General features: G+C 28.8%; 74 protein-coding genes and 3 tRNA genes. 57 read left to right on the top strand and 20 right to left on the bottom strand.

Going from position 1 to position 54806, the window contains the following annotated elements; translation table 11 throughout:
* The first annotated feature begins 346 nt into the window (after positions 1-346).
* The 3 genes from E6771_RS07885 (at position 347) to E6771_RS07875 (ending at position 3158) form a co-directional block, all read left to right on the top strand.
* Positions 347-1141: a GntR family transcriptional regulator gene (locus tag E6771_RS07885; RefSeq protein ID WP_316090696.1), complete on the top strand. Its 795-nt coding sequence runs from the start codon at positions 347-349 to the stop codon at positions 1139-1141.
* Positions 1142-1224: 83 nt separating this feature from the next.
* Positions 1225-2451 (top strand): dicarboxylate/amino acid:cation symporter, encoded by a 1227-nt coding sequence (locus tag E6771_RS07880; protein WP_316090695.1) that lies wholly within the window; start codon positions 1225-1227, stop codon positions 2449-2451.
* Positions 2451-3158, top strand: a complete 708-nt coding sequence (locus tag E6771_RS07875; RefSeq protein ID WP_316090694.1) for an aspartate/glutamate racemase family protein — start codon at positions 2451-2453, stop codon at positions 3156-3158. Before E6771_RS07880 ends, E6771_RS07875 begins: the two co-directional genes overlap by 1 nt.
* Before the next feature lie 43 nt (positions 3159-3201).
* Here E6771_RS07875 and E6771_RS07870 read toward each other — a convergent pair whose 3' ends face one another.
* Genes E6771_RS07870 through E6771_RS07860 form a run of 3 tightly spaced genes read right to left on the bottom strand, consistent with a single transcriptional unit; the run spans position 3202 to position 4912 of the window.
* Positions 3202-3396: a hypothetical protein gene (locus E6771_RS07870; RefSeq protein ID WP_316090693.1), complete on the bottom strand. Its 195-nt coding sequence runs from the start codon at positions 3394-3396 to the stop codon at positions 3202-3204.
* A 12-nt stretch (positions 3397-3408) separates the two neighbouring features.
* Entirely contained in the window at positions 3409-4032 is a 624-nt protein-coding gene (locus tag E6771_RS07865) for a DUF1847 domain-containing protein (protein WP_316090692.1), read from the bottom strand.
* Positions 4033-4057: 25 nt separating this feature from the next.
* Positions 4058-4912 (bottom strand): alpha/beta fold hydrolase, encoded by an 855-nt coding sequence (locus E6771_RS07860; RefSeq protein WP_316090691.1) that lies wholly within the window; start codon positions 4910-4912, stop codon positions 4058-4060.
* 214 nt (positions 4913-5126) lie between these two features.
* Here E6771_RS07860 and E6771_RS07855 point away from each other — a divergent pair, with 214 nt between their 5' ends.
* The 16 genes from E6771_RS07855 to E6771_RS07780 all read left to right on the top strand — a co-directional run bounded on the left by E6771_RS07855 (position 5127) and on the right by E6771_RS07780 (position 17627).
* Entirely contained in the window at positions 5127-5951 is an 825-nt protein-coding gene (locus tag E6771_RS07855; RefSeq protein ID WP_316090690.1) for a mechanosensitive ion channel family protein, read from the top strand.
* 145 nt (positions 5952-6096) lie between these two features.
* Entirely contained in the window at positions 6097-7551 is a 1455-nt protein-coding gene (guaB, locus tag E6771_RS07850) for an IMP dehydrogenase (RefSeq protein ID WP_316090689.1), read from the top strand.
* A 56-nt stretch (positions 7552-7607) separates the two neighbouring features.
* Positions 7608-8411 carry a toxin-antitoxin system YwqK family antitoxin gene (locus E6771_RS07845; protein WP_316090688.1) on the top strand — a complete coding sequence of 268 codons (804 nt, stop codon included), beginning with the start codon at positions 7608-7610 and terminating at the stop codon, positions 8409-8411.
* Positions 8412-8511: 100 nt separating this feature from the next.
* Positions 8512-9363, top strand: coding sequence for a KH domain-containing protein (locus tag E6771_RS07840; protein ID WP_316090687.1), 852 nt, complete (start codon positions 8512-8514; stop codon positions 9361-9363).
* Positions 9364-9783: an HD domain-containing protein gene (locus E6771_RS07835; protein ID WP_316090686.1), complete on the top strand. Its 420-nt coding sequence runs from the start codon at positions 9364-9366 to the stop codon at positions 9781-9783.
* A 66-nt stretch (positions 9784-9849) separates the two neighbouring features.
* Positions 9850-11613, top strand: coding sequence for a TIGR03960 family B12-binding radical SAM protein (locus E6771_RS07830; protein ID WP_316090684.1), 1764 nt, complete (start codon positions 9850-9852; stop codon positions 11611-11613).
* A gap of 27 nt (positions 11614-11640) precedes the next feature.
* Positions 11641-12315, top strand: a complete 675-nt coding sequence (locus E6771_RS07825) for a uracil-DNA glycosylase (protein WP_316090683.1) — start codon at positions 11641-11643, stop codon at positions 12313-12315.
* A gap of 120 nt (positions 12316-12435) precedes the next feature.
* On the top strand, positions 12436-12813 hold the full coding sequence (locus E6771_RS07820; protein WP_316090682.1) for a hypothetical protein: 378 nt from the start codon (positions 12436-12438) through the stop codon (positions 12811-12813).
* A 76-nt stretch (positions 12814-12889) separates the two neighbouring features.
* Positions 12890-14341 (top strand): UDP-N-acetylmuramoyl-L-alanyl-D-glutamate--2,6-diaminopimelate ligase, encoded by a 1452-nt coding sequence (locus E6771_RS07815; RefSeq protein WP_316090681.1) that lies wholly within the window; start codon positions 12890-12892, stop codon positions 14339-14341.
* 10 nt (positions 14342-14351) lie between these two features.
* Entirely contained in the window at positions 14352-15191 is an 840-nt protein-coding gene (kdsA, locus tag E6771_RS07810; protein ID WP_316090680.1) for a 3-deoxy-8-phosphooctulonate synthase, read from the top strand.
* A gap of 18 nt (positions 15192-15209) precedes the next feature.
* Complete coding sequence (locus E6771_RS07805) at positions 15210-16172, top strand: KpsF/GutQ family sugar-phosphate isomerase (protein ID WP_316090679.1); 963 nt, start codon at positions 15210-15212, stop codon at positions 16170-16172.
* Positions 16173-16254: 82 nt separating this feature from the next.
* Entirely contained in the window at positions 16255-16455 is a 201-nt protein-coding gene (locus tag E6771_RS07800; RefSeq protein WP_316090678.1) for a DUF1858 domain-containing protein, read from the top strand.
* 128 nt (positions 16456-16583) lie between these two features.
* A tRNA-Ser gene (locus E6771_RS07795) sits at positions 16584-16667 on the top strand.
* Between the two features lie 8 nt (positions 16668-16675).
* Positions 16676-16766: transfer RNA gene (locus tag E6771_RS07790), tRNA-Ser, on the top strand.
* A 47-nt stretch (positions 16767-16813) separates the two neighbouring features.
* A tRNA-Arg gene (locus tag E6771_RS07785) sits at positions 16814-16890 on the top strand.
* Positions 16891-17234: 344 nt separating this feature from the next.
* Positions 17235-17627, top strand: coding sequence for a hypothetical protein (locus tag E6771_RS07780; protein ID WP_316090677.1), 393 nt, complete (start codon positions 17235-17237; stop codon positions 17625-17627).
* A 23-nt stretch (positions 17628-17650) separates the two neighbouring features.
* Here the strand turns inward: E6771_RS07780 and E6771_RS07775 are convergent, their stop codons facing one another.
* The 14 genes from E6771_RS07775 to E6771_RS07710 all read right to left on the bottom strand — a co-directional run bounded on the left by E6771_RS07775 (position 17651) and on the right by E6771_RS07710 (position 25639).
* Positions 17651-18493: a DNA adenine methylase gene (locus E6771_RS07775; RefSeq protein WP_316090676.1), complete on the bottom strand. Its 843-nt coding sequence runs from the start codon at positions 18491-18493 to the stop codon at positions 17651-17653.
* 730 nt (positions 18494-19223) lie between these two features.
* Positions 19224-20654 carry a recombinase family protein gene (locus tag E6771_RS07770; RefSeq protein WP_316090675.1) on the bottom strand — a complete coding sequence of 477 codons (1431 nt, stop codon included), beginning with the start codon at positions 20652-20654 and terminating at the stop codon, positions 19224-19226.
* An 89-nt stretch (positions 20655-20743) separates the two neighbouring features.
* Positions 20744-20980, bottom strand: a complete 237-nt coding sequence (locus E6771_RS07765) for a hypothetical protein (protein ID WP_316090673.1) — start codon at positions 20978-20980, stop codon at positions 20744-20746.
* The gene (locus E6771_RS07760; RefSeq protein ID WP_316090672.1) at positions 20981-21697 is read right to left on the bottom strand and encodes a site-specific DNA-methyltransferase; all 717 of its coding nucleotides are present in this window, start codon (positions 21695-21697) and stop codon (positions 20981-20983) included.
* Between the two features lie 84 nt (positions 21698-21781).
* Positions 21782-22519 (bottom strand): hypothetical protein, encoded by a 738-nt coding sequence (locus E6771_RS07755; protein ID WP_316090670.1) that lies wholly within the window; start codon positions 22517-22519, stop codon positions 21782-21784.
* Entirely contained in the window at positions 22516-23052 is a 537-nt protein-coding gene (locus E6771_RS07750) for a ParA family protein (protein WP_316090669.1), read from the bottom strand. Before E6771_RS07750 ends, E6771_RS07755 begins: the two co-directional genes overlap by 4 nt.
* A gap of 23 nt (positions 23053-23075) precedes the next feature.
* Positions 23076-23219: a hypothetical protein gene (locus tag E6771_RS07745; protein ID WP_316090668.1), complete on the bottom strand. Its 144-nt coding sequence runs from the start codon at positions 23217-23219 to the stop codon at positions 23076-23078.
* The gene (locus E6771_RS07740; protein WP_316090666.1) at positions 23216-23464 is read right to left on the bottom strand and encodes a hypothetical protein; all 249 of its coding nucleotides are present in this window, start codon (positions 23462-23464) and stop codon (positions 23216-23218) included. Before E6771_RS07740 ends, E6771_RS07745 begins: the two co-directional genes overlap by 4 nt.
* A gap of 12 nt (positions 23465-23476) precedes the next feature.
* Complete coding sequence (locus E6771_RS07735) at positions 23477-23743, bottom strand: hypothetical protein (protein WP_316090665.1); 267 nt, start codon at positions 23741-23743, stop codon at positions 23477-23479.
* 9 nt (positions 23744-23752) lie between these two features.
* Entirely contained in the window at positions 23753-24040 is a 288-nt protein-coding gene (locus E6771_RS07730) for a hypothetical protein (RefSeq protein ID WP_316090663.1), read from the bottom strand.
* 9 nt (positions 24041-24049) lie between these two features.
* Positions 24050-24397: a hypothetical protein gene (locus tag E6771_RS07725; protein ID WP_227372451.1), complete on the bottom strand. Its 348-nt coding sequence runs from the start codon at positions 24395-24397 to the stop codon at positions 24050-24052.
* Positions 24387-24602 (bottom strand): hypothetical protein, encoded by a 216-nt coding sequence (locus E6771_RS07720; protein ID WP_227372452.1) that lies wholly within the window; start codon positions 24600-24602, stop codon positions 24387-24389. Before E6771_RS07720 ends, E6771_RS07725 begins: the two co-directional genes overlap by 11 nt.
* A complete protein-coding gene (locus tag E6771_RS07715; protein ID WP_316090662.1) occupies positions 24599-25459 on the bottom strand; it encodes a hypothetical protein in 861 nt (286 codons plus the stop codon). The genes E6771_RS07720 and E6771_RS07715 overlap by 4 nt, the downstream gene beginning before the upstream one ends.
* Before the next feature lie 33 nt (positions 25460-25492).
* Positions 25493-25639 (bottom strand): hypothetical protein, encoded by a 147-nt coding sequence (locus tag E6771_RS07710; protein ID WP_316090661.1) that lies wholly within the window; start codon positions 25637-25639, stop codon positions 25493-25495.
* A 125-nt stretch (positions 25640-25764) separates the two neighbouring features.
* On the opposite strand from E6771_RS07710, the gene E6771_RS07705 reads away from it, so the two are divergent.
* Positions 25765-26376, top strand: coding sequence for a hypothetical protein (locus E6771_RS07705; RefSeq protein WP_316090660.1), 612 nt, complete (start codon positions 25765-25767; stop codon positions 26374-26376).
* 349 nt (positions 26377-26725) lie between these two features.
* Here the strand turns inward: E6771_RS07705 and E6771_RS07700 are convergent, their stop codons facing one another.
* A complete protein-coding gene (locus tag E6771_RS07700; protein WP_316090659.1) occupies positions 26726-26935 on the bottom strand; it encodes a hypothetical protein in 210 nt (69 codons plus the stop codon).
* A gap of 223 nt (positions 26936-27158) precedes the next feature.
* Between E6771_RS07700 and E6771_RS07695 the strand changes: the two genes are divergently transcribed.
* The 3 genes from E6771_RS07695 (at position 27159) to E6771_RS07685 (ending at position 28829) form a co-directional block, all read left to right on the top strand.
* Positions 27159-27815 (top strand): XRE family transcriptional regulator, encoded by a 657-nt coding sequence (locus E6771_RS07695; protein ID WP_316090658.1) that lies wholly within the window; start codon positions 27159-27161, stop codon positions 27813-27815.
* 221 nt (positions 27816-28036) lie between these two features.
* Positions 28037-28261 carry a hypothetical protein gene (locus tag E6771_RS07690; protein ID WP_316090657.1) on the top strand — a complete coding sequence of 75 codons (225 nt, stop codon included), beginning with the start codon at positions 28037-28039 and terminating at the stop codon, positions 28259-28261.
* 175 nt (positions 28262-28436) lie between these two features.
* Positions 28437-28829, top strand: a complete 393-nt coding sequence (locus E6771_RS07685; protein ID WP_316090656.1) for a hypothetical protein — start codon at positions 28437-28439, stop codon at positions 28827-28829.
* A 71-nt stretch (positions 28830-28900) separates the two neighbouring features.
* Here E6771_RS07685 and E6771_RS07680 read toward each other — a convergent pair whose 3' ends face one another.
* On the bottom strand, positions 28901-29335 hold the full coding sequence (locus tag E6771_RS07680; RefSeq protein WP_316090655.1) for a hypothetical protein: 435 nt from the start codon (positions 29333-29335) through the stop codon (positions 28901-28903).
* Positions 29336-29407: 72 nt separating this feature from the next.
* On the opposite strand from E6771_RS07680, the gene E6771_RS07675 reads away from it, so the two are divergent.
* The 33 genes from E6771_RS07675 to E6771_RS07515 all read left to right on the top strand — a co-directional run bounded on the left by E6771_RS07675 (position 29408) and on the right by E6771_RS07515 (position 53024).
* A complete protein-coding gene (locus E6771_RS07675; protein ID WP_316090654.1) occupies positions 29408-29659 on the top strand; it encodes a hypothetical protein in 252 nt (83 codons plus the stop codon).
* Between the two features lie 164 nt (positions 29660-29823).
* Complete coding sequence (locus E6771_RS07670; RefSeq protein ID WP_316090653.1) at positions 29824-30003, top strand: hypothetical protein; 180 nt, start codon at positions 29824-29826, stop codon at positions 30001-30003.
* On the top strand, positions 29994-30293 hold the full coding sequence (locus E6771_RS07665; RefSeq protein ID WP_316090652.1) for a hypothetical protein: 300 nt from the start codon (positions 29994-29996) through the stop codon (positions 30291-30293). Before E6771_RS07670 ends, E6771_RS07665 begins: the two co-directional genes overlap by 10 nt.
* Positions 30290-31312: a hypothetical protein gene (locus tag E6771_RS07660; RefSeq protein ID WP_316090651.1), complete on the top strand. Its 1023-nt coding sequence runs from the start codon at positions 30290-30292 to the stop codon at positions 31310-31312. The genes E6771_RS07665 and E6771_RS07660 overlap by 4 nt, the downstream gene beginning before the upstream one ends.
* 164 nt (positions 31313-31476) lie before the next feature.
* Positions 31477-31989, top strand: a complete 513-nt coding sequence (locus E6771_RS07655) for a hypothetical protein (protein ID WP_316090650.1) — start codon at positions 31477-31479, stop codon at positions 31987-31989.
* Positions 31990-32109: 120 nt separating this feature from the next.
* Positions 32110-32568 (top strand): hypothetical protein, encoded by a 459-nt coding sequence (locus E6771_RS07650; protein ID WP_316090648.1) that lies wholly within the window; start codon positions 32110-32112, stop codon positions 32566-32568.
* A complete protein-coding gene (locus E6771_RS07645) occupies positions 32549-34300 on the top strand; it encodes a phage terminase large subunit family protein (RefSeq protein WP_316090647.1) in 1752 nt (583 codons plus the stop codon). Before E6771_RS07650 ends, E6771_RS07645 begins: the two co-directional genes overlap by 20 nt.
* A 6-nt stretch (positions 34301-34306) precedes the next feature.
* Complete coding sequence (locus E6771_RS07640; RefSeq protein ID WP_316090710.1) at positions 34307-34528, top strand: DUF6148 family protein; 222 nt, start codon at positions 34307-34309, stop codon at positions 34526-34528.
* Positions 34529-34538: 10 nt separating this feature from the next.
* Entirely contained in the window at positions 34539-36074 is a 1536-nt protein-coding gene (locus E6771_RS07635) for a phage portal protein (protein ID WP_316090646.1), read from the top strand.
* Positions 36067-37149, top strand: coding sequence for a head maturation protease, ClpP-related (locus E6771_RS07630; RefSeq protein ID WP_316090645.1), 1083 nt, complete (start codon positions 36067-36069; stop codon positions 37147-37149). Before E6771_RS07635 ends, E6771_RS07630 begins: the two co-directional genes overlap by 8 nt.
* 19 nt (positions 37150-37168) lie before the next feature.
* Entirely contained in the window at positions 37169-37495 is a 327-nt protein-coding gene (locus tag E6771_RS07625; protein WP_316090644.1) for a hypothetical protein, read from the top strand.
* A 12-nt stretch (positions 37496-37507) separates the two neighbouring features.
* Positions 37508-38524 carry a major capsid protein gene (locus E6771_RS07620; RefSeq protein WP_316090643.1) on the top strand — a complete coding sequence of 339 codons (1017 nt, stop codon included), beginning with the start codon at positions 37508-37510 and terminating at the stop codon, positions 38522-38524.
* 37 nt (positions 38525-38561) lie between these two features.
* Positions 38562-38804 carry a hypothetical protein gene (locus tag E6771_RS07615; RefSeq protein WP_316090642.1) on the top strand — a complete coding sequence of 81 codons (243 nt, stop codon included), beginning with the start codon at positions 38562-38564 and terminating at the stop codon, positions 38802-38804.
* A gap of 8 nt (positions 38805-38812) precedes the next feature.
* Positions 38813-39127 (top strand): hypothetical protein, encoded by a 315-nt coding sequence (locus E6771_RS07610; protein ID WP_308007767.1) that lies wholly within the window; start codon positions 38813-38815, stop codon positions 39125-39127.
* Positions 39127-39693: a phage tail protein gene (locus E6771_RS07605; RefSeq protein WP_316090640.1), complete on the top strand. Its 567-nt coding sequence runs from the start codon at positions 39127-39129 to the stop codon at positions 39691-39693. The genes E6771_RS07610 and E6771_RS07605 overlap by 1 nt, the downstream gene beginning before the upstream one ends.
* The gene (locus E6771_RS07600) at positions 39690-40160 is read left to right on the top strand and encodes a hypothetical protein (protein ID WP_316090639.1); all 471 of its coding nucleotides are present in this window, start codon (positions 39690-39692) and stop codon (positions 40158-40160) included. Before E6771_RS07605 ends, E6771_RS07600 begins: the two co-directional genes overlap by 4 nt.
* Before the next feature lies 1 nt (position 40161).
* Positions 40162-40521, top strand: coding sequence for a hypothetical protein (locus tag E6771_RS07595; RefSeq protein ID WP_316090638.1), 360 nt, complete (start codon positions 40162-40164; stop codon positions 40519-40521).
* A gap of 13 nt (positions 40522-40534) precedes the next feature.
* The gene (locus E6771_RS07590; protein ID WP_316090637.1) at positions 40535-41947 is read left to right on the top strand and encodes a phage tail sheath family protein; all 1413 of its coding nucleotides are present in this window, start codon (positions 40535-40537) and stop codon (positions 41945-41947) included.
* 13 nt (positions 41948-41960) lie between these two features.
* Positions 41961-42491 carry a phage major tail tube protein gene (locus E6771_RS07585; protein ID WP_316090636.1) on the top strand — a complete coding sequence of 177 codons (531 nt, stop codon included), beginning with the start codon at positions 41961-41963 and terminating at the stop codon, positions 42489-42491.
* Between the two features lie 11 nt (positions 42492-42502).
* On the top strand, positions 42503-42832 hold the full coding sequence (locus E6771_RS07580; protein ID WP_316090635.1) for a hypothetical protein: 330 nt from the start codon (positions 42503-42505) through the stop codon (positions 42830-42832).
* Between the two features lie 187 nt (positions 42833-43019).
* Positions 43020-45935 carry a phage tail tape measure protein gene (locus tag E6771_RS07575; protein ID WP_316090634.1) on the top strand — a complete coding sequence of 972 codons (2916 nt, stop codon included), beginning with the start codon at positions 43020-43022 and terminating at the stop codon, positions 45933-45935.
* Positions 45925-46131, top strand: a complete 207-nt coding sequence (locus tag E6771_RS07570) for a tail protein X (protein ID WP_316090633.1) — start codon at positions 45925-45927, stop codon at positions 46129-46131. The genes E6771_RS07575 and E6771_RS07570 overlap by 11 nt, the downstream gene beginning before the upstream one ends.
* Positions 46131-47198, top strand: a complete 1068-nt coding sequence (locus tag E6771_RS07565) for a late control protein D (RefSeq protein ID WP_316090631.1) — start codon at positions 46131-46133, stop codon at positions 47196-47198. The genes E6771_RS07570 and E6771_RS07565 overlap by 1 nt, the downstream gene beginning before the upstream one ends.
* A 2-nt stretch (positions 47199-47200) precedes the next feature.
* Complete coding sequence (locus tag E6771_RS07560) at positions 47201-47701, top strand: baseplate assembly protein (RefSeq protein ID WP_316090630.1); 501 nt, start codon at positions 47201-47203, stop codon at positions 47699-47701.
* Positions 47702-47712: 11 nt separating this feature from the next.
* Positions 47713-48105 carry a phage tail protein gene (locus E6771_RS07555; protein ID WP_316090629.1) on the top strand — a complete coding sequence of 131 codons (393 nt, stop codon included), beginning with the start codon at positions 47713-47715 and terminating at the stop codon, positions 48103-48105.
* Entirely contained in the window at positions 48105-48419 is a 315-nt protein-coding gene (locus E6771_RS07550) for a hypothetical protein (protein WP_316090628.1), read from the top strand. The genes E6771_RS07555 and E6771_RS07550 overlap by 1 nt, the downstream gene beginning before the upstream one ends.
* Complete coding sequence (locus E6771_RS07545) at positions 48412-49512, top strand: baseplate J/gp47 family protein (protein ID WP_316090709.1); 1101 nt, start codon at positions 48412-48414, stop codon at positions 49510-49512. The genes E6771_RS07550 and E6771_RS07545 overlap by 8 nt, the downstream gene beginning before the upstream one ends.
* Positions 49505-50143: a phage tail protein I gene (locus tag E6771_RS07540; RefSeq protein WP_316090627.1), complete on the top strand. Its 639-nt coding sequence runs from the start codon at positions 49505-49507 to the stop codon at positions 50141-50143. Before E6771_RS07545 ends, E6771_RS07540 begins: the two co-directional genes overlap by 8 nt.
* Positions 50140-51348 (top strand): hypothetical protein, encoded by a 1209-nt coding sequence (locus tag E6771_RS07535; RefSeq protein WP_316090626.1) that lies wholly within the window; start codon positions 50140-50142, stop codon positions 51346-51348. Before E6771_RS07540 ends, E6771_RS07535 begins: the two co-directional genes overlap by 4 nt.
* Before the next feature lie 9 nt (positions 51349-51357).
* Positions 51358-51882, top strand: a complete 525-nt coding sequence (locus E6771_RS07530) for a hypothetical protein (protein ID WP_316090625.1) — start codon at positions 51358-51360, stop codon at positions 51880-51882.
* Positions 51883-51925: 43 nt separating this feature from the next.
* Entirely contained in the window at positions 51926-52348 is a 423-nt protein-coding gene (locus tag E6771_RS07525; RefSeq protein ID WP_316090624.1) for a D-Ala-D-Ala carboxypeptidase family metallohydrolase, read from the top strand.
* A gap of 9 nt (positions 52349-52357) precedes the next feature.
* Positions 52358-52603, top strand: a complete 246-nt coding sequence (locus E6771_RS07520) for a hypothetical protein (protein ID WP_316090623.1) — start codon at positions 52358-52360, stop codon at positions 52601-52603.
* A gap of 13 nt (positions 52604-52616) precedes the next feature.
* Complete coding sequence (locus E6771_RS07515) at positions 52617-53024, top strand: phage holin family protein (RefSeq protein ID WP_316090622.1); 408 nt, start codon at positions 52617-52619, stop codon at positions 53022-53024.
* Positions 53025-53396: 372 nt separating this feature from the next.
* Here E6771_RS07515 and E6771_RS07510 read toward each other — a convergent pair whose 3' ends face one another.
* A complete protein-coding gene (locus E6771_RS07510; protein WP_316090620.1) occupies positions 53397-53693 on the bottom strand; it encodes a hypothetical protein in 297 nt (98 codons plus the stop codon).
* 757 nt (positions 53694-54450) lie between these two features.
* Here E6771_RS07510 and E6771_RS07505 point away from each other — a divergent pair.
* Positions 54451-54699 carry a hypothetical protein gene (locus E6771_RS07505; protein ID WP_316090619.1) on the top strand — a complete coding sequence of 83 codons (249 nt, stop codon included), beginning with the start codon at positions 54451-54453 and terminating at the stop codon, positions 54697-54699.
* The last annotated feature ends 107 nt before the right edge of the window (positions 54700-54806 follow it).

Raw genomic sequence — 54806 nt, 5'->3', positions numbered from 1 at the left:
TTATTCCTTCTCAAGTAACCACCTCATAAAATCATGAATTTTTAGTACACTGTTTTCTAAATTATACTATATTAAATATTGTTTGTCTATTTTCCTATAATTCCATCTTTTCATTATATAAGTTCTTATATTTTTCTAAATTTTGTAGTAAATAAATACAAAATTTAAATTAATAAAACACTTAATGCGGAAAAATATTGACAATAAAATATAAAATTGTTATAATTGAAATGTCTAGACATTTGAACAATTGAATATATGTATATGGTCTTAATATTCTTGACAAGTATTGCTACACTTTATACAATGTAGGGGGGTTTTAAAATTTGGATAGGGTGTGGTTTGTATGAAAAAATTAAAAAGTGATAGTCCAATTCCTCTTTATTATCAACTTAGAGAAATTATAAGGGATAAAATAATGAATGAAGATTGGGGATATGGAACAGAGATACCTTCAGAATTAAAGCTTTGTGATGAGTTTAATTTATGTAGAGCCACAGTAAAACAAGCAATGGATGGTCTTGTAAATGAAGGACTTATTGTAAGAAAAAAAGGAAAGGGATCTTTTGTAGTTTATCAAAAGATTACAGAAAATTTTCTATTAGAACCAGCTTTCAGTAAGAAAAGTGGAGAAATTGGATTGAATGATTATTCAACAGTGATTTTTTCAGATTTTACAGAAATTGACAGTAGAATGCAAAAGGTATTAGGAATAGAGAAAAATGGAATGGTATATCAGATAGAAAGACTTCATTACATAGATGGTAAGCCAGTTCTTTTGGATACTCATTATATCAGTCCAAAATGGATAGGAAATATTTCCAAGGAAGAGATCAGAGAAATAGCTGTATATAAATATATTGAAAATACCTATGAAAAAAGATTTACTAATTATAAAATAGGGGTACAGGTAATAATGCTTGATCAATATGAAAAAGAACAGTTTGATTTTCCTGAAGTACCTACAGGAATGGTAGTAGAATGTCTATCATTTATAGAAAAGGAACCTGTTGTATTCAATAGAAGAACTTACAGAGGAGACAGATGTGACCTTTGTTTAGAGTTTATAGCTGTTAATCAAAAAATGGAAGTTGTTAACTCAGAGATTTCCATCAAAGAAAGAGATGGAAAACGTCATTAAAACCTTTATCAAGTATTGAGCTGTAAAAAAGTCAAGAATAACAATCTTTCATATACTACTTAATTTTAAGTGGGGGGATTATTATGTTAAAGAAAAAGATAGGGTTAGCCAATAAGATATTGATTGGTATGATTTTGGGGGCAATAGCTGGACTTGTTATGGGCCCTAAAATAACAGCAATAGCTGTTATTGGAGATGTTTTTTTAAGATTACTTAGAATGTCAGTTGTACCTCTTATTTTTGCTAATGTTGTTTTAGCAGTGGCAGGTATGGGAGATTTAAGACGTCTTGGAAAGATTGGAATTAAACTTATTATTATCTTCTTAGCTACAACATTTGTTGCAGCAGGAATTGGATTATTTTCTGCTCTTGTTATAAGACCAGGAGTAGGATTTGTAATGACAGATGTTAGTGGAATAGTTGAAAAAGGGGCTCCTACTGTAAGCAGTGTTATTTTAGGATTTTTTCCTGTTAATATAATGCAGTCATTCTCAGAAGGGAATATGCTTCAAATAATTACTTTTGCTATATTTTCTGGTATAGCTATCCTTCTATTGAAAGAAGAGGATAAAAAATGTATGTTGGATATGTTTGGAACCCTTTCTCGTTTTATAATGATGATATTAAAATTTGTAATGGGTTTTACTCCATATGGTGTTTTTGCTCTTATGGCAACAACAACAGGAAAATATGGAACTGACATATTGGGACCACTAGGAAAATTTATAGTTACTATTTATATAGGATTAATGATACATGCTTTTATAGTTTATGGTGGAATGTATTTGGCAGCTTCAGGAAAGAATCCAATTTCATTCTATAAAAAAATAGCACCAGTGTGGACTACAAGCTTTGCTACATGTAGTACTGCTGCAACTATTCCTGTTTCTATAAAAGTATGTGAGGATGAGTTGAAATTGAAAAAAGATATAGCTGGATTTACTATTCCAGTAGGAGCGACAATGAATATGGATGGAAATGGATTATGGTATGGAGTAGTAGCCGTTTTTGTATCTCAAGTATTAGGGATAGAAATGTCTTTATATCAAATGTTTATAGCTGTATTCACAGGTGTACTGATGACTTTAGGAAGTCCAGGTATTCCTGGTGGAATATTTGTTGCTACAACTATTTTCCTTACAACTTTAGGGTTGCCAATAGAATTTGTAGGTCTTTTAGGTGGAATCTTCCGTATAATGGATATGGGAATCACTACTGTAAATGTCGTGGGTTCTGTAGTCGTGGCTGCTGTATTAGATGCTGGTGAAAGAAAAAATGAGCAAAGAGAAGCAGTTGAGGAGGGACAGTAATGAAAGAAAAAATTGTAGGGATATTAGGTGGAATGGGGCCAGAGGCTACAATAGATCTTTTTTCTAAGATAGTAGAAGAAACCCATGCAAAGTGTGATGAAGATCATTTGAGAATAATAATAGATAATAATCCAAAAATGCCAAGCAGACAGGATGCAATTATGAAAGGGACAGAAAGTCCAGTTGCAGCTATGATTGCCACAGCAGAGAATTTAAAAAAAGCTGGAGCTGATTTTATAATAATTGGGGCAAATACAGCACATTATTTTTATGATGAAGTTGCCAGTCAAGTAGATATACCATTTTTACATATAATTGAAGAAGCAGTTAAGGAAATGATGCATCAGGTACCAGGAATAAAAAAAGTGGGGGTAATGGCTACCAATGCAGCTGTAAAAATTAAATTATATGATAAATGTTGTGCAAAATTTGGAATAGAAGTAGTAGCTGCAGAAGAAGAAGTACAGAATAAAGTACATGATACTATATTTGATTTTAAATACAATGGGGTTACAGAAGAAAATGTAAAAGATGCCATAGAGTGTGCTGAATATTTTATAAAAAATGGAGCAGAGGCATTAATAATGGGATGTACAGAAATTCCAATTATATTAAAAAGAAAGAGTTTTACAGTGCCTCTTATAGACCCTAATGATATTATAGGGAAAGTGGCAGTAGCTTATGCAAAAAATAAGTATGAATTATAGTAAAAATAAGGTGGTTCAAAGTAATTTTGAACCACCTTATTTTCTATTCCTTAGGTGAGAATTTTTTTAAGAATTCATTTTTTTCTCTTACAAAAAGTTTTCCTTCAACTTCTTTACAGATATAGACAACTACTATTAATCCATCTCTTTCATTTGTACAGTCTATAGCTTCACTTAATACTTGATATTCTCTTCCGTTTTTATTATTTATCCAAAGTGAATTTTTTTCTATTGTCATTTTTCCTCATTTCTACTTAAAAAGTTTTTTCTTATAATATCCTTCAGCCATATATATAGCACCAAGAGGGTTATGCCCCAGTACTCTGTCTTTTACTGCAAATATTGTAACAGGGGCTTCTGAATGCTTCAGGAACAAAGAATCATGTCCTACACAAAGTCCTAAAAGTATATTCAATTGAGTTCCAGACTGATTTAAAAGTTTTGCCTGGCCAATAGGATTACACATAGGTTCATAAGTACAAGGTCTCACTTGCTCTTCATTAGATATATTAATAAATTCTTTAAGAACAGAACCATTTTTACATGATAAAGATTCTACTTCAAAACCATGATTTCTAAGAATAGAAGCAAAAATTTTAGCTTCTTTTGAAAGTCCTACACAAAATGCAAGTCCCAGTTTTTTGTATCCGCATTTATTAGCAAAATTTATTATTTCTTCTACTCTAGTCTGCTTACAATACCCTTCACTCTCAACAAGAGCTGAATTACGAGCAAGTTTCATATTTTCTTTTTCAAGATAAAATTTTTTAACTTCCTCTATATTATCCAATTCTCTGCATGGACAGTTAAGAGGAGCTTCTTCAAGATTTCCAGTTCTGCAAACATATTTTGTACAAGCGTCACAAGTGTACATAAAAATCATCTCCTTAAATATATGTTTAAATTCTAATTTCCAACCATTTTTCAATATCAGTAAAAACTTCATCTCTGTTTATTTCATTATGAAGTTCATGCCTTGCATTTTTATATAAATGACATGTAACATCATCAAATTCAATTTTGTTATAGAATTTCTCAAGTTCTATAACTCCTTTTCCAAACTTTCCTACAGGATCCATATCTCCTGATATTATCATTATAGGAAGCTTTTTAGATATATTTCTGAAATCATCTTCTAGATAAAGAGAATTTAAAAATTTAAAGAAACTAGTGTAAAAGGTACTGCTATAAGTAAAATCACATAATTTATCATTACAATATCTTTTTACTTCTTCAATGTCTCTAGAAAGCCATGAATTTTCATTGTAGTAATATTCAGCTCTTGTTTTGCTGTTGGAATTTAAAAAAACAAGTTTTTTAATTATATGGGCTCTTCTGTTTCTGTATATCTTATCTAAAAGATAACTTGCTATTTCTCCAGCTTTCCATAAAAAAGGCTGTTTATAACATGAACCACAAAATATATAACCATCTATTTCATTCCAATAAGTTTTCATATGTTCTTGTGCAATGAAAGACCCCATACTGTGTCCAAAAACAAAAAAAGGAATATTAAGATACTCTTTTTTTAATTTTTCAGTATATAATTTTTGTTCTTTTATTAAAACGGGAAAGTCATTCTGAAATATACCTAATTCATTTTTTGCTGCAACGTTATTTCCATGATGCAAATGTTCATGCAAGAATACAAGATAACCTCGTTCAGTAAAGTATTTAAAAAAGTGGAGGTATCTACCTTTGTGTTCACTCATTCCATGTATAACTTGTATGATTCCTTTTATATTTTCTGCCATAAAATTTCACCTCTGTAATATTATTATATCTCATAAGCAGTAAAAATAAAATAAAATTACATATATAATTTTACACTAGGGACTTGTTAAAATTTAGAAAAAATATTATAATTAATGAGAATGAACAGAAAATTTATTAAAAATAAAAGAGTAAGTATGGTATTTTGGTATAATTATACAAATTTAAAATAATTTTAAAGGAGTGATGTAGAGTATGCACGTATTGTTAGAAAGTTTTCTTACAGATATTTTTGAAGTTCTTCCAGGACTAGTAATTAGAGGATTAATTTTAATAGTTTTGTTTATAATTTGGCCTAAACTTTTGGGAATGATTTTAACAACTTATAAAAAAACACTTGAGAAAAAAAATGTTGATCCTTTACTTGAAAGTTTTACAGTTTCACTTTTTAAAACAATTGCTTATATAGCTTTATTTTTTGTAGTAGTTAGTATAATAGGAGTAAAAGCAACTTCTCTTGTTACAGTTTTAGGTACTGCAGGTATCGCAGTTGGATTAGCTTTACAAGGAAGCTTGTCTAATTTAGCTGGTGGAGTTCTTATTCTTTTCTTCAAGCAGTTTTCAAAAGGAGATTATATTTCTAATAATGGAGGAATAGAAGGTACAGTAGATCAAATACATATTCTCTATACTACTCTTATAACAGTAGATAATAAAGTAATTGTAGTACCTAATGGGCAACTTGCAAATAATCCAGTGATAAACTATTCTAGAAAACCAGAAAGAAGATTGGATATGGTATTTTCTGTAGCATATGATACTTCTACAGATAAAGCTAAAGAATTATTGAAACAAATAGCTGAAAATCATCCAGCAGTTTTAAAAAATAAAGCAATGACAATAAGAATGGTTAAACAAAATGCAAGCTCTCTTGATTTTAATTTTAGAGTTTGGGTAAAGAATTCAGATTACTGGGATACATTGTATGATTTTAATGAAGAGGTAAAAAGACTCTTTGATGAAAATAGCATAGAAATTCCATATCAGAAAATTGATATATACAATAAAACTGAAAAGTAATATTTATAAAAAATATCTTTTTTTATGTGACAAAATTTTTAAATTTGTGCTATAATAATCAAAATATATATAAGAAGTATTTTGGCTATTAATTTTGATTTTATTAAAGTATAAATATTAAGTTTTTATAAAAAAGGAGAGGGATATGAACGGAAAAATAGTAAAAGAAGCTATTACATTTGATGATGTGCTATTAGTGCCAGCAAAATCAGATATTTTACCACATGAAGTAAATTTAAAAACTAATCTTACAAAAGATATAGTGCTTAATGTACCAATTCTTAGTGCTGCAATGGATACTGTAACTGAATCAGATTTAGCAATTGCTTTAGCAAGACAGGGAGGGATTGGATTTATTCATAAAAATATGAGTATAGCTGATCAGGCTGCTGAAGTAGATAGAGTAAAAAGAATTGAAAGTGGAATGATAAGAAATCCTGTAACCTTAAAAGAAGATTGTACAGTAGGGTTTGCTGAGGATTTAATGAGAAGATATAAAATATCTGGACTTCCAGTTATAGAAGATGATGGAAGACTTATAGGTATAGTTACAAATAGAGACATAAAATATCATAAAAATATGGAGCAGCTTGTTGGAGAGATAATGACTAAAGAAAATCTTATTACAGCTCCAGTAGGAACTACTTTAGAACAAGCCAAAGAAGTTCTTCTCTCTAATAGAATAGAAAAACTTCCTATAACTGATGAAGCAGGATATTTAAAAGGTCTTATTACAATAAAAGATATAGATAACTTAGTAGAATATCCAAATGCTTGTAAAGATGCACATGGAACTCTTAGAGTAGGAGCTGCAGTAGGAATTGGAGCAGATACTTTAGAAAGAGTAGAAGCATTAGTAAGAGCAGGAGTAGATATTATCACTGTTGATTCTGCCCATGGCCATTCAGCAGGAGTTATAAAGAAAATAAGAGAAATAAGAGAAGCATTTCCTGATTTAAATTTAATTGGAGGAAATATAGTAACTGCAGAGGCAGCATCAGACCTTATAGATGCAGGAGTAAATGCAGTGAAAGTAGGAATTGGACCAGGATCAATTTGTACAACAAGAGTTGTAGCAGGAGTAGGTGTTCCTCAACTTACAGCAGTAAATGATGTATATCAAGTATGTAAGAATAAAGGTATAGGAGTAATAGCTGATGGCGGAATAAAACTTTCTGGAGATATTGTAAAAGCATTAGCTGCTGGAGCAGACTGTGTAATGCTGGGAGGACTTCTGGCTGGAACTAAAGAGGCTCCAGGAGAAGAAATCATTCTTGAAGGAAGAAGATATAAAATATATGTAGGAATGGGTTCTATTGCAGCAATGAAGAGAGGATCAAAAGACAGATACTTCCAAAATGATGCTCAAAAACTAGTTCCAGAAGGAATAGAAGGGCGTATTGCATACAAAGGAAATCTTAAAGATGTAGTATTTCAACTTTGTGGTGGAATCAGAGCAGGTATGGGATACTGTGGAACACCAACTATAGAAGATCTTAAAATAAATGGAAGATTTATAAAAATAACTGGAGCAGGTTTAAAAGAAAGCCACCCACATGATATTACTATAACTAAAGAGGCTCCAAACTATTCTAAATAGAATATGTTTCCTCTTGGGACTGATTTATTTTATTTTTAAGTTTAAGGAGAGGAAAAGTGAGAAAAGGAACAAGAATAATAATTTTTTTATCAGCTGTATTTATATATAGCTTACAGATTTTTGCTGAAGAGCTTAGAGAGATAAAAACTTTAGATGAGATTAATAAAGAAACAAGACCAAAAACCAATGTATCAAATATAAATAGTGGATTGAGCCCTTTAGAAAAATTGGATATATCAGAAAAAAAAGAAGAAATAAAAAATGAAACAGTTATTGCAGAAGAAAGTACTGAAGGTGAAATTAAGTTAACTGATGCACAGAAAGCACTTCAAAAGAGTGGAGTAAGGATACTGGATATCAGTAAAAAAGTTCATAGAGAAAATAAACTTGTCTATGCTCAAGGAGAAGATAAACCTTTTACTGGAGAATTTGGATTGTTTATTGGAGATATTATTGAATATAGTGAAGCTTATGTCAATGGAAAACTGAATGGTGATAAGGTATGGTATTCTGATGAAGGAAATATCATTATGACAGAGAGCTATATAGATGAGAAATTAAATGGTGAGCAAAAGTCGTATTATTCAAATGGAGGGATAAAAGCAATAGCAAAATATAAAAATAACAGAGTAATAGGAATTGAATTTTTTGCTCAAAATGGAAAACTTCTTCATAAAAGTGATATGAGTGCTGGAACTGGAGAATGGAAATTTTTCTGGGACAATGGAAAGGTATTAGAAGAAGGGAAGTACAAGAACTGGGTCAAGGATGGTACATGGAAGAGATATCAGGAAGATGGAACTGTTGACAGCGTAGCTGTTTATGAAAATGGAAGACTGAAAAGCCAGACTTGGAATTAATAAAATATTTAAAGCTGCAAGTAGTTTAAACTGCTTGCAGCTTTTTTTTTCTTTACTGATATGATATAATTAAAAGAATTGGAAAATAAGGAGAAAAGGTATGGATATAAGAACAATAGAAAAAAGTAAGAAATGGGGATATATGTTCTATATCTCATATAATGGACAGAAATTTCAATCTTTTGATGAAATGAGTGGAAAGAAGAGTATAAAAGGAAAATTTAAAGAAATAATGAAAGCTATTGGATTTACTTGGGCAAAGGGGATACAGCAAGCAGGAAGAACAGATGCTAAAGTGAGTGCAAATGAAAATATTCTTTATGTCAGCAGTAATTTTAATGGGAGCATAAATAAATTACAAGAGGAATTTAATAAAAATTCTGATACTGATTTAAAAGTTACTATGATAAAAAAAACTTTTCCCAATATTATATTTCCAGACATGATAGAAAAAAGAGAATATATATACTCATACCCTGAAAAACTTATTAAAAATACAGAAATAGAAATAGAGAAACTTTGTGAAGAACTTAGTGGAATATATGATGTAAGTGAGTTTACTGATAGAAAAGGGCTTGAACTTAAGGAACATATAAGAGAGATAAAGATTACATATGAAAAAGGAAAATTAAGATTTATAGGAAATTCTTTTATGCCTAAACAAGTGAGAATAATGTCTGGATATATACTTGCAAGGAAAAAAGAACCTCTTATGGGAAAATACTTGACTCTTGAGAAAATATATTTAAAAGATGAAATGAAAAATATAATTTTTCAGGAAATTTCAGATAAATCAGAAAAAAATGTGGTTAAAATTGAAAAAACAGCAGATGGAAGTTTATATATTTTCTGTGTTCCTCAAGGAAAAAGAGGAGAGCTAATAGGAAAAAATGGAAAGAATATAAAAAAAATGAAGAAAAAATATGGAGATATAATAGTGAGGGAGATCTAGATGTTAAATAGGCTCAGACAAGGGATTATCTATGTATTTGGAAAATATGATGGGGAAAAAGATGAGATTATAAAAAATGTCCTTTCTGAAGATGAATTTAAGATTTTTGATACTATGATGGAGTATGATAAAGTTCATTCTTTTAGGTTATTCAACTTTGTCAAAGAAAATGAAATTCTGAAAGATGATATTTTGTATTGGAAACTTGCTCTTTTACATGACTGTGGAAAAGGAAAAACTACATTTTTAAAAAGAATGAAAAAGGTAGTAATAGGAGATAGAAAACTTGAAGGGCATACTGAAAATGCCTATGAAAAATTAAAAAAAATAAATAAAGAGTTAGCTAAATTATGTAGGATACATCATGATAAAAGTAATGATATTAAAATGATAGAATTTCAAAAATTAGATGATAAGTAAAAAAAACAGGTAATTTTGGTAAGAAAATGATAAAATAAAATGTAATAAGAAAAAAGTGAGGAAAATATGAGAATAAATTTAGATAAATATTTATTAAAAGTTGAAAAACCAGCACAATATTTGGGGAATGAAATAAATAGTGTGCATAAATATAAATTTAAAGCAAGAATGTGTTTATTTTTTCCAGATATATATGAAGTTGGGATGTCTAACTTAGGAATAAGAATTTTATATAGTATTATGAATAGAGTAGATGGATTTTCTTTAGAAAGAGGATTTTCTCCTATGGAAGATATGGAAAATCTGATGAGAGAAAATAAAATACCAATGTTTTCCCTAGAAAGTAAAACACCATTAAAAGAATTCGATGTAGTAGGGTTTTCATTATCATATGAAATGTGCTATCCAAATGTATTAAATGCTTTGGATTTAGCAGGGATACCAATTGAAAGTAAAGACAGAGGAGAAGAATACCCTTTAATAATGGCAGGAGGAACATGTATGATGAATCCTGTACCTATGGAAAAATTTCTTGATTTTGTAGTGATAGGAGATGGGGAAGATGTCATGGTAGAAATAGCTAAAGTCTTTACAGTTAACCATGATAAAAGTAAGATAGAAAAATTAAAATTAATAGAAGATTTTGATGGGGTATATATTCCAATACTTCATAAAGGAAAGAAAAGAATAAAAAGAGCTATTGTTGAAGATTTAAATAAGACAGAACTTTATGATGATCAGCTTGTACCATATATAAATATAGTACATGATAGAGCTTCTGTAGAAATACAGAGAGGATGTACGAGAGGATGCAGATTCTGTCAAGCCGGAATTGTATATAGACCTGTAAGAGAAAGAAGCTTTAAAAATAATTGTGAACTTATAGAAAAAATGATAAAAAATACAGGATATTCAGAAATTTCACTTTCATCTTTGAGCAGTAGTGATTACAGTAAAATAGATGATCTTATAAAAGGACTGAAAAACAGATATGAAAATAGAAATCTTGGAATCTCTCTTCCATCTTTGAGAATGAATCCATACTCTGTCCAAGTGGCAGATGATATCAGTGGAGGAAAGAGAACTGGATTTACATTTGCTCCAGAAGCGGGGTCACAAAGATTGAGAGATATAATCAATAAAGGAGTAGAAGAGGAAGATGTACTAGCTACTGCTGAAGCTGCTATAAGAGGGGGATGGGAAAATCTAAAATTCTACTTTATGATTGGACTTCCTTTTGAGACAGATGAAGATGTGGCAGAAATATTTGAACTTGCTTCTAAGGTTATAAAGAGATGCAGACCTATAAGTAAAAGAATAAATGTAACAGTAAGTGTTTCAAACTTTGTTCCAAAACCTCATACACCGTTCCAATGGTCAGAACAGATGGATATAGAAGAGATGAAAAGAAAACACAGAATATTAAAAGACTTATTTAAAACATCAAAGCATTGTACTTTAAGAATACATGATATGAGAAAATCTTATCTTGAGGGATTCCTTTCAAGAGGAGATGAAAGAACAGGGGATCTAATAGAACTTGCATGGAAAAAAGGAGCAAAACTTGACGACTATAAAGATAATTATGATATCTGGAAATCATCAGCTGATGAATTAGGAATAGATGAAAAAGATTATCTTAGAGCAAGAGATTTAGAAGCTGATCTTCCATGGGATATGGTAGTAGATATAGGGGTAGAAAAAAGTTTTCTTTTAAGAGAATATAAAAAAGCAGAAGAGGAAGCATTGACACCAGATTGTAGAGAAATATGTTCTGGATGTGGTATGAAAAAAAGATTTCCTAACTGTTTAAAAATAGCAACAGAATAATAAAAAATTAAAATTGGAGGAGAGAAAATGGTAAATCTAGGAAACGATTGGGATGAAATACTGAAAAATGAGTTTGAAAAGGAATATTATCAAAAATTGAGAAAATTTTTAATAACAGAATATAAAACGGAGACTATTTACCCAAAAATGGAAAATATATTTTCAGCATTAAAACTTACTAATTATAAAGACTGTAAGGTATTGATTTTAGGACAAGATCCTTATCATGGACCTAATCAGGCACATGGATTGGCATTTTCAGTGAATATAGGAATAAAAACTCCTCCTTCACTAAAAAATATGTATAAAGAACTGAAAGATGAACTGGGATTATATGTACCAAATAATGGGTATCTAGTTCCGTGGGCAGAACAGGGAATACTTCTTTTAAATACTGCCCTTACAGTAAGAGCAGGAGCAGCAAATTCTCATTCAAAAATAGGATGGGAAATATTTACTGACAATATAATTAAATATTTAAATGATAGAGAAGATCCAGTTATATTTGTTTTATGGGGAGGAAATGCAAGAAAGAAAAAATCTTTTATTAATACAGATAGACACTATATACTTGAAGCAGCACATCCAAGTCCCCTATCAGCTCACAATGGATTTTTTGGTTGTGATCATTTCAAAAAAATAAATGAAATATTGAGTAGTTTAAATAAGAAAGAAATTAATTGGCAAATAGAAAATATATGAATAAACTGATGTATCAGTTTATACTTTATTTAACTTGTATTAAATAAATGCTGTTGTCACAAATATGACACAGATGTCTAATATAATTGTGTAAAAGAGGTTATAAACTGGAGGCTGATTATGAAGTATATTAGTATGCTGATTTTATTATTTTCTATTTCTGCTCTGTCCATATATGCTGATGAAATTATAATTGATGGATGTACTGTTTACTTCAGTGAATTAAACAATGAGCAGAAAGAAGAAATAATAGAACTCAGAGAAGATCTTTTAGTTAAATCTAATGAAATAAAAGATCAATTGAAAAGTATTAGATATAAAATACAGCAGGAAATGAGAAAAGAAACTCCAGATTGGGGATATATGGATGATCTTAATAAGAGATTTTTTGCTCTGCAAGGGCAGCTTACAAATGAACTTTTAAAGTATAAAAGTAAATTAGAGGAAATAACATATAAAAATAATTCAAAACAAAATTCATTAACTATTATTGATTAGTCTTTTTCTATGAAAATAATAAAATTTATGCTAGAATTATTACAGTATCAAAATTTCTTTTTAAGGAGAATGTAAGATGGAAAAATTTCTTAATGGACTGGAATATGAAATTTTAAAAGATGTAGTTAAAGAAGAAAATTATACTAATATAGAGTATGATTCTAGAAAAATAAAAACTGGGGATATATTTGTTGCTCTAGAGGGTACGATATTTGATGGTCACAATTATATAGAACAAGCAGTAAAAAATGGAGCTAAATGTATTTTAGTGTCTAAAAAAGTAGAAACTGTTTTCCCAGTAAAATATATTTGGATTAAAGATCTAAGAAAAAAATTAGGAGTGTTAGCTTCTAATTTTTATAATTGGCCTCAAAAAAATTTAAAGATTATAGGAATAACTGGAACAAATGGAAAGACAACAACAACTTACCTTATAGAATCTATATTGGGAAGTAATAAGACAGCAAGAATAGGAACAGTAGAATATAAAATAGGAGATGAAGTAATAGAAGCTCCTAATACCACTCCAGAATCTTTAGATATAGTAAAAATGTGTAAGAGATCTGTGGAAAAGGGAATGGAATACCTTGTAATGGAAGTGAGTTCTCATGCTCTTGAACTTGGAAGGGTAGATATGCTTGAGTTTGATGTAAGTATGTTTACCAACCTTACCTTAGACCACCTTGATTTTCATAAAACTATGGAAGACTACTTTCAAGCCAAAAGAAGACTATTTATAATGATGAAAAGTGGCTGTGAAAAAAATTGTGTTATTAATATAGATGATCTATATGGAAAAAGACTTTCTTCAGAATTTGGAGGAATATCTTATGGTATGCATAACGAAGGAAGAATAAGAGGAAAAATACTGGAATTTCATGGAGATGGACAAGAAGTAGAAATTAATATAGACAATTTTTCAACAAGAACAAAACTGGCTATACTTGGAAGATATAATGTATATAATGTACTTGGAGCATTATCTATAGCATTGCTTTTGGGAATTGAAAGAAATGTTGTTTTAGATAAAATAAAAGAATTAAAAGGTGCACCAGGAAGATATGAATTAGTAAACTGTGGGCAAGATTTTACAGTAATAGTAGATTATTCTCATACTAGTGATGCACTTGAAAATATATTGAAAAGTATAAATGAATTAAAAAAAGGAAAAATAATAACAGTCTTTGGTTGTGGTGGAGATAGAGATCCAAGTAAAAGACCTGTTATGGGAGAAATCGCTGAAAGATTAAGTGATATTGCAATAGTGACATCAGATAACCCCAGAACAGAAGATTCCTATAAAATAATTGAACAAGTACTGGAAGGAATGAAAGGAAAAAATCATATTGTAGAAGAGGATAGAGATCATGCTATATCAAAAGCTGTAGAATTAGCAGATGCAAAAGATATCATTCTTATAGCTGGAAAAGGGCATGAAACTTATCAAATACTAGGTAGAAAAAAAATACATTTTGATGATAGAGAAATAGCTAGAAGAGAGATAGTAAAAAAGAAAAAGGGAAAATAAGGGGGGAATCATGCTGGTAAGTGAAGTAAAGAAAGTTAAAATAGGAAAAAATGTAGAGATTGGTGGTAATAATAGATTCACTTTGATAGCAGGTCCATGTGTAATAGAATCTGAAGAATTAGTTATGGAAGTAGCTGGAAAAGTAAAAGAAATATGTGATAGACTAGGAATAAAATATATATTTAAAGCATCTTTTGATAAGGCTAATAGATCATCTATCCATTCATATAGAGGACCTGGAATAGAAGAAGGACTTAGAATATTACAAAAAGTAAAAGACACATATGAGCTCCCAGTTGTAACAGATGTGCATGAAGTATGGCAATGTAAAAGAGCAGCAGAAGTGGTAGATCTTATACAGATACCAGCATTTTTATGCAGACAGACAGATTTGCTGATAGCAGCAGCTGAAACAGGACTTCCTGTAAATGTAAAAAAAGGGCAATTTCTTGCTCCATGGGATATGAAAAATATAGTAACTAAAATGGAAGAAAGTGGAAATCCCAATGTTATGCTTTGTGAAAGAGGAAGTACTTTTGGATATAATAATATGGTAGTAGATATGAGAGCTTTCATGGAAATGAGAAAATTTGGATATCCAGTAGTATTTGATGTAACTCATGCAGTGCAAAAGCCAGGTGGATTAGGAACAGCTACTTCTGGAGACAGAGAATATGTTTATCCATTAATGAGAGCAGGACTTGCAATAGGTGTAGATGCAATATTTGCAGAAGTACATCCAAATCCAGAGAAAGCTAAGTCAGATGGACCTAATATGCTTTATTTATCTGATCTTGAAGAGATATTGAAAATGGCAGTAAAGATAGATGATCTTGTAAAAGGAAGATAACAGGAGATGACAAAGTAAATGGATATAATCAATTATGCCAAGGAAGTTTTTGATTCAGAAATAGAAGAATTAAAAATAGTAAGAGATAAAATAAATAGAGAAATAATAGATGTAGTGGAAGAAATATTGAAATCAGAGGGAAAGGTAGTAGTAACAGGTATTGGAAAATCAGGATTGATTGGAAAAAAAATAGCTGCTACATTTGCATCAACAGGAACACATTCAGTATTTATGAATTCAGCAGAAGGACTCCATGGAGATCTTGGAATGATTTCAAAAGAAGATATAGTCATAGCTATATCAAATAGTGGAAATAGTGATGAAATAGTTGCTATACTACCATCTATAAAAAAAATAGGTGCAAAGATAGTCGCTATGACAGGAAATAGGAACTCAAAACTTGGAAGAGAAGCAGACTATATATTAAATATAGGAGTGAAAAGAGAGGGATGTCCTCTTAATCTTGCTCCAATGTCATCTACAACAAGCACCTTAGTAATGGGAGATGCACTAGCAGCTATTCTTATTAAAAAAAGAGATTTCAAACCAGAAAATTTTGCATTATATCATCCAGGTGGAAGCCTGGGAAAAAGACTTTTAATGAAAGTAAGAGATGTAATGCATAAAGAAGATATACTTCCTTTGTGTGATAAAGAAAGTAATATAGATGATGTAATACTTACAATGACAGATAAAAGACTTGGAGCTGTCTGTGTGATGAATGGAGACTTAATGGTGGGAATAATCACAGAGGGAGATATAAGAAGAGCTTTAAAAAGAAGAGAGGAATTCTTTGGATTTAAAGCAAAGGATATTATGACAAGAAATTTCACTAAGGTAGATAGTGAAAGTATGGCAATAGATGCCTTAGAACTTATGGAAAACAGAGAAAGCCAGATATCAGTTCTTCCTGTATTTGATAAGGATAAATTAGTAGGAATGGTAAGAGTGCATGACCTTCTGAACGTTGTAGGAAGATAATTGGAAAATAGTTGACATGGGAAGTAAATTTTTATATAATCTTAGATATACACAAAAATTAAATTTTTAAGGAGTGATAATAATGATAACTAAAGATATGAATATTCTTGAAGCAGTTCAACAATACCCTGTATTAGCAGATGTATTTAGAAAACATGGATTAGGATGTGTAGGATGTATGATAGCTGCAGGAGAAACTCTTGGAGAAGGAATTTCTGCTCATGGACTAGATGCAGATGCTATAATAGCTGAAGCTAATGAATTAGTAGCAGCACAAAAATAATTATATTAAAATTATAAAAAATATAAGGCAGATTATATATAAATCTGCCTTTTTTTGTATCTACAAGCCATTTTTACAAAATATATTATTGACAAATAAGGAATCATATGATATTATAATTAATGCGTGGAAGGTTATCCTAATTGGTAAGGAACCGGTCTTGAAAACCGGCGTCGCAAGACTTCAGAGTTCGAATCTCTGATCTTCCGCCAGGTATGATGGTGAAGTGGCAGAGTGGCCTAATGCACTCCCCTGCTAAGGGAGAGTACCTATAAACGGTACCGAGAGTTCAAATCTCTCCTTCACCGCCATTTGTAAGTTTAGGTAGGCAACTACCTTTTTTTTATACAAATCCTGTGCATCCATAGCTCAATTGGATAGAGCGTCTGACTACGGATCAGAAGGTTAGGGGTTCGACTCCTCTTGGGTGCGCCATCGCTAAACCCTAACTAAGAAGTAAAAATTATTTTTAAACTTTTATATATGGCTTCATTCTTTTTAAAAATTTATAATATAGGTTAAGAGCTCAATAAAGCCAATATAAAATTTTTGTATTTCGTACAGTATAGTTACACTGAAGAAGTGCTGATAGCTTTTTTGTAGATATTATCTCAATATTTTTAACTTATGTAATATAAAAAATAGATTATTAAGTTGAAATTGCTAAGTATGCCTTTATTTTTTTCAAAAAAGAATCATAAAAATTAAAATGATATTTGAAAAAACTAAAAAAATTTGAGATAATATTAAGTAATTAATTATTTGGAGGTGGTACACTTATGAGTACTTGTAATAAACCTCATCGTTATGATGAGAAATTTAAAAACTTAAGTAATTCACAAGCAGGAGAGGGGAGACATTTATGCTGTGGCTGTGCATATGAACAAGGTATAGAAGATGCAAAGGCAGAAAAAATAGCAAAGTTTAAACCTGAAAAAATCAAATTTAGTCAAGCTGGTGTAGTTAGACACAAAGATCCGGAAGAAGCATATGAACTTGGATATAAAGAAGAATACATTAGAAAAGCATATGAACAAGGAAAGAGTGATGCAGAAGCAAGAAAAGAAGCAAAATTTAAACCTAAAGAAATTAATTTTATTGAAACAAAGATAGTTAGTTATAAAGATGTAGAGAAAGCATATAAACGTGGATATGATGAGAATAAAAAATAAAAAAAGTGGAAACTCCACTTTTTTTATTCTTCATAGTTTCTAATTAAAAGCTCCTCAATATTTCCTCTTCCATCTTTACATGAATTTATATTTCTTTTAGCATTAACACTCTCAATATAATATTCTTTATAAAGCTCTTTTATAAAGTCTGTAGCTGAATTTGACAATAAGAATTTAATCCCTTTTTTATTTAACTGGTCACATAATTTTTTTAATTCAATTTGTTCTTGCTTTGAAAATCCAGATTTTGTATATCCAGTAAAATTAGAGCTATCTGAAACAGGATCATATGGAGGGTCAAAATATACAAAATTTCCTTTTCTAATTCCTTTTAATGCCTTTTTATAATCAGTTGAATATATTTCTATATGATTATTATTGAAATAATCACTCATTGCTTTAATTGTAATTTCATCTACTATTTTAGGATTTTTATATTTTCCAAAAGGACTATTAAATTCTCCAGAACTATTAACTCTAAATAAACCATTGAAGCAAGTTTTATTCAAATATATTATTCTAGATGCTTTTTCTACATCTGTTAAATTTATATATTCGTTTGTTCTATCAAGTTCTCTTATTTTATAAAAATACTCTGAATTGTTTTTATGTTTTTTTAAACTTTTAATTAGTTTAATGGGTTCTTTTTTTATTATATTATAGCAATTAATCAATTCTTCATTGAGATCATTTATAACAGCTTTTTCAGGTTGGATATGAAAAAGGAGTGCTCCTCCTCCTAAAAAAGGTTCATAATATTTTGTTATTTTTTTAGGTAACAATTTAGTTATTTCAGGAATTAATTGTCGTTTTCCTCCTACCCATTTTAAAACAGGTGCAACTAAATCATTTTTTTCATAAGCCATCTTTCCTCCACACACTAAAATTATTTAATATTTCTTTTTTATGCATCTCAAATCTTTTATACTAAAAAAATCTTCTAAGGGTTTAGATTTTCTTAATAAGCTATCTAATTCATATTTTATGCTATACTTTTTATCAACCAACTTTTGAGTTTCTTTTTTAATATTCCTTATTGAAGTCTTTTTAAAGTCTTTTTTTTGATATTAACTCCTCTAATTCAATTAAGTCTTTGATGGTAGCATGCTTTAATATATACATTCTTGTGGTTCTTTTATAATTATCTATATTTATCTTTTTTCTATTTTTTTGTTCATATTTTTTTTTGGCTTTTTTTTGAGCGTTACTAACCAAGTCTGCATCACATCCTTAATTCATTATATTTAAATTATAACGTATACGGTATATAATGTCAAGAAAAAATTGGTTATTATAGTGAAAAAAATAGTTTTAAAAGTAGTTTTTTATAGAGCTATGCTTTAATTTGTCCTGCACAGATTTAATATTAGCCCCAGCTCCAATTAAGAATGCAGCATGGGCGAAAAAGTTTCTTTAAAAAGAATTCAAACTCATGCATTAGTTCAATATTATAGAAAAGAGATAGAGGAAAGTGAAAAAATATTTTTATAGATGGCATCCTCATTTTAAGAATAAAAAGAAGTTTAAAAATTTAGAAAAAACTAGAAAGTTATTTAATAAAAAAGGACTACATTTACTAAATGTATATAGTCCTTTTTAAAATATTATGTTTATTTTATCTAAAGAAGAAACTTCAATTTTTTTTATAATTAAATTAATTATCTCTTTTAACTTTTCTCTAAAATCATCATCCTCTTCTTGTGAATACTCCAGTAGATTTTTTAATAAAGAAATATGATCTTCAGTAATTTCTTTTTTGTTTTCTTCTTCTATAAGTTTCATTTTTTCTTCTAAAAGCTTCTTTAGAAAATTTTTTTGCTTTTTTATTTTTAAAAGTTCTTCTTCAGCAGATTCAATACCAACAACATTTTTACTTACAAGTGATAGGATTCTTTTTTCAGAAGAATTTTCTTCTTCAATCATATTATTTATATTTTTAATTTCATCATAAATATCTGCTAGTCTAAAATTTATATCATTAATTATTTGTAATCCTGGATTACTTAAAATATTTTCAGCAATAGCTACTTCTAATTTTTTTTGATTAAATCTTTTTTTGCAACAACTACACTTATAATAATAAATAAAAGAATCTTTTTTCTTTATTCTTTCTCCCTCAAGTTTTCCTCCACATGAATGGTATGAAATAATTGAGTAGAGATAAGTATAAATATCTTTATTATACTTTACTTTATTGTGTTTTCGCATTTCATTGAGTATAAGGAATTCATCTTCTGTTAGGATAGCTGGGAATACCTTTTCTTCAGTGGTCTGATAATTTTTTCTTCTTCCTTTATTATGGTACTGATCTATTTTTCCTTTTTTACCATAAGTTCTGTATCCGATTAGCTCTTGTTTTACTAACCATTCAGCAGCTGTAAATCGATTGAGGTTATATTCTTTAGCAGCTCTTAGAATATTTTTATATTTTATGATTGCTAGAAAGAATCCTCTGTAATATTCCCAAGTAGTTTCATTTTTTACAATAACTTTGCATTTCTTGCCATATACATAGCCAGACTCTAGTTTAAACCATGGGAGAATATTTCCACCAAGATAACGGTTTGTTTTAGCATATTTATATGAAGCATCTGTTGTTTTTTTTATAATTTTTGCTTTATCTTCTTGTGCACCAATAAGTCTAACTAAAGAGGGCAAAGAATTGAAAGTGCCATCAGCTAAAATTTCTCCTTCTAAAACAGAAATTAATTTAATTCCTAAATCTTCAAGGAAAAATAAATCTCTCATTCCATCTTGAAAATTTCTTGTAAAACGATCTGAATGATATACAAGAACATATTTTACAGCTTGATTAAGTCTTAGATATTCTTTCATAGAAGTTAAACCTTTTCTTTTTGCAATATCTCCATGATCTGTATCTGTAAAAGAATCAATTATAGTAAAACCATTTGTAGAAGCAAATTTATCTATTTCAGCTTCTTGTCCATCTTTTGACCCTCTTAAGTCTTGTTTGTTAGTAGAAACTCTTGAGTATTTAACTGCTATTTTAACTGGAAGTGCTTGCATTTTTCTTATTTAATAATTCATTGGCAAGGCTTTTTATTTTAGTAACAGCTAGTGATATTCTTTGGTTTGTATTGTCTGTATTGTTCATCTTAACCTCCTATTATTATAAACTTATCTTCATTTTCTTTAATTAATTTTTTAGTGATTAAAGTTTTACAGTATTCTTCTACTTGATGTAATTGAAATCCTATTCCAAGAATCCCACACATTTCCTTAAGAGTATAGGAACCATCTACAAGAGAAATCAAAGTATATAAAAGAACTTCTCTTTTTTTCAATTCTAACTCTTTTATTTTTTCTTTATTTAAAATTACAATATTATTCATTCAGATCTCCTTTAATCTTAATTGGGCTATTTTAAAGGCTGTCTCAGATTTATCTATTCCTATAAAGTTTCTATTTAAATTTTTACAAGCTACTCCAGTTGTTCCAGAGCCCATGCAAAAGTCAAGAATTGTATCTCCTTCTTTTGTATAAGTTTTTAATAGATATTCCAATAACTCCACAGGTTTTTGAGTACTATAGATTGCAGGGTGTGGCTCTTTAAATTCTAAAAGTTGTTTTGGATATTTCATATCTCCTTTAGTAAATATTTTTTTATGTTTTTTATAAGTAGTTCCTTGATTACTATAATTATCTGCCGCTTTTCCAATACCATGATTTTCTTTACCCTTAATCATTTGTGGACTATAGTAACATTGCTTTTTGTAAAATACACATATTTCTTCTATATCCCGCAAAGGCTGTTTTTTTACATTAAGGTGTCCTCTCCCTCTCACTTTTTTCCAATACCAACTATACTTATAATTCTTAATGTTGCTAGAAATTAAAATACTTGTGTACGGTTGGTTTGACATCAATATAAGTGGAGTATGGGCATCTGCTATTTTTTCTATAGACTGCCACAACTCTTCTAAGTTAAAAGGAATATCCCAAGAATTACAAGTTATTCCTTGTGGAACATCTGCAATGATGCAATCAACTTTTTTATCTATATTTTTAATTTCTTTTATTGCATTCCCTAGAATCAATTTTATCTCCATATCCACCTCTTTAATCTTTCCCAGAAACTAGGTTTTCTAGCTCCTGAGAATCTTCCATATTTTGAATTTGATGTTTTATAAGTTTTAATTTTCATCCTGCTCACCATCTGGAAGAGTAAGATTATTTTCATTTTCTTTCTCTTTTTCCTTCAATTCAATTTCTTTTTCTAATTCTTGTAGATGTTTTTTTAAAGCTTGAATATCCTTTTTAACTTCAATCAAATCAGAAAGAGAAACAGATTTTTTTATTTTTTTCTGAAAAAATTTAATTGTTTTAAGAGAAAAAGTATTCTTTATTTTTTCTTTTTTATCTTCGGTTTCTTCCACAGGAAAAGCTTCAAGTATTTTTTGATTTATATCATCTACATTTTTAATTTCTAACCTTAAAATATCATCAATAACACTTATATCAACTTCTTTTTTAGTAAGAGCTTTTACAGCAGGAATAGAAAGGCTAGAAACATATTCTATTTTATCTGGTACTTGTATAAATAGCTCGTATCTTTTTAACAACTCAGACACTTTATCTTTAGAAAGTTTATTGTGTTTGTACCAAGCAACAAATGAAGCTGTATCATCACCTTTAAATTTCATCTTAATTTCATATAGAGCTTTACATATTTCATATAATGATTTAGAATGAGTTTTGAAATTTTCATAGAGAATTTCTTCCCTTTGTATGATGTATTTTTTATCTTCTTCATCAATTTCGAAAGTTCCGAAATCAAAAGTTGACTGGTATGTATTTTGACTAAGTAATTCTCCCATATCTGCAAATGGATCTGGTTTTTTATTATTTGATATTACTGGTTTCTTACTCATATAATCACCTCTAGAACTTTCTCTATTTCTCTTTTTATAAAATCAACTTTTTTACTTTTACTATCATAAATTGTTTTCCCTTGGTCGATTAACTTTCCTATAATAGCTGATTGTTTTAGTGGACAAGTTAAAAGGATATTTGTTTTTTTAAGAACATTTTTTAGGGAATCATAATATTTTACTTCTGTACTACTTATTGGAGCAGCTCTATTTGGAATTATTGCTTTTACTTTAGAAGTTCCAAATTTCTTCATCATGTCATTTATAGACATAGAAGTTACTCCATCCAAAAAAGTTGGAATAATTATGAAGTCAGCCATATTAGAAAATTCAGTATTTATATCTATTAAAGGAGTTCCATCAACAAAAATATAATCAAATCTTTTTTTCAGACTTTCAATAAAAGCTTTGAATTTATGTTCATTCCCTTTTGGCAATATAGGAGAATTTAAAGGGATATAATAGAGATTATTCCTTAGTTCAATATAATCTCCCTTTCCACATTCTATCCAATGCTCAATCCCTTTTTTCACTTCTATATTTATTCCAGCATAGGCTAAAATGTTGTTTTGGTTATCGGATGTATAAGAACTTTTTTATTATAAAGCTCTACCATTCCATTAGATAACTGTAAACATAACCAACTTTTTCCAACTCCACCTTTTCTGGCTTGTAATACTCCTAATTTTCCATCACTCATATCATCACCTTTCCTTTAGTTAATTTATATATTTCTTTCCCAGCTGCTATTTTATTGAACTTTTTATTTAGATCTGCTTTAGGATGGTAGATATAAAATTCCATATTTCCATTATTATTAATAACTTTTACCTTACATGAACTTGTTAAAAACATCAAAAATGATTCATTATTTGAATTTGCTACAATTCCAGATAATTTATTCAAAAAGTTTGCTATTTCTGCTATTGATATTCTTTTTTCCATTGTTTCCTCCAACTAATTTGTAAAATCTTTTATAAGTTTTGAGAAATTCTCAATATTTTCCCAAAAGACAGGATTATGTTTTCCTTTTATAGCTGCTTTAAAAAATAGTTGTTTTGTATTTTCCCAGCTATCATTATAATTTATACATCTTTCTTCAATTTCCAGTTCTTGGATTATTTTAACTAACCAACTAGCCATTAATCTTAAATCAAGATTATAGTTTTCGTCTTTTTTTTGATTAATAGAAATATTTTTATATTTTTTATGTTTAATTTTCATAATCTATTTTCACTCCTCATCATTTTTATATTTTTGTTTGGTTTTGTCATAGAGTAGAATTTTAAAGGTTTTACAACCAGATATTTCTTTTATGTCTTTTTCAATTTTAGCTCTAGATACATTACTGGGATAAGTTTTTGTATCTTTTTTAAGTTCTCCTACAGTAACCTTGGATCCATTTCTTTTAAAAATTGGGCAATAACTTAAAATTATAATTGATTTTTTTTCTAAATTTATTGAATCAAGAAAGAAAAAATAAGTATCAGTTTCATATTTTGCAATTTTATAGATGTTCATATTTTCTCCTTATGCTGCTATTTCATATTTATCTGGATTTTCTTTTACAATTTTTCTTACTGTATTAATAGAAACTTTTTCTTTAATAGCCAGTTCAGAAAGACTTCTATATGTAACTTTATTAACAAGGTCAATAACTCTTTTACAATTTGAAAATGTTGCTTTTCTTTTTTTATAAGTTGCATAGAAATTTTCAAACCAATAACCAAGATTATCTATTTTTAGTTCTTTTGCTCTTTCAAAAAGAAACTCTTTTTCCCATTCTTCCAAATTTCTTAAATCAGCTTTTGTATATTTTAAAGATTCAAATAGAAAAAATTCTATTTCACTATAATTTTGTATGTGCTTAATTTTCATATTTTCCTCCTTCATTATAATCAGCAGGATTTGGAGGTATAGCTCCATGATGTCCTACTATATCTAATTTTGTTAAATGAAATATTAATCTTCCATAATTTTCTACTTCTTCATACTGATGTGGATCTATGCTAAGTCTTTTACATACATCACAAACATAATTCCATTCTGGTATAGACATTTTCATTTTTATAACTTTACTCACTCTATCAACTCCTCATTCTCCTTTAAAAATTTAATCAATTTATTTTTATATTCTTCTATGATTTCAATTGGTAAGTCTGCTGTGTCTTTAAGAAAATTTTCAATTTTTTCATTAGCTGAGTAAGGAGAAGCTATCCAATAATTACAAATTTTCCTTGCTTTATTTCTTAATTGCTCTTCTGATACTATTTTTTCTGTTATAGTAAATGTCCATTCTCCTTTTAAGGCTTTGTATAATACAGCTTCAAAATTTTCTATTTTACCATTGGTAAATTCTTTTTCAGTCTTAGAAAAAATTTCATAAAAATTTTCTAATGTTAAGCCATCAATATTTTTTCTAATATTTAATTTTGTAGCTGTACTGATAGGAATATTATTTAAAAAATCATATTCATTGCTACTACTACTTTTTTTAGTAGTAGTAGTTTTTTGTATATTCAGTTTTTTGTTAATATCAGTTCTTAGTTGTGGCGTGTTTTCCGTCAACGGTTTAACCGTAAACGGATTTTCAGGCAACGGCTGGACTTCTTCTTTAGAGATTATTTCTGTAATTAAGTATTCTTTACAATCGGAAAGATATATTATATTGCTAGAAAATTTCCCTCTTTTACTCCGGTTTTGACTTTTATACATATAACCTGTATTCATCAATTCAGTAAAAATTTTTCTTATTTTATCTCTCCCACCATGAATATTTGAAAGAGCAGAAACACTTATTTCCCAATCTTCAGGTTTACTAAGCAAAAAACAAGCTACTCCTTTGGCTTCCCATGAAAGTTCTTCATCATGAAGAATTTCATTGTTTATAATAGTAAAATTTTTCTTAGTTTTCTTTTTTAAAATAAATCTATTTTCCATTCATATCTCCTTTCATCCCTATTTTTTTAATTTTTATGAAACTAGAAGCATATGAGTATCAGTTTTTAATCCTGGCATTCTTTTTTGCAATTCCTTAAATTCCTTAAAAACTTCTTTTATTTCAATACCTTTTTTATTTCCAAAAATCTTAACCAAATAATGTAATTCTTTAATTGTCATAAAACCTCCATTATAATTAAATTTGCTTTTCTAATTTATCTCAGCCTCTTTGAAGCTTTTTATTTAGAATATGAAAATAAAAATGTTATAATAAGATACAGTATTTAATAAAGGAGAGGATGCACATGGAAACAAACAATCTTATTCAATTACTTTTTATTTTTCTTCCAGGAATAGCAGGAGTCATTTTAATAAATTTTGCTATTGCTAGTGAAAAAAAACTTGAAATAAATGAAGGAATAGCTTATTCATTTGTTTTAGGAACATTATGTTATCTTCCACTGAATATTTTTGGAAAAGGACAGATATTCAATACTTTGTTAAGCAAAAATCCATTGATATTACCTAAAGAAATAGCAGCAGCTTTATTTTTAGCTTTGATATATTCTTTAATAGTGATTTATATAATCAATAAAGAACTATATCACCTTACTTTAAGAAAGTATAAGTTATCAAATAAGCTAGGAAAAAAATATCTATTACAAGGTCTTATTTCTTCAACTGATAAAGAAATAAATGGATTATGTAACAAATGGGTATCAGTCAGATATCAAAACAAAGAGCAAGTATATATCGGGTACCTTAAAGCAATAAATGTTACAGAACAAGAAAATTTTGAAATCTTGATTAAAGAAGTTACTGCTTATTTTGATAATAAGGATACTCCAAGTTATAGTTTGGAAGCTCTTTATCTTTGTGAAAAGCCTGAAGATATTGTTCTTGAATTTCACAAATAATATTCTCTTGGAAAAAGGAGGGATAAAAATGTCAAAAACTACTACCGATCACAAAGTAGAAAATAATGCAGAGATAGCCACAGGAAATCATCCAACAACTGTTAAGCCACCTGTACAAAAGAAATAATTATCCACCCCTTTATAAAATACTGTATCTCTTACTATTTGTAAGAGATTTTTTATTTTGTTTAAAAAATTTTAGTGAAATTTGAATTTTTTAAATAATTATGATAAACTTTAGTTATAAAAATGAATTGAATAGTTTTTCACTCAAAGAGGAAGTTTAAACAAAGACTTCCTCTTGTTTTTTAATATCTTCTTTAATTATTCCTAATCCAAATATCCTTCTTTAGATCTTTTGGAATTTTTTGTTCTCTTCTACTATGACCTTTTCAAAATTTCCTAATGCTTCCCAGAAGATCTCATCTCCTTTCTCAGCTTCCTTCAAAAACAATTCTTTAGTTTCTTCCCAAGTGCTGTTATGATTAGTACACTTTTCTTGAATTTCAGAACTTTCGATTTTTTCTATTGTTTTTAGTGCTAGTTTTTTTAGTTTCATACGCGGCTCCTTGTATTTTTTATAAATATTTTCTTTGGCTAATATTACTTCTTTTATTTTCACTCGTGTTTTCAGAGTGAAAGAGTTAAAAAAATATATTTTAAAAGCTTTTAAAAAGAGTTTACTCTGTTTTTCAGAGAATGTCAATAGTTTTATTAAATTTTATCGTAAAAAGAAATAAAAAAAGGTATAATTCTCTTATAAACAGAGCGGAGGGATAAGAATGTTAAGCTATGCTATATTGGTAAAAAAATTTAGAGAATCAAGAAATTTATCACAAAAAGAACTTGCCCAGAAAGCTGAGATAGGTACAGGAACTATAGGAGATATCGAAAGAGGGGCAAGAAACGGGAAAATTTCAACTCTCAACAAGATAGCAAAAGCTTTAGCTTTGAATAAAGAAGAAAAAATTGAATTAAGAAATGCATTTATTGGTGGAGAAACAAAAGAAAAATCAAATGTAAGAATTTTATCAACAGAAGATTTCATAACTATAGAAGTGAAAGCTAAAGCTAGTGCAGGTAATGGGTATATAAATTTCGAGGAAAATCCACATCTTAAAACAATAAGAAGGAATGGATTCCATGAAGGATGCTATCTCATTGAAGTAATCGGGAACTCAATGGAGCCAGTAATTCAAGATGGAGCTTTTGTGATTGTAGACCCACTTCAACTTGAGTATGTACCAAACAAAATTTTTATCATTAAGTTTAATGATGAAATTTTTATAAAAAAAATAATTTGGAATGCAGAAAATAATTTGATGATATTAAAAAGTGTAAATCCAGAATATGATGATATTTATATATCCGATACACAAGCTAATTCTGTTGAAATTTTAGGAAGAGCAATGAGATTTATATATGAAGGAAATTTATAAGTTTCTTACCTAATCAAATATTATATTTCCAATAACAGAAACAACATCCTTTATCCTGAGAAAAAATATAATGAAAATATACATTAAAATATCATTGATAATATATCTTTAAAACTCCCTTTTTAAATAAGGGAGTTTTTTCTTAAAAGTATAAAAAGAATATTTTTGTTGACTCACTCTTATTTTCAGAGTATAATGTGATAAAAATTAGGAGGAGGAAAATGAATATAAAAGAGAAAGAAAAGGAAATTTCATTGAAAATATCTTCAAATTTAGAATTTTTAATAAAAGAAAAAAACATTAGAGCTACTGAAATATCAAGTTTTATTGGAATGTCTGATGTTAATTTTTCTAAAAACAGAAATAATTTAAAACGAGGAAAATTCCCAACTTCCCAATTTCTAATAGGAATATCTAATTTTTTTCATCAAAATTTTTTATTTTAAAAACTCTGTTTTTCAGAGTTGAATTTTATAAAAAATTTTAATATTAGACTTTATATCTTGCTAAGTAAGAGAAGGGTAATAATTATGAGCAATATCGATTACAAATTTTTAATAGGAATATATCCAAGGAATTGTTTTAAATGATAAAAAAAATAAAAAAGGAGGCATGATTTAAATGTCAGAAAAAATTGCTATAGAAATGGAAAATACATCAAACATTAAAAAGGAAATTGAATTAGAAATTTCAAAAGTATTGCCAAAGCTTCCATCATCAGCTTTATTAGAGGAATTAGCAAAAAGAGCAGGAAATGATGGAGGTTATCACTTAGGTTTTGTAGAACGCTTTTTACTAATTCTAGAATATCCAAAAGAAACAATAGATATTATTTCTGAAACAATGAGGTATTCAGATACTCCAAAAATAAAAAGAGAGGTTCTTAATAGAAGTAGGGTTAAAATTTTGAATTTACTCTACTCTGAATTAAAAACAGCTGATAGCTATGCTAATGAGGAGAGAGAAATTTGCAAACTAATCAAAGAGAATGAAAAAAGATTATATGATTTTTAAAAAAATAACTATAAAAGAAATATAAAAGAAATATAAAAGATTATTATTAAGGCTAGTATTATTTTATTTTTTTAAGGTATTATATATTTTTCTTTATAATCAACATTTTCCACAACAAAAACTAATACAAATTCTTCATTTTCATTAAAAAATATTTCGTAATACTGAAGTTCTTTCTTAAATAAAGGGCTTCTTACAGAAACAGAAATTTTTTTATTGGTTTCAGGATTGTAAAAATACTCTTCTGCAATAGAAAAACATTTATCAAGAAAAGGGTCATCAGTTTGAGTATCTATAGCTAAAGTACAACGAACAAGTGTTTTATCTCGAGTTAAAAAATATTCTTTGATATTTTCAGACTTGAAACATATTTCAATGCCTTTATTTGCGTTGGTCTCACCATATATTACATTCAAGTCATTGTTTATTAGTCTCAATCGTTTAGGTTTACAACAAAGAACAGCACCACTTTTAATAAAATTGATAAGTTTACCTTTAATTTCCATCACTTTTCCTCCAAAAGTACTAGCCTCAAATTATTATAACTTTTTGGAGAAAATAATTCAAACAGTCAAAATTTGATTTATTTCTGGAATTTATCAGCATTGATAAGTTCTGGTAATAAATTAACAAAGCAGGTGATTAAAATTAACAATGATTTTACAGAAAAAAAAGAAGTATATTGTTCAAAGTGTAATAAATTTATTTATTATACTAAAAAAGGATGGATAGATATATCAACTAAAGTAAAAGTAAAAAGTGATAAGAACATTATGGTTCTTAAATGCCAGTGTGGAGAAAAAGTGGAAATTAATTTAAAAAACAACTAAATTTAAGGCAAGGCTTTAATTGGAGAGTCAGGGCTACAGTGATGTAGTCTTGACTCTTTATTTTTTGGAAATTTTTATTTTAGTGGAGTGTATCAAAATTAATGTTTACCCTCGACATAATAGTTTTGGTATATTCCACTAAAAAATGAATGAGGGGGTATTTTATGTTAAAAAAATGTTTAGATTTTACAGAAGTAACAATTAGAATAATAACTTTGATGATCCAGAATGAATCTTTAAAAAATGAAATCGAAGAATTAAAAGCAGAAAATAAAAAAAATAAAGCCCTTATTGAATTTCAAAAAGGCTTTATTGATGGAATGAAGGTGAATTCATGTTTTTAGAATTAAACTTTAAAGAATTTGAAAAACTTTTAAAAGAGGCAGAAAAGAACCAGCTTAAAGCTATTATTTCAGGAAGTGATGAAATAATTGAATTTCTTCCATATGGATATCAATATAAATTAGAAACTTTTACCTTTAAAATAACAACTCCAAAAGACACTAAAATCTTTTTTGAAAAAATTCATAGAAAAATACTAGAGATAAAAAATAAAAAAGTAACATTAAAACAACAAATAGAAGAAAAATTTACAGTTAAAGTTTATGAAATGGAGGAAGAGAAAATGAAATGATAAATCATGAAAAAATTTTCAGGTATGGAATAGATAAAATTTCCTTATATAATTTTTCTCTTCATACTGAAAAAAACTTTAAAAAGTTAATAGAAGATAAAGAAAATGTAATGAAAGAAAAGACAATAATTACAGATGAACTTTTTTCTATTGTTAATTCATATACTTTATATCAGGGAGAAGAAGGAATAGAAGAAAGCTATTTTAACAGGATAACATTTAATCCTAATAAGATATTAACTGGAGATAATATCTGTAATTCAACAAGTGAAGATCTGGAAAAAGCTATTGAAAAACTTACAGATATTTTAAAGAAAAAGGATATCTATATAGATTTTTCTTCAGCTAAAGTGGCTGATATAGAAATAAATCTGAATGTTTCAATAGATTTTAATGAATATTCTGAAGTATTTATGCTGCTGTTTAAACAGAATGAATACTCCAAGTCAATAAGTGCATTGACTAATTCTAATATAGTAAAAGAATTAAGGATAGATGAAAGTTTTTTTACAAGATTGAGTAAAAGTGTAAGATTTAAAGCTTATTCAAAAGATAGAGAAAAAGAACTAAAGTTTAAAATAAGCAGACTTGAATATTTTTTTGAAACATCTGCCTACAAGTATATGGTTGAAAAGTTTGGAATAGATAATTCTTTGGAAAGTTTAATTAAAAATAATCAGCTATTGGAAGAGATATTTAAGTATAGGATCAAGCAGGATTTTATTAAAAAAGCTTTTGCATATATAGAAAAAAATATAAAACCAACATTAGAAAGAGAATATCTGGCTTTCAAAAAAAGCAGTGCATTAGCAAGAAGAACAGGAAGAAAAACTGAAAGAAATGTATATAAATACCTGGAACAGTTTTGGATATTTGATTACAGTTTTTTAATAGAAATAATAGAAAAGTATGATTCAAAGCACAAAGGCAGAGAAATAAACAGGGTAAAGGATAAGTATATCCAGCATGATAATTTAAAAAAATTTAATTATTTGCTGGAATTAATTTTTCCCCACTAATTTCAAATAGTGGGGAAAGAAAATGTGAATATAAATAACCATAAAATCATATTTATATTTAGATTTTTTTTAATAAAATTTTCACAAATTTCTTTAATTAATGTATATGCAAAAAGTGTGACACTAATTGTTACAAAATAATGACATGAGCAAAAGGAAAGAATATGAATAAAAAAACTACTACTACTGAATTAAAAAAAGAAATTCGAAAGAGATATGAAATAGGAGAGGACCTTATAACTTTAGCTCTGAAATATAAAATAAACTATGGAACTCTTAGGAACATAGCATCTAGGGAGAAATGGGAAAAGGGAAAGATAAAAGACCTTGTGAGAATGAAAGAGCTACTGGAAGCAGCAGATGAAGAAATAAAAGAAAGAGAAAAGGTAAAGAAAGACTACAAGATTATCACAGAAGATTTAAGAAGCTATGCTTTGGATAAAGCAACAGGAGACAAGGTATTGAATGGTGATGATTATACATCACCTGTTATTAAAAGTAAAGAAGAAGCTTATCTTAAAAGAGTATCTGCAATAGGAGCTTTATTTGATATAGAGAAACAGCTGTATTCAATACATACAGATAAGGAGCTGATGGAGCTAAAGCAGGAAGCCTTGAAGTATGAAAAGCTGAGAGAAGAAATGGAAAAAGAAAAGAAAGAAGTAGTATTAGACTAGGTTTAAGGTACTGTAAGAGAAAAAGAAGAATTGAGGCGCTTGCGAGCCCAAAAGTTTTCAATTGGGGGAGAAAATTTGAGTGTGCCAAAAATTTTTGAAATTTGTATAGGGGGGCAGAAAATGAGCGAAGGCATAGTTAAAGCAACTGAAAAAAGGTTAATGAAAGTCTTTGGATTTTCTGAAAGGAAGGTAAGAACCTATTTTAAAGAAGCAAGAGTAGAAGCAGGAATATATGATTTTGTCCTTGCGGTTGAAATATATTTAAAAAATTCAACTACTAAAGATGAAGAACTGGAATTAAAAAAAATAGAAAAAGAAACTAAGAAATTTAATCTGGATATAAAAAAAGGTAAATATCATCTTGAAGATGATGTAATACTTTTAGTTTCTGATATGTTGGCAAGGTTTAAAAGTAAACTTACCTGTTTACCAGCAAAAATAAGTATAGATCTCTTAAATAAGACTAACAGAAGGGAAATAGAAGATATTTTAAAAAAAGAAATTAATCAAGCATTATTAGAATTATCTGGATATAAAGAATTAAAAATGGAGGGACTGGATGGAGCAGAAGACGATTGAATTATTTAAAAAAATGCTTAAAATTTTAGAACCTGCAAAAGATTTAACTATAGATGAATGGGCTGATGCATACAGGATTTTATCTAAAGAAAGTTCAGCAGAGCCAGGACAATGGAACACAGATAGAACTCCATATCTTAGAGAAATATTTAATTGTGTAACAGATAGTTATACTGAAGCAATAACTATAATGTCCTCTTCACAAGTTGGGAAAACAGAGATGTTATTAAATATTTTAGGGAGATATATGCATCTTGATCCTTGTTCAATTTTATTTGTACAGCCAACAGTTGAAGATGCAAAAGCTTTTTCAAAAGAAAGAGTGGAGCCAATGATTAGAGATACAAAAATTTTAAAGCAGTTGGTAAAAAAATCTAATAGGAGAGGAGAAGGAACAGTTCAAGGAAAGATGTTTCCTGGTGGTTTTGTTAGGTTTGTGGGTGCTAATAGTCCTTCAGGTCTAGCCAGTAGACCTATAAGAATAACCCTTCTTGATGAGGTGGATAGATTCCCTGAATCAGCAAAAGATGAAGGAAACCCAGTAAGTTTAGCAGAAATGAGAACTTTGACTTTTTTTAATAAAAAAAATTTAAGAGTTTCTACTCCTACAAGTGATAAAACTTCTAAAATACAAAAGCTATATTTACAAGGATCACAAGAAGAATGGAATCTTCCTTGTCCATCTTGTGGAGAATATCAGCCTTTAAAATGGGAAAATATAAGAAAAGATGATGAAATAGTAACTTTAGAATGTATTTATTGTCATGAAGATTTTCCAGAAGAAGAGTGGAAAAGAGAAAAACAGTTAAATGGAAAATGGATAGCTAAGTTTTTAGAAGAGAAGCAGCATAGAAGCTTCCATATGAATGCTTTAGCATCACCTTGGGAAAGTTGGGAAAGAATTTATGAAAAGTATTTGCTAAGTAAAGATGATGAAATGAAATACAGGACTTTTTTAAATACCTATTTAGGAATTCCTTATGTAGAGAATTTAGAAGAAGAAATTGATTATGAAGCAATTTTTGAAAGAAGAGAAGACTATGGGGCAGAATTGCATCCTGATATAAAATTTTTAACAGCTGGAGTGGACGTTCAAGATAACAGGCTTGAATTACTTGTTGTAGGATGGGGATATGGTTATGAAAGTTACTGTGTAACTTATAGAGATTTTCCAGGTAATCCAGCAAAAGAAGATGTGTGGATTATGCTAGATGAATTTTTAAATAAAAAATTTTATTTTAAAGATAAGGAAGATTATTTAAAAATAGACTGTACTTTCATTGATTCAGGAGGACATCATACAGGAAGTGTATATAAATATGTTTATGGAAAAGCAAAAAGAAGAATATTTGCAATCAAAGGACAGGGAGGTTTTGGAGTAAATATTTTAAATGGTTTTAGAAAAACAAGCAAAAAAGGATGTCCAGCAATAAATCTTTTAAGTCTGGGAGTAAATGCCTTGAAAGATATGACATACGCAAGACTTACAATAATTGAAGGTCCAGGAAGATGTCACTTTCCTTTAGAATCAACTCAAGGTTTTGGAATAGATTTTTTTAAAGGGCTTACAGCAGAAGTAAAAGTAAAAAAAATGACATCCAAAGGAGAGAAAATTGAATGGCAGGTTTTATCAGGAAGGCGAAATGAACCATTAGATCTATTCAACTATGCTACAGCAGCTATAGAATTTTTACCAATAGATTTAAATGATGATGAATATAAAGGAGAATAAAAAATGATAATTTTTGATGAAGAAACTTGTAAAAGACACTTAGATATGTGGCTAAGTGCTGATGAAGCAGTTGCAAAAGGGCAGAGCTACACAATAGGAGGAAGAACACTCACAAGAGTCAATTCAGGAGAAATAAATAGAAATCTGGAGTTATGGGCTGGAAGATTAAGAAAAATTCAAAATAAATCTTCTGGACCTAGAACCTTTACAATAATTCCAAAAGGATAGTGATTAAAAGATGAATGTTATTGATAAAGTTATTGAAGTAATTAATCCTAGAGCAGGATTAGAAAGAATAAAAGCAAGGGAACATTTAAAAAGTGTAAAAAATATTCTTGAAATAAAACAAGGTTATTCAAATAAAGAAGATGTGGCTTTATCCAACTGGAATACAGTAGCAGACAGCCCAGATAATGATATACTGGAAGATTTAGATGAACTGAGAGGTAAATCTAGACATTTGTATATGAATAATGAACTAGCTGGAGCAGCATTAAAAAAGATAAAAACAAAGGTTGTAGGAGCAGGACTTCTTCCAAAGCCAACAATCAATTATTCATATCTAGGGATAACTAGAGAAGAAGCTAAAAAGATAGAAAAAACAATTAAAACAAAATTTAATGCTTGGGCTACTTCTGTAAATTCTGATGCTGGGAGGATGCATGACTTCTTTACAATTCAATCCTTAATACAGTTAAGCTGGATAATGAATGGAGACGCTTTTGTTGTTCCAAGAAGGAAAAAAAGAAAAGGAGTAAATATAGAACTCTGTTTACAACTCATAGAAGCAGATAGAGTGATGAATCCCAATAGTGGAGGAAATCAAAATATAAAAGGTGGAGTTGAATTTGATGAAGAGGGAGAATTAAAAAAATATTATATTGCTAACAAGCATCCTGGAGATAGCTATTCAGATGTAAAAGGTTATCCAGTATTTAACTCTTTAGGAAGAAGAAATATTTTACATATATTTGAGCCTGAAAGAATAGGACAGAGAAGGGGAGTTCCTATATTAGCTTCACTTTTATACCCAATAAAGCAACTGGGAAGATATAAAAATGCTGAAATACAAGCAGCAGTAATAAATGCAATGATAGGTTTAATAATTGAATCTAAAGATTCAGATGAAGATAATTTTGCTGGTAACTTTGGAACTAAAAGAGATAAAAATGGAAATCCAGATCCTAGAGGGAAAAATATTGACTTAGACCATGGAACAATGGTAGTAGGACAGCCAGGAGAAACAGTAAAAGAATTTAATACTACAAGACCAAATAAGAACTTCAAAGACTTTGTAGAAGCTATATACGAAGAAATAGGGGCTCAACTGGAAATACCAAGAGAAGTATTAATGAGTTCTTTTAAGGCTTCTTATTCAGCTTCAAAAGCTTCCTTAGAAGAAGCACATCAAAGATTTATTGTATGTAGAAAACTTTTAGAAAGAACTTTATGTCAACCTATATATGAAGAATTTGTTTTAGAGCTTATAAAAAATGGAGAGATAGAATGTCCTAGATTTTTTGAAGATGAAACAGCAAGATATGCCTTTACAAGATGTATCTGGGTAGGAAGCAGCAAAACATCATTGGATCCATTGAAAGAAGCTAATGCAAATATGAAAGAACTGGCAAACTATACAACAACAAGAGGAATAATAGCGGCACAATATGGCTGGGATATAGATGACATCATAGAAGAAAGGATGGAAGAGGAAAGATTGATAGCAGAGGTTGAAGCAATGAAGAAAAATAAGAAAGGAGATAAAAATGGCTAGATGGTTTGAAGTAAAAAATATAAGTGAAACAGAAGGAGAAATCAGAGTATATGGAGAAATATGCAAATGGGCTTGGGAAGAATTTGGAGAAACAAGTGGTGTAACATTTACAAAGGAACTTTCAAGTCTTAAAAATGTAAAAAAAATAAATTTGAAAGTTAATTCTATTGGAGGAGATGTTTATGAAGCTCTAGCTATTTATAATGAATTAAAAAGATTTTCAAGTGAAAATGAAATAGAGATAGTTGCATATATAGATGGACTAGCAGCTTCAGCAGCTTCTTTTTTAATATTAGCAGCTAAAAAAGTAGTAATGGGAATGGGAACATTCCTGATGATACATAATCCTAGTGTATTTGTAGGAAGAGTAGGGTCAGATGAAATGAGAAAAACAGCTGATTATCTGGATAAAGTAAGAGATAATGTTTTGGATATATATATGACTAAATGTAAACTCACTAGAGAAGAGGTTTCAAATTATCTGAATGAAGAAAAATGGTTTGATGCAAATGAAGCTGTAGAAGCAGGATTTGCAGATGAAATTATCACATACGGTCAGGAAGTTGTTGAAAACAATATTAAACAATTAGCAACAAGTAATTGTATAGAATTTTTCAAAAATAAAGAAATTTTTAAAAGCACACAAAATAAAAAAGACATACAGGAGGTCAAAATGACACTAAAGGAATTAAAAGAAAAACACAAAGGAGTTCTAGATGAATATAAGACAGAAGTTTTAGCAGAAACACAAAATTCTGATTATATGAAACAGGCGACACAAGCAGCAATAGAAGCAGAAAGAAAAAGAATAAAAGCACTGGAAAATATACCAGTATTCAATGACAGGCAAAAAGAAACAATTATGAAAGCAAAATATGAAGAGCCTAGAGATGCAAATGAAATAATAGTTGAATTCTATAATTCACAAGCAACACAGGCAAAAACAGAAATTGATAAAGTGGAAGAAGAAAAAGCAACAGAAGGGCTAAACAATTTAAGTTCTGATGGAGTAACACTTGAAGCAAAAGATGAAGAAGCAGTTTTAAAAGCAGCATTAGAAGCATATATAAAATAAAACATATAGGAGGTAAGAAGTGAATAATACAATTATTAATTATGAAGAAAAAGGAATACTAGCAGGAGCTTTTCCAGTTGTTGCAGAAACATTAAAATTAAAAACATCTTTGGAAGCTGGAGATATTATCGGAGTTGATACTAGTGGAAATTATGGAAAACTAGATACAGCTACATATACAGAACCTTATGCAATTGCATATAATAGTGCGACATATGATACAAGTGATATAGATTGTGTGGCTATGCTTACAGGAGAGATTTTAAAGGATTTTGTAAAGCTACCATCTGGAACTGAAGCAGTAACAGTACAAAAATTAAGAAAATTAGGAATTTTTATAAAATAAGGGAGGATTAAAATGCCAGGAATAAATGATATTTATACAACAAAAACAGTAAGAAAAATTAGAGACAAAGCAGAGTTGAAAAGAAACTTTTTAATAAGTTTATTTTTTCCTAGAAGAGCAACAGTAACAACAGAGGAAATAATTCTAGAATGTACAAAGAGTGGAGAGCAGACAGCACCATTTATAACACCTTTAGAATCAGGAAGGGCAATTAAAAATAAAAAAGTAAGAACAAATGTAATAACAGCTCCAAATATAGGAGTTGCTGAAATTCTTACTCCTAAAGATTTTTTTATAAGAGAAGCAGGGATGCAGTTATCAGGAGAATTTGATCCTGTAACAAGAGCCTCTAAAAGAGTAGGAGAAATATTAAGAAAACAAGAAAATTATATAGTAAATAAAGAGGAATTGATGGTAGGGCAATTTTTGACTAGTGGGAAAGTTACTTCTTTAACAGGAGAAGATGGATATGAGGTAGATTATGAATTAGAAAATATTTCTACACTTCCTCTCGTTGATCAATGGGGAAAACCAGGAGTAAATCCATTAACTTCTTTAGATGAAATTATTTCAAATGCTGAAGCAAGTGGAGTTTTAGTAGGTAATATAGTTATGGGAGTAGATGCTGCTAAAAACTTCATGAACAATGAATATACAAAAGAAGTATTAAGTAAAGACTTACAAAGTGAATTTGTAAAAGAAGTTATAAGAGAGTATCCAGGGGTTGTATGGTTAGGAACATATAAAACATATGGAGTAGAAATATTTAGATATAAAAGAAAAGTTTTAGGTCCAGATAAAAAAACACCAGTAGAGATTATTCCTTCAAATATTGTGATAGGGGGACCAAAAGATGGAGAAATATTATATGCTCCAATTGTAAATATGGGAAAAAGTGATATTCATGTAACAGTAAGATATTCAAGTGTTGAGGTTCCAACTCCAAAAGTAAAGAAAATCACAACAGAATCAAGACCTGTATTACAACCTTCAGATCTTGATGGATATTTTTCTGTAATAGTTTGTTAATTTCGGAACTTTCGAAATATGAAAAGGAGATGAGGTAATGAAAGTAAAATTCATAAGAAATTATAAGGGATTTAAAAAAGGAGATATAGAAGAAATTATCGATGAAGAAGAGTTGATTTTTCTTGATAAAACCAAAACAATTGAAAAACTAGGAAAAGAAATAAAACTAAATATCCCAGTAGAAGAAGAAATAATAGAAGAAGATTTGACAGAAAAGATAGATAAAAGTGAAAAAACAGAAGATAAAGTAACAGAAAAAAATAAAAACAAAAAAAAGTAGGTGAAAATATGTCACCATTTAAAGAAATGTTGAGAGAAGATTTAAATACTTTCATAAACATTGATGAAATGGGAGAAAAAGTAATAATAGAAGATAAAGAATATATTGGAATATTAGAACATCCAGATAGAGATTTTAAAGAGGAATATGAAGGAATATCTGAAGGGATATCATTAATAATATATCTTAAAGAAAACCCTGATATTCCTAAAAAGAGAACAGGAAAATCTTTAGAAGTCAATGGAAAAACCTATATAATAAATGATTCTTATGAAGAAGAAGGACTTTATATTATTAAGTTATCTGAAAGGATAGGAATGTAATGGAACTGGAATTAGAGATAAGAAATCTAGATAAGGTAAAAAACCTATTATCAGGAATACATGAAGGAGCAGAGAGAGCAACAACAGCAGCTATAAACAGAAGCTTGATAAGTATAAAAAAAGAAATGAAGAAAAAAGTAACTCAAGAATATGACATCAAGTCTACTGATGTTGAAAAAACTCTAGCAGTAAAAAAAGCTACTTTTTCAATGCTTTCTGGGACTATTATTTCTAAAAGTCCCAGAATAGCTTTATATAAATTCTTAAAAGGAACTTCTGGAAATGATATAAAAGTAAGAATAAAAAAATCAGAAGAAACTAAAATAGTAGGGAGAAATCCTAGAAATTTAAGCAATCCATTTCTAGCAAATATGAAAAATGGACATAGAGGAATATTTCAGAGAAAAAATAAGAGTTCATATCCAATAAAGGAAAATTATTCTTTAAGTATTCCACAAATGCTGGGTTATAAAAGTATTGGAGAATATGTTGTTGAAAAAGGAAATACTTTATTGGAAAAGGCTATTGAAAGGGAAGTAGAAAGAATACTGAGGGGATATGTATGATAGCAGAATTAGGGAATGAATTAAAAAAAATAATAGAAGAACTTACAGTTTCAGATATTTTGCCTGTATATGAAGAAGGTACAAAAAGAGCACCAAAAGTATTTCATGGATTTTTAGCTCCTGAAGATGCTGAAACACTTATACCAGCAATATGTATAAGAACAATATTAAGTAAGAATTCACTAGAAGAAAAAAGTCTTCTTACTAAAATTACAATAGCTATTTTCAATAAAGATTCTATGAAAGGATATGAAACTCTTTACTCAATGTTGGAAAAAATAATGAATTATATTATAGAAAAAGGAGTTATAGCTGAAAAATTTGAAGTTCTGCCAGAAGCAGATTGGGTGATTCCAGAAGAACAACCATATCCTTTCTGGATAGGAGAAATCAAATTTTCTATACTAATGGCTAAGAGATATAGAACAGACTTAACAGATTGGCTTGATGGAGAAGAGGAGGCATAAAATGGGTAAACCACTAAAAAAGACAGATGAAACTGAAAAAGCAGAAGATGAAGTGTTAAAAACTACAGAAGAGAATGGAAAAATAGAAGATAAAGTGGCAGAAGGTACAGAAGAAAAGAAAAAAATAAAAGATAAGGTAGAAAAAAGAATATATATAGGTCCTACAATAGCAGGAATATTTTCAGGAACAATTTTTGAAAATGAATATCCTGTATATCTTGAAAAGGCTTTAAAAGAGCATCCAGAAATAAAAAATCTATTGGTTCCAGTAGATAACGAACTAGCTAAGAAAAAAGCTAATTTAAACATAAAAGGTACTAAAGAAAATATATTTTTTAATATATTAAAAAATAAGAAATAGGAGGGAAGAAACAATGTCTTTTAAACATGGAATAACAGGAATTGAGACACCTACTTCAGTTGTAGCAATAGTGGCTCAGGGGCTAACTCCAACATATGTGGGAACAGCTCCAATTAATATGGGAAATACTAAAAATGTAAATGAACCAATTCTTTGTTATAGTTACCAGGAAGCAGTAGAAAACTTTGGATTTATAAAAGATTTTAAAAATTATACTTTATGTGAAGCAATAGATGCACATTTTAGTAAGTTTGGAATAGGACCAATAGTCTTGATAAATGTTTTAGATCCAGAAGAACACAAAGAGACTGTAGCACCTAAAAGTATAAATTTAAAAGAAAACAAAACTTATGTAATAGAAGAAATAGGAGTTTTGAAAGATACAGTTACAATTACACCAGAAACTGATGTAGTAAAAGAATTTAATGATGAAGGATATCTGGTTTTAGTTCCAACAGCTGAGGGAGAACCAGCAGCAAACATAACAGTAGGATATGACAAATTAAAACCAATAGCAGTAACTAAAAATGAAATAGTAGGAGGGATAGATACAAATTCAGGAAAGAAAAAAGGATTGGAATGTATAAGCACAGTTTTCCCTAAATATAGATTAATCCCTAATCCTATACTAGCACCTAAATATTCGACAGATTCGGTTGTAGCTGCTGTAATGGAAACAAAGGCTAGTTTAGTAAATGGACATTTTCAATCAATCGCTTTAGTTGATATAGATACAGAAACAGTAAAGAAATATTCAGACGTTCCAAAAACTAAAAATGATAATAATTTAATTTCAACATTTTTAGATGTTTATTATCCTAAAGTAGCTTTAGGAGATAATCAATATCATCTATCAACTCAAACAGCTTGTTTAATGCAGTCGCTTGCTAATGAGAGTGAAGATGTACCCTACAGGTCACCTTCTAATCAGAATATAAAAGCAGATAGAGCTTGTTTAGAAGATGGAACTGATGTTTTATTAGGAATTGATGAAGCTAACTATATGAATGGAGAAGGAGTAAATACAGTTATTAACTGGATAGGCGGTTGGAAAGTCTGGGGGAATAGAACATCTTGTTTTCCATCAAATACAGATCCTAAAGATGCATTTATAGTTTCAAGAATGATGTTTAACTATTTAAATAATGCTTTAGTTTTAACATTTTGGCAAAAAGTAGACAATGCTACAAATAAAAATTTAATTAAAACTATTACAGATACTATAAATATTTGGTTAAACGGATTAATGGCTTCAGGATATATTGTAGGTGGAAGGGTAGAGTTTAGAAGCGAGGATAATCCTAAGACATCTCTAATAGCAGGTAAAATAAAATTTAAAATTTATTATACACCAGTTCTTCCAGCAGAAGAAATTTGTTTTGATAAAGAGATTGATTTAAATTATTATAATACTTTATTCCAATAGGAGGGATAGATAAATGGCAGGAATAGGAGTAATACCAGAAAAAACTATTAACTATAGACTATTTATAGATGGTTCAGCCTCACCAACAGCATTAGTTGATGTAGATCTTCCAGAAATAAAAATGATGAGTGAAACGATATCAGGAGCAGGAATAACAGGAGAAATAGAATCTCCTACATTGGGTCATACATCTTCTTTAATTTTAGGATTAAATATAAGAAGTTTAATGGGAGAAGATTTTTTAGCTTTAGCACAAAAAAGCTATACATTGGAATTAAAAGCAGGGATGCAGTCAACAGATCATGTCAATGGAGTTATACAGACTGGAAAATTATCAATAGTAGCTAAAGGAACACCAACAGGACTAACTTTAGGAAAATTATCTGTAGGAAAACCTACAGATTCAAAAGCAGAATTTTCCTTAACTTATTTAAAAATTACATATGATGGAAAGGAAATTTTAGAAATAGACAAATTGGCAATGATCCATAAAGTAAATGGAACAGATTATCTGGCAGATTTAAGAGACGCTTTAGGAATCTAGGGGGGAAAGAAATGTTAAAGTTATCAAAACCAATTAAAATAAGAAAAAATGGAAAAGAAAAAGATACAACAGAAATTGAAATAAAACCAGAAGATTTTACAGCTAAGATACTATTAGAAGCAGAAAGAGAATTTCTTCTTACTGGTGGGGTTTTTCCAAAAGGAGAAATGGAAAATTCAAGAGCATATCAAGGGTATATTGCAGCTAAAATACTGGAATGTAGAATAGATGATTTGGAAGAGCTTCCAGCAACAGATTTTCTTAAAATAACAAATGTGGTTAAGGGTTTTTTCGATGGCTTGGAATTGGAAAACTTGACTCAAATACTCTTAGGAAAATAGGAATAACTATTTCCAGTGAAACCAATACTCCATTAACATATTGGATGGAAATGCCACTTTATGACTGGAGTGATTGGATAGAATCTCTTACAGAATTTCTTGAAGAAAAATATAAGAAATAAGTGGTAAAAAGAAAAGATATTTAATGAAAGCCACTTTCTAATGGCTTTTATTTTGGAGGTAGAAAATGAAAGAAATGATACTTTCTTTTGGAATAGGTGCTAGTATAGGAGGAAGTTTTTCAAAAGCCTTCAAAACAACTAATGATGTTGTGGATGGAGTAAATAAGAAAATTCTAGAAGTGAAAAAATCTCAAGCACAACTGAATGAATTATCTAGTCTTAAAAAGGGGTTAGGGAGTATTTCAAAAGAAATAAATACAACAAATACAGAAATATTAAGTTTAAGTGGAAAAATAAAAACAAATTCAGATAAAGGAAGAGAACTTCAAAAGACATATTCTGTTTTAAATACAGAGATAAGGAAAGTAGAAAGTAATTCAAGTTCTATAAAAGCAAGAATGGCAGAATTAAAAACAGAAATAAAAAGTGGCAGTGGAAACACTAAAGAGCTAAAACAAGAGTATGGAAATCTAAAAAAACAACTGGCAGTGTCTACTGCTACTTTAAAACCTCTTAAAAATAGAATGAAGGAAGTAACAAAAGAAATAGATGGAAACAAAAAAGAAAGTAATCAACTTGAAAGAAAATATCAGTCTTTAGATAGTAAAAGCAAAAATTTATCTAGATCATATCAAAATCAAGATGAAAAAATTAAAAAAGTTACTGAAAATTTAAAAAGACAGAATATATCAGTAGATGATATAGCAAAATCCTATGATAACTTAGAAAAAAAGGCAGATGGATATAATAAAGCCTTAGAAAAGTATGAAAAATCTAAAAAAGTAAAAGAAGCAGCAGGAAGAGTTTCTTCAGTTGGAACAGCTGCACTGGGAACAGGAGCAGCAATGACAGGGCTTGGAGTTGGAATAGCGAGAGATGCAATTAATGCAGAAAGTGCCTTTTCAAATGTAAAAAAACAATTTGATTTTGCAACTAAAGAAGATGAAATAAAATTTAAAAATGAATTACAAAAACTTATCACAGAGAAAAAAATGGCTATATCTTTAAATGAACTTTATGGAGCAGCAGCAACAGCAGGTCAATCTGGATTAAAAGAAGATGAAGCTATTCCATATATAGAAGCAGCTACAAAAATGGGAGTATCTTTTGGAATAGCAAGAGAAGAAGCTGCTAAATATATGTTTATTTGGAGAAATGCTTTTGGAAAAACTCTTCCAGAATTAGAAGAGTTAACAGACCAAATTAACTATTTAGGAAATAATACTGGAGCTACTGAAATTCAGATATCTGAATTTTTAACAAGATTAGGAAATATACCTAAATTAGCAGGAATGGCAGAGAACCAAACAGCAGCATTAGGAGCTTCTTTAATAGAAATGGGAATGGCTCCAGAAGTAGCAGCAACAGGAGCAAAAAAGTTAATAAATGCTCTTACAGCAGGAAAAGCAGTGAAAGGAAAAGAGCAAAAAGCTTTTAATATGTTGGGAATAAATCCACAATCTTTAGCAAAAGAAACTCAAAAAGATCCTGAAAAAGCTATGGAAAAAGTTTTTCAAAGATTGAGTAAGTTAAAAGCAGAAGATCAAGCAGCAGTTATGAAGATGTTGTTTGGAGAAGAAGGAAAAGTAGCAGGAGCCAACATAATGAAATCTTATGATAAATATAAAAAAAATTTGGCTATGGTAAAAGATAAAAATATCTATGGTGGAGCTACTGAAAGACAATATGAAAGTAGAAAAAATACTACAGAAAATGACTTGACAGTATTAAAAGCTCAGTTTGCAATAATAACAGCTGAATTGGGAATGGAACTTCTTCCACTTATAAAAGAGGGGTCAATATATTTGATGGATTTTTTAAAGAAAATTACTCAAATGATGAAAGAAAATCCTGAAGGAGTAAAAAAAATTATTGGAAGTTTGGTTAAATTAACAGCAGGGCTATATGGAGCAGGAGTAGCATTAAAAGGAATAAGTTTAGGAATGAGTGGATATTCTACTTATTTAAAAATAGCAGGTAAATTGACAGAACATGAAGTAGGAACTAAAATAATTTCAGGATTTGGAAAGTTGGGAAAAGTAGGAGGAACAGTTTTAAAAGGCTTAGGAAAGGGAATTGTAACATTTGGAAGAGTATCACTTAAAGCTTTATTAGGTATAGGTAAAATGGGAATGGCAGCTCTTGCCAGTCCTGTAACATGGATAATAGCTGGAATAATAGCCTTGGTGGCAGCAGGATATTTATTATATAAGAACTGGGATAAGATAAAAGAAAAAACAGCTCCATTAAGGGCAGCAATAGCAGACTTAATTGATAAATACTGGTTTTTAATGGGTCCGATAGGATATGTATTAAAGTCAGGAAGATTGATATATCAAAATTGGGATGTCATTAAAGAAAAAGGGCTGGAACTTAAAGATGCAGTTGTAGAAATGGTGGCTAAATGGGTTGAAAACTGGGATGAATTTAAAACTAAAAGCAGTGAAATTTTAGGAAAAAGTTTTGACTGGATAGAAGGAAAATGGACTGCAGTAAAAGATGCAGGAATGGAAGTTATAGATTTTTTTATAGAAGCATATAACAAGATAGATAGAATTTTTTCAGGGATAGGAGACAAGATATCTGGTGGTTGGAATAGTACAAAATCTTTCTTTGGATTTGGAACACCAAATAATGAAATACCAGGATATGCAACTGGAGGAATTGTAACAGCTCCAACATTAGCTATGATAGGAGAAGGGGGAAGTTCAGAAGCAGTAATTCCATTAAAAAAAGATGATAACAGTTTATCATTATGGGAAAAAACAGGAAGATTTTTAGGAGCTTATGAAAATAAAAATGAAACTGTTAATAACAGTACATCTAAATTCGAATTTGTTTATGCTCCTGTTGTCACAGTAAAAGACAGTATAGGAGTAAAAGAAGTTTTAAATAAAGATGCAAGGATGAAGTATCAAGAATTTAATAACTTCATGGAAAAATGGCAGAGAGAGAATAAAAGGAGAGGAAATGGCAGATAAGAAATACACCACAATTCTTGGGGATACATGGGATAGTATAGCATATAAGATTTATGGAGATTCTAAAGCATATAATACTCTTCTAGAATTAAACCAGGAACATATAGGAGTAATTGTATTTGATGCAGGAAAAATCATAAATTATAAAGAAGAAAACACCACTTATGAAGCTGATGTTCCACCATGGAGGAGATAATGTTAAATGAGGATTTGAAAAAAGTAATAGGAGAAGCTAGGAAAATTAAATTAGAAGTTTTTTATGAGGGAAAGGATATAAGTGATTATATTCATAAGGACCTCATTAATTTTTCTCAAAGTGATTCATTAAACGAATTTGATACTATTGAACTTTCTTTAGAAAATAGAGACAGGCTTTGGATGAATGGCTGGAAACCATTAAAAGGAGAAAAGATTGAAGCTAAAGCTCATTTATACAACTGGGAAAATGAAGGAATTATAAGTATTAAAATAGGAACATTCTATATAGATAATATAAGTTATTCGGGACCTCCAGATATTGTAAATATAAAAGCTATATCAGTTGATATTACAAAAGATATTATGGATAGTAAAAAAAATAGAGTATGGGAAAGAGTAACAATAAAAAGGATAGCTCAGGATATTGCTAAAGCTTGCAATCTTGAGTTGATTTTTGAATCTGATTTTAACAGAGTTTATACAAGACTTGAAATGAAGATGGAATCATATTTTAATTTTTTAAAGAGAATAACTAAAGAAGCTGGAATTAATGTAAAGCTTTATAATGATAGGTTGATACTTTTTGAAGAAGAGATGTATGAAAAGAAAAAGCCAGTTATGACTTTATCAAGAGAAGATTTAAAAAGTTATTCCTTTGAAGAAGATGATACAGATACTTACGCAGGATGTAAAATTTCATTTTGGGATCCATACCTGGAAAAGAAAATAGAAATGACTTTTATGGAAAAAAAGAGAAGTGGTTATAAAAAAGGAACACAAAGGATATTATTTATTAATGAAGAAAAATGTCCTCCAGGAGAAACAGATTCACAAAAAAGAGCCTATCTTTCAAAAATTGCAGCTAAAGCCTTGAAAGAAAAAAACAAAAATTCTATAAAAGGCAATATTTCAATGATGGGAAAGGAAAAGTTGTTATCAGTTGGAGATACATTGAATATTAATGAATTTGGACAATTCAATGGAAAATATCTAATAAGTGAAATAACTATAGACTTTTTATCTTATGATCTCAGTATTCAAATAAGAAAAGCTTTGGAGGAATAAAAATGATAAGATTTGGAACTGTATCTATAGTAAATAATAAAAAAGGAACTGTAAAAGTAACATTTCAAGATTTAGGAACACAATCAGAAGAACTTATAGTTTGTCAAGGAAGAACCACTGGTACAAAAGAATATAAAATGCCTGTAGTGGGTGAGAATGGGCTTTGTTTAATAGTAGACAATGGGAATAGTGGATATTATCTAGGAAGTGGATTTTCACTAGCTAATCCAGTACCAGAAGGGGCAGATGAAGGAAAGGATATAAAAGTATATTCTGATGGAACAAAGATTGAATATGATGAAAAGACTTCAAGACTTTATATTGATTGTAAAAAGAAAATAGAAATTATATGTCCTGAAATATTTATCAACGGCAAGGTAAAAATTAAAGGAGATGTAGAGGTTATAGAGGGAGATATCAAGGCAGATGGAATATCTTTGAAGAAACACTTAACTACTGGAGTATCTTCTGGTAAGGATGTATCTGGTCCTCCACAAGGATAAAAGGAGAAAAAATGATAATAGGAAGTTTAGGAAAAGTAATTTTTGCTTGCAGTTCTTTTTATATAAAGACAATAAATAATATGTCAATTGATAAGAGTGTAAATTGGATAGAGCATAAAATGATGAATGGAAAGCCAAAACTACAATTTGATGGAGAAAATCTAGATTCAATAAAATTTGATATACATTTGAATTCTGCTTTTAATGTCAATCCTTTACTGTCAGTTAAGGAGCTGGAAGAATATATGAAAAAGGGAAATACTTTGAAATTTATACTAGGAAGAAAAGTAATAGGTACAGGGTGGTATGTTATAGCAAGTATTTCAGAAACTCATAAAACTTTTAGTTCTCTTGGAGTTGTAACAAAAATAGAACTATCAATAGAATTGAAGGAGTATAACTAATGGTGACTATAACTAATTTTGAAAAAAAAGAGTATACTTTCAAGCCTAGAAAAGAAAAGGAGATAATTCAAAATATAGAAAATATTTTAGGCAGAGTAAAGGGAAATGTAGTTCTAGCAAGATATAAAGGAATAGATTCAGAAAATATAGATAAACCTTTTAACATAATTGAAGCCCAGATAGCCTCAGAAGTAGTAGAAGAAATTTCAAGAGAAGAGCCTAGATTTTCAGTATCTGAAGTTATAGTGCTGCTTGATGAAATAAGTACTGGAAAATATAAAATAAGTGTTGAAGGGGTGATAAATGATGAGTGAAGATATTGGATTTGTTAAAAATAATGTAAATGAAGTTGAAGCTATATTGAAAAAAGGTTATGAAGATATAATGAAAGTCCAAGTAGCAAATGGAGATCCAATAAATGATTTTATAAGCTGGGTAACATATATCATAACCATAATAAAAGAAGATATTAATTTCACTGGGAAAATGAACCTTTTAAGATATTCAAATGGAGTGTATTTAGAAGCTATTGGGGAACTTGTAGGAGTTAAAAGAAATGAAGAAAAAGGAGCAGGGGCTACAATAAAATATACTTTTTCTAAAGTATTTGATGAAATAATAGTTATACCAAAAGGACATAAAGTAGGAGTAAGAGATTTATATTTTGAATTAGATGAAAATATAGAATTAGAAATAGGAAAAAGAGAAATAACAGGTCATGTTACTTGTGTAACTGAAGGAACCATAGGAAATGGATTTGCAGTTGGAGAAATAAATACAGTAATAGATGATATTCCTTTTTTACTAAAAGTTGAAAATTTAACAGTTTCAAATGGTGGAGCAGATAGAGAAGAAGATGAAAGTTTAAGAGAAAGAATCAGATTAAAACCTACTTCTTTTTCAACAGCTGGACCAATAGCAGCATATAAATATTATGTTTTAACAGCTCATCAGGACATTATTGATACTCATATATATACACCAGAAGAGACACCAGGAGTGGTAAAAATATATCCACTAATGAAAGATGGGAAACTTCCTGAAGAAGAGATATTGAATATTGTTAAAAATGCTCTTAGTGATGATGTCAGACCTTTTACAGACAAGGTAGAAGTGGAAACGCCAGTAGCTGAAAACTACAATATAAATTTCAAATGGTGGATTGAAAATGAAGAAGATGTAAGTGTAATTAAGCCTAAAATGGAAACAGCTCTTCAGGAATATATTTCATGGCAAAAACAAAAACTTGGAAGAGATATAAATCCTAATAAGCTTATACAGCTTTTAATTCAGGCAGGAGTAAAGAGAATAGAGATAGTAAGTCCTGTATTTACAAAATTAGAAAAAACACAAGTAGCTCAGGAACAAGATATTACAACTGAATATCAGGGAGTAGAAGATGAATAAGCTAATAAATACAGAATATCAATTTTTCTTTCCAGAAAACTTAAAGAAATACAAAAATTTGAAAGCTTTATCATTACAAGTTGAAAGTATTTTTAAAAGTCAGATTATACCTGAAATTGATAAACTAGCTATATTTAAAAACCTTGATATACAATCAGATCAAGTGCTTTCACAGCTTGCCTGGCAGTTTACAATTGATAACTGGAAAGAAACTCTAGAAAGAGAAGTAAAAATAAAACTTATAAAAGAAGCATACTGGGCGCATAGTAAAAAAGGAACTAAAAAAATAATAGAAGAGAATTTAAAAAATTTAAACTATCCGATTCAATTATCAGAGTGGTATGAATTTGATGGAAAACCTTTTACTTTTAAAATAACAACAACAGAAGCAAATACTTCTATATACTGGTTGAAGAACTTATTAGAAATAATAAATAAATATAAAAACTGTAGAAGTATATTAGAATCTGTTTATTTAGATAGAGAGAGAGAAAAAGTTAAATATAGGATTGGAAATTTCGTAACTTCCGAAATTGAAAGAGAATATTTCAGTAGCTTAAAGGATGGGGATATAGAATTAAATCTATTCCAAGGAATTTATAAAACAATAGAAATGGAGGTAGAAAGATGAAGTATAATGGTTTAACAAGTTCAGGGAGTATATACCAGGCTAAATGTGCAGCTAATAATATTCCTGTAAAATTTGTTAAAGTAAAAGTGGGTAATGGACTACTTGAAGAAACAGAAAATCCATTGAATTTTACAGATATAAAAAGCTTAAAAAAAGAGGTAGGAATATCAGAAATAGCACAAGTAAATGAAGCTGTAAGGCTTACAGTTCCACTAACTAATGATGGAGTGACAGAAGGGTATTATCCTCGTGAGTTTGGGATATATGTGGAAGATGATGGAGTAGAGGTTTTATATTGGTATATAAATGATGGACAGGAAGCTTCGTATTTACCACCTCAAAGCAGCGCACCAGTAAAAATAAAAAACCATTTTAATATAATAGCTACATCTTTAGAAAGTCTTATTGTGAATTGGGATGGGAAAGAATTCTGGGTAGATAAAGAGTATCTAGGAAAGGAATTAGCAAAAAAAGAAAATATTATAGATAAAAAAACTGGATTTAATTTAGAAAAAACTGATAGTTACGAATTGGATGATATAAATAAACTTGTATCAGCAAAAGCTTTATACAATTTTAATCAAAAGACAAAAACTGATTATGAACCTAAAATATTAACCAAGAACACTGGGTTCAATTTAAATAAGACAGATAATTTTAATGAAAGTGACACAAATAAGCTTGTAACAGCAAAAGCTTTAAGTGATGCATATTCTCTTATACTGGGAAATAATTTTGGTGGATATATCCAGACAGCAGGCTCAAAACAAAAAGGAAAAATATATATAAGTACTACAAGTAACTCTCTTTTTATTTGTACAGCAGATACCAGTATTGCTTATGTAGATTATAACTATTTTACAGGAAGCTCATTGGCAGATATATTAAGAACCACATTTTCACAAGCAAAAACAGTTTTAACACCAACACAGGGATTTTCAGTTACATATAGACAGATAAGAGGACAATTGGCTTCAATTATATTTCAAAATTTAATAACAGCAAATTCTTCAGGAGTAGAATATTTTTTACCATTTCCAATAAATGCAATAGCAACAGCCACTGCAACATCTGCAAGTACAAATAACTATGTTAAATTAGTAGCAAGTACAGAAAATACATTTAAACTATTTTGTGATACACCAGTAAGTGATGTACAAGTACAATTAATGGTTTATGCAAAAAATGCTTTAATAGACTGGTAGGAGGAAAAAATGAAGATAATATATATTTATGATAAAAATTTAAAATTTATAACTGGTATTTATGCAGAAAATAAAGAAAAGTTTCTAGAAAATCCAAAAGAACATTATCCTGATTGGGAAAATGAAATGTTTGCTTCTTTAGAAAAATATAATAATCCTATTTTGGATTTAGCAACTAATAAAATAAGAGAAAAAACTAGGGAAGAACTTATTTTATTGGATAATAAATTGGAATTACTCCAAGATGGAGAATATGTAGAAACAGGAGAGATAATAGTTGTAGAAGCTCCAGAGAATTTTATAAAAAAGGTTTGGAATAAAGAAGCATATATATGGGAAGAGGGAGTTACCAGAGAAGAATTAATAGAAGAAAGAAAAAATAAAATATTGAAATATTCTCAATTAAAAAAAGAAAAAGATGAACTTATTGCTTCAGGATTTGCCATTCAAGAAGAGATAGACAGTATAGACATGCAAATGAAACAGTATAAAAAGGATATAGATGAATTGGAAATAAAAATAAAAGGATTATAATAGAAATTATTCAGTTTAAAAAATAATTTTTAAGGAGGATAAGATGCAAATATCAAAGTATTTTACAGAAAGAGAAAGTACAGTATCAGCAACAGGGGAAAGATTAAAAATAAAGAATATTCCTTCAAGAGACGAAAGGGATAATATTCTATATACAGCTTCAAGAATGGATATAATAAGAGAATATTTAGGAATACCTCTTATAGTTTTAAGTTGGTTTAGATGTGAAGAACTTAATACAGCAGTAAAAGGAAGTAAAACATCTGCACATAGATTTGGAATGGCAGTAGATGTTTATAGTAATAAGATGACTAGCAAAGACATATATAATAAGCTTATAGAAGCACAAACAAAAGAAATAATACAATTTGACCAACTAATCTATTATCCTAAACAAAATTTTGTGCATATTGGCTTTAAATTAAATAAGGATCAGGAAAGAAAAATGTACTTTGTAAATAAATAAGGGGGAATTATGAAATTACCAGTAATTGGATTAATTACAAAAGGATTTGAATTATTAAAGAAAATTACTAAGAGTGGAGAAAAAGCTCAAGAAATAGAAGCTTTGAAAGTAGATGTTTTTAAAGAAGCTTTAGTAAATGTACTGTATGTATTTATATTACTAATTGCAGTAAATGTGATTTTTCCAAGAATTCAAATAGGGGATTGGATTTACAATATAACAGACAGACTATTAACATACATGATGGCACAATAGGGAGAGTGGAACAATGATAGGTTCAGCAAAATATTATTTAGCTTTAATTTGGACTGGGTGGCTGAGCATAGTCCTTTATTTAATAGGAGGCTTTGATATCTTAATTAAAGCTTTACTAATAATGATGGTATTAGATTACATAACAGGAGTTGCAAAAGGTTATAAAGGAAAGAATGTTAATTCTAGGAGAGCGTATAAAGGATTGAGTAAAAAAGTTGTTGTCTTAGGAATAATAGTTGCAGCTACTCAGATGGATATAATTCTTCAGGGTGTAGGAATAAGAACATTGGTATTGATGTTTTATGTAGCAACAGAATTTTTATCTATACTGGAAAATGCAGCAATATTAGGAATACCTGTTCCAGCAAAATTAAAGTTGGCATTGGAACAGTGCAGAGATAAACAGGAAATAAAAAGGTAGACAAAAGAGAAAATATTATTGTATAATATGTCACCTAAACATTCCTTGGATTTTTATAATACAAAAAAGAGCTTCCTTTCCAGAGGCTCTTTTTCTATATAAAAAGGAAATATGAAAAAAGATTTTGATAATACATAATTATTCTATAAATTTTTTATTTTCCTTTTTAAAAAAATAATTAGTGAAAATATTAAATAAAAAAAAGGAACTCTGAGACGTGAGCTCCTTTTTTCTTATAATATAAAAACATTAAGGAAATAATATGTTACATTATATTTATACTTTAAAAATTTTATTTTCCTTTTTTCTTTTTAATCTAATATATTATAATTTTATATTTTCAAATTGTTTTAATTCACAGCTACAGTTCTCTTATATTTCTTCCACTTCTAGACCATGATTGTCAGCATATACACAAAGAGTGAATATAATAGTTTCAACTGCTTCTTCTGCAGCTTCTTTATCAAGATTACTTTCTTTCAAAGCTAATGAATATAATTTTTTATTTTCTACAATTATTTTTTTACCTTTCAATGTGACAGGTATATTCTTATCTTCAAGCATTGCTTGTACTTCTTCGTGTGTTTCTTCATCATCTGGACAAGCTAATAAATTTACACTCATTCCTAGTGAAAATACAATAAATAAAACTAATAAAACTTTTTTCATAAAATCTCCCTCCAAAATATTAAGATATTTTTATTATATCACAATTTTAATTCTTTTTATTTTGTGGAGAAAGGTAATTAAAAACTCACAGAACTAATCTAAGGAAATAAGATACAAAAAAATAAAAAAGAAGCCTCTGAAAAGAAACTCCTTTTTTGACTGTATATATAACAACTCGGGGAAGAGTTACACTAGATTATTCTGTAGAATTTATATTTTCCTTTTTTATTTAAAAAATAATTAAAAATGGCTTTGTAAAATTGATTTTAAAGGACTTTGAAAAGGTAAGCCTATATTTGGTTAAATTAAGTTTTCCTCTTTTCTTGATAAAATAGATATGTTATAATATATCATTAAATTTACTTAGGAGAAAAAATGTATTTGTTAGTTTTTAATAATTATTTTTTAGGTTTATTAATAACATTTATAACTTTTGTAGTATCTTTTTTTATTTGGCAAAGATATCAAGATGTTACTTTTAAAAAAATAATGTTAGTATTTTTAATAATGTTTTTAGCACTTTTATTAATTGGAATTTCTATTATTGGTTATATTCTGTTTACTGTAATTAGGTCAAATTAAGATAAAATAAAGCTTTTTATTATTTTACATTTAAATTCTTATCATTTCACATTAAGAAATGTTTTAGAGCAATATAAAGAATTTAAAGTAAAAAATAAAGAAATTTAAGCAGAGCAGCATGAAGAGATTTATTGTACTATTTTGTATAATTTTCAACCTTTGTTTTGGATATAAAATGGATATAAAAATAAATAAATTAAAAGAGGAAAAACAGTTAAAAATAGAAAAAGAAATAGCTTATATTCAAAAAAATGAATGGTTGATATTGTCAAGAGAAGAAAAAATACAGCTGTTAGTGACTTTAAATAAGCAAAGTAGAAGAAAAGAAGAAAAAAATGTAATAATTATAAAAACCATTGAGACAGAAGAAGAATTAGCAAGAATAGGAGTATTTGGAATAGAGGTGAAAGAAGAAAGTGGTTAAAATAGCCACTTTTTTTATTTCTTAGGAAATTATAATTTGATAAATTTGTTGAAAAAATAAAAAATATTAATTATTTTGGATTCATATTAGATATATTAATCGAATAA

Origin of the sequence: Fusobacterium sp. (assembly GCF_032477075.1) — a bacterium.
In the GTDB taxonomy this organism is placed as follows: Bacteria; Fusobacteriota; Fusobacteriia; order Fusobacteriales; family Fusobacteriaceae; genus Fusobacterium_A.
The sequence above is the reverse complement of the archived record's forward strand: the minus strand, read 5'-3'. Positions and strand labels throughout refer to the sequence as shown.

What these genes read in the sequence shown, in the direction of transcription:
- E6771_RS07885 (WP_316090696.1), top strand. Translation starts at nt 347, where the DNA reads ATGAAAAAATTAAAAAGTGATAGTCCAATTCCTCTTTATTATCAACTT.
- E6771_RS07880 (WP_316090695.1), top strand. Translation starts at nt 1,225, where the DNA reads ATGTTAAAGAAAAAGATAGGGTTAGCCAATAAGATATTGATTGGTATG.
- E6771_RS07875 (WP_316090694.1), top strand. Translation starts at nt 2,451, where the DNA reads ATGAAAGAAAAAATTGTAGGGATATTAGGTGGAATGGGGCCAGAGGCT.
- E6771_RS07870 (WP_316090693.1), bottom strand. Translation starts at nt 3,396, where the DNA reads ATGACAATAGAAAAAAATTCACTTTGGATAAATAATAAAAACGGAAGA.
- E6771_RS07865 (WP_316090692.1), bottom strand. Translation starts at nt 4,032, where the DNA reads ATGTACACTTGTGACGCTTGTACAAAATATGTTTGCAGAACTGGAAAT.
- E6771_RS07860 (WP_316090691.1), bottom strand. Translation starts at nt 4,912, where the DNA reads ATGGCAGAAAATATAAAAGGAATCATACAAGTTATACATGGAATGAGT.
- E6771_RS07855 (WP_316090690.1), top strand. Translation starts at nt 5,127, where the DNA reads ATGCACGTATTGTTAGAAAGTTTTCTTACAGATATTTTTGAAGTTCTT.
- guaB (WP_316090689.1), top strand. Translation starts at nt 6,097, where the DNA reads ATGAACGGAAAAATAGTAAAAGAAGCTATTACATTTGATGATGTGCTA.
- E6771_RS07840 (WP_316090687.1), top strand. Translation starts at nt 8,512, where the DNA reads ATGGATATAAGAACAATAGAAAAAAGTAAGAAATGGGGATATATGTTC.
- E6771_RS07835 (WP_316090686.1), top strand. Translation starts at nt 9,364, where the DNA reads ATGTTAAATAGGCTCAGACAAGGGATTATCTATGTATTTGGAAAATAT.
- E6771_RS07830 (WP_316090684.1), top strand. Translation starts at nt 9,850, where the DNA reads ATGAGAATAAATTTAGATAAATATTTATTAAAAGTTGAAAAACCAGCA.
- E6771_RS07825 (WP_316090683.1), top strand. Translation starts at nt 11,641, where the DNA reads ATGGTAAATCTAGGAAACGATTGGGATGAAATACTGAAAAATGAGTTT.
- E6771_RS07820 (WP_316090682.1), top strand. Translation starts at nt 12,436, where the DNA reads ATGAAGTATATTAGTATGCTGATTTTATTATTTTCTATTTCTGCTCTG.
- E6771_RS07815 (WP_316090681.1), top strand. Translation starts at nt 12,890, where the DNA reads ATGGAAAAATTTCTTAATGGACTGGAATATGAAATTTTAAAAGATGTA.
- kdsA (WP_316090680.1), top strand. Translation starts at nt 14,352, where the DNA reads ATGCTGGTAAGTGAAGTAAAGAAAGTTAAAATAGGAAAAAATGTAGAG.
- E6771_RS07805 (WP_316090679.1), top strand. Translation starts at nt 15,210, where the DNA reads ATGGATATAATCAATTATGCCAAGGAAGTTTTTGATTCAGAAATAGAA.
- E6771_RS07800 (WP_316090678.1), top strand. Translation starts at nt 16,255, where the DNA reads ATGATAACTAAAGATATGAATATTCTTGAAGCAGTTCAACAATACCCT.
- E6771_RS07780 (WP_316090677.1), top strand. Translation starts at nt 17,235, where the DNA reads ATGAGTACTTGTAATAAACCTCATCGTTATGATGAGAAATTTAAAAAC.
- E6771_RS07775 (WP_316090676.1), bottom strand. Translation starts at nt 18,493, where the DNA reads ATGGCTTATGAAAAAAATGATTTAGTTGCACCTGTTTTAAAATGGGTA.
- E6771_RS07770 (WP_316090675.1), bottom strand. Translation starts at nt 20,654, where the DNA reads ATGCAAGCACTTCCAGTTAAAATAGCAGTTAAATACTCAAGAGTTTCT.
- E6771_RS07765 (WP_316090673.1), bottom strand. Translation starts at nt 20,980, where the DNA reads ATGAATAATATTGTAATTTTAAATAAAGAAAAAATAAAAGAGTTAGAA.
- E6771_RS07760 (WP_316090672.1), bottom strand. Translation starts at nt 21,697, where the DNA reads ATGGAGATAAAATTGATTCTAGGGAATGCAATAAAAGAAATTAAAAAT.
- E6771_RS07755 (WP_316090670.1), bottom strand. Translation starts at nt 22,519, where the DNA reads ATGAGTAAGAAACCAGTAATATCAAATAATAAAAAACCAGATCCATTT.
- E6771_RS07745 (WP_316090668.1), bottom strand. Translation starts at nt 23,219, where the DNA reads ATGAGTGATGGAAAATTAGGAGTATTACAAGCCAGAAAAGGTGGAGTT.
- E6771_RS07740 (WP_316090666.1), bottom strand. Translation starts at nt 23,464, where the DNA reads ATGGAAAAAAGAATATCAATAGCAGAAATAGCAAACTTTTTGAATAAA.
- E6771_RS07735 (WP_316090665.1), bottom strand. Translation starts at nt 23,743, where the DNA reads ATGAAAATTAAACATAAAAAATATAAAAATATTTCTATTAATCAAAAA.
- E6771_RS07730 (WP_316090663.1), bottom strand. Translation starts at nt 24,040, where the DNA reads ATGAACATCTATAAAATTGCAAAATATGAAACTGATACTTATTTTTTC.
- E6771_RS07725 (WP_227372451.1), bottom strand. Translation starts at nt 24,397, where the DNA reads ATGAAAATTAAGCACATACAAAATTATAGTGAAATAGAATTTTTTCTA.
- E6771_RS07715 (WP_316090662.1), bottom strand. Translation starts at nt 25,459, where the DNA reads ATGGAAAATAGATTTATTTTAAAAAAGAAAACTAAGAAAAATTTTACT.
- E6771_RS07710 (WP_316090661.1), bottom strand. Translation starts at nt 25,639, where the DNA reads ATGACAATTAAAGAATTACATTATTTGGTTAAGATTTTTGGAAATAAA.
- E6771_RS07705 (WP_316090660.1), top strand. Translation starts at nt 25,765, where the DNA reads ATGGAAACAAACAATCTTATTCAATTACTTTTTATTTTTCTTCCAGGA.
- E6771_RS07700 (WP_316090659.1), bottom strand. Translation starts at nt 26,935, where the DNA reads ATGAAACTAAAAAAACTAGCACTAAAAACAATAGAAAAAATCGAAAGT.
- E6771_RS07695 (WP_316090658.1), top strand. Translation starts at nt 27,159, where the DNA reads ATGTTAAGCTATGCTATATTGGTAAAAAAATTTAGAGAATCAAGAAAT.
- E6771_RS07690 (WP_316090657.1), top strand. Translation starts at nt 28,037, where the DNA reads ATGAATATAAAAGAGAAAGAAAAGGAAATTTCATTGAAAATATCTTCA.
- E6771_RS07685 (WP_316090656.1), top strand. Translation starts at nt 28,437, where the DNA reads ATGTCAGAAAAAATTGCTATAGAAATGGAAAATACATCAAACATTAAA.
- E6771_RS07680 (WP_316090655.1), bottom strand. Translation starts at nt 29,335, where the DNA reads ATGGAAATTAAAGGTAAACTTATCAATTTTATTAAAAGTGGTGCTGTT.
- E6771_RS07670 (WP_316090653.1), top strand. Translation starts at nt 29,824, where the DNA reads ATGTTAAAAAAATGTTTAGATTTTACAGAAGTAACAATTAGAATAATA.
- E6771_RS07665 (WP_316090652.1), top strand. Translation starts at nt 29,994, where the DNA reads ATGTTTTTAGAATTAAACTTTAAAGAATTTGAAAAACTTTTAAAAGAG.
- E6771_RS07660 (WP_316090651.1), top strand. Translation starts at nt 30,290, where the DNA reads ATGATAAATCATGAAAAAATTTTCAGGTATGGAATAGATAAAATTTCC.
- E6771_RS07655 (WP_316090650.1), top strand. Translation starts at nt 31,477, where the DNA reads ATGAATAAAAAAACTACTACTACTGAATTAAAAAAAGAAATTCGAAAG.
- E6771_RS07650 (WP_316090648.1), top strand. Translation starts at nt 32,110, where the DNA reads ATGAGCGAAGGCATAGTTAAAGCAACTGAAAAAAGGTTAATGAAAGTC.
- E6771_RS07645 (WP_316090647.1), top strand. Translation starts at nt 32,549, where the DNA reads ATGGAGCAGAAGACGATTGAATTATTTAAAAAAATGCTTAAAATTTTA.
- E6771_RS07635 (WP_316090646.1), top strand. Translation starts at nt 34,539, where the DNA reads ATGAATGTTATTGATAAAGTTATTGAAGTAATTAATCCTAGAGCAGGA.
- E6771_RS07630 (WP_316090645.1), top strand. Translation starts at nt 36,067, where the DNA reads ATGGCTAGATGGTTTGAAGTAAAAAATATAAGTGAAACAGAAGGAGAA.
- E6771_RS07620 (WP_316090643.1), top strand. Translation starts at nt 37,508, where the DNA reads ATGCCAGGAATAAATGATATTTATACAACAAAAACAGTAAGAAAAATT.
- E6771_RS07615 (WP_316090642.1), top strand. Translation starts at nt 38,562, where the DNA reads ATGAAAGTAAAATTCATAAGAAATTATAAGGGATTTAAAAAAGGAGAT.
- E6771_RS07610 (WP_308007767.1), top strand. Translation starts at nt 38,813, where the DNA reads ATGTCACCATTTAAAGAAATGTTGAGAGAAGATTTAAATACTTTCATA.
- E6771_RS07605 (WP_316090640.1), top strand. Translation starts at nt 39,127, where the DNA reads ATGGAACTGGAATTAGAGATAAGAAATCTAGATAAGGTAAAAAACCTA.
- E6771_RS07600 (WP_316090639.1), top strand. Translation starts at nt 39,690, where the DNA reads ATGATAGCAGAATTAGGGAATGAATTAAAAAAAATAATAGAAGAACTT.
- E6771_RS07595 (WP_316090638.1), top strand. Translation starts at nt 40,162, where the DNA reads ATGGGTAAACCACTAAAAAAGACAGATGAAACTGAAAAAGCAGAAGAT.
- E6771_RS07590 (WP_316090637.1), top strand. Translation starts at nt 40,535, where the DNA reads ATGTCTTTTAAACATGGAATAACAGGAATTGAGACACCTACTTCAGTT.
- E6771_RS07585 (WP_316090636.1), top strand. Translation starts at nt 41,961, where the DNA reads ATGGCAGGAATAGGAGTAATACCAGAAAAAACTATTAACTATAGACTA.
- E6771_RS07580 (WP_316090635.1), top strand. Translation starts at nt 42,503, where the DNA reads ATGTTAAAGTTATCAAAACCAATTAAAATAAGAAAAAATGGAAAAGAA.
- E6771_RS07575 (WP_316090634.1), top strand. Translation starts at nt 43,020, where the DNA reads ATGAAAGAAATGATACTTTCTTTTGGAATAGGTGCTAGTATAGGAGGA.
- E6771_RS07570 (WP_316090633.1), top strand. Translation starts at nt 45,925, where the DNA reads ATGGCAGATAAGAAATACACCACAATTCTTGGGGATACATGGGATAGT.
- E6771_RS07565 (WP_316090631.1), top strand. Translation starts at nt 46,131, where the DNA reads ATGTTAAATGAGGATTTGAAAAAAGTAATAGGAGAAGCTAGGAAAATT.
- E6771_RS07560 (WP_316090630.1), top strand. Translation starts at nt 47,201, where the DNA reads ATGATAAGATTTGGAACTGTATCTATAGTAAATAATAAAAAAGGAACT.
- E6771_RS07555 (WP_316090629.1), top strand. Translation starts at nt 47,713, where the DNA reads ATGATAATAGGAAGTTTAGGAAAAGTAATTTTTGCTTGCAGTTCTTTT.
- E6771_RS07550 (WP_316090628.1), top strand. Translation starts at nt 48,105, where the DNA reads ATGGTGACTATAACTAATTTTGAAAAAAAAGAGTATACTTTCAAGCCT.
- E6771_RS07545 (WP_316090709.1), top strand. Translation starts at nt 48,412, where the DNA reads ATGAGTGAAGATATTGGATTTGTTAAAAATAATGTAAATGAAGTTGAA.
- E6771_RS07540 (WP_316090627.1), top strand. Translation starts at nt 49,505, where the DNA reads ATGAATAAGCTAATAAATACAGAATATCAATTTTTCTTTCCAGAAAAC.
- E6771_RS07535 (WP_316090626.1), top strand. Translation starts at nt 50,140, where the DNA reads ATGAAGTATAATGGTTTAACAAGTTCAGGGAGTATATACCAGGCTAAA.
- E6771_RS07530 (WP_316090625.1), top strand. Translation starts at nt 51,358, where the DNA reads ATGAAGATAATATATATTTATGATAAAAATTTAAAATTTATAACTGGT.
- E6771_RS07525 (WP_316090624.1), top strand. Translation starts at nt 51,926, where the DNA reads ATGCAAATATCAAAGTATTTTACAGAAAGAGAAAGTACAGTATCAGCA.
- E6771_RS07520 (WP_316090623.1), top strand. Translation starts at nt 52,358, where the DNA reads ATGAAATTACCAGTAATTGGATTAATTACAAAAGGATTTGAATTATTA.
- E6771_RS07515 (WP_316090622.1), top strand. Translation starts at nt 52,617, where the DNA reads ATGATAGGTTCAGCAAAATATTATTTAGCTTTAATTTGGACTGGGTGG.
- E6771_RS07510 (WP_316090620.1), bottom strand. Translation starts at nt 53,693, where the DNA reads ATGAAAAAAGTTTTATTAGTTTTATTTATTGTATTTTCACTAGGAATG.
- E6771_RS07505 (WP_316090619.1), top strand. Translation starts at nt 54,451, where the DNA reads ATGGATATAAAAATAAATAAATTAAAAGAGGAAAAACAGTTAAAAATA.